Annotated in this window: 50 protein-coding genes and 2 pseudogenes (1 of these 52 only partly in view); 21 read left to right on the top strand and 31 right to left on the bottom strand. The window is 72.3% G+C overall.

Features of this window, described 5'->3' with window-relative positions; all coding sequences use genetic code 11:
- The 4 genes from ACZ619_RS31025 to ACZ619_RS31010 form a co-directional block, all read left to right on the top strand.
- Positions 1–673, top strand: partial view of an acyl-CoA dehydrogenase gene (locus ACZ619_RS31025; RefSeq protein ID WP_469605889.1) — the 3' end only. It extends 1154 nt beyond the left edge of the window; the window shows 673 of its 1827 coding nt (coding positions 1155–1827); its start codon lies beyond the left edge, outside the window; the stop codon is at positions 671–673.
- Between the two features lie 81 nt (positions 674–754).
- Complete coding sequence (locus ACZ619_RS31020) at positions 755–2053, top strand: M18 family aminopeptidase (protein ID WP_469605886.1); 1299 nt, start codon at positions 755–757, stop codon at positions 2051–2053.
- 342 nt (positions 2054–2395) lie between these two features.
- The gene (locus tag ACZ619_RS31015; RefSeq protein WP_469605885.1) at positions 2396–3502 is read left to right on the top strand and encodes a glycosyltransferase family 2 protein; all 1107 of its coding nucleotides are present in this window, start codon (positions 2396–2398) and stop codon (positions 3500–3502) included.
- A 30-nt stretch (positions 3503–3532) separates the two neighbouring features.
- Positions 3533–3691, top strand: a complete 159-nt coding sequence (locus ACZ619_RS31010; protein ID WP_165941480.1) for a hypothetical protein — start codon at positions 3533–3535, stop codon at positions 3689–3691.
- A 15-nt stretch (positions 3692–3706) separates the two neighbouring features.
- Here ACZ619_RS31010 and ACZ619_RS31005 read toward each other — a convergent pair whose 3' ends face one another.
- Positions 3707–5542: an NHL domain-containing thioredoxin family protein gene (locus ACZ619_RS31005; protein WP_469605881.1), complete on the bottom strand. Its 1836-nt coding sequence runs from the start codon at positions 5540–5542 to the stop codon at positions 3707–3709.
- 127 nt (positions 5543–5669) lie between these two features.
- On the opposite strand from ACZ619_RS31005, the gene ACZ619_RS31000 reads away from it, so the two are divergent.
- Positions 5670–6164, top strand: coding sequence for an LURP-one-related/scramblase family protein (locus ACZ619_RS31000; protein WP_469605878.1), 495 nt, complete (start codon positions 5670–5672; stop codon positions 6162–6164).
- A 28-nt stretch (positions 6165–6192) separates the two neighbouring features.
- Here the strand turns inward: ACZ619_RS31000 and ACZ619_RS30995 are convergent, their stop codons facing one another.
- On the bottom strand, positions 6193–7005 hold the full coding sequence (locus ACZ619_RS30995; protein WP_469605876.1) for a carbon-nitrogen family hydrolase: 813 nt from the start codon (positions 7003–7005) through the stop codon (positions 6193–6195).
- 182 nt (positions 7006–7187) lie between these two features.
- Between ACZ619_RS30995 and ACZ619_RS30990 the strand changes: the two genes are divergently transcribed.
- Both ACZ619_RS30990 and ACZ619_RS30985 read left to right on the top strand, forming a co-directional pair.
- Entirely contained in the window at positions 7188–8012 is an 825-nt protein-coding gene (locus tag ACZ619_RS30990) for a maleylpyruvate isomerase family mycothiol-dependent enzyme (protein ID WP_469605873.1), read from the top strand.
- 139 nt (positions 8013–8151) lie between these two features.
- Positions 8152–8916, top strand: a complete 765-nt coding sequence (locus ACZ619_RS30985) for an SAM-dependent methyltransferase (protein ID WP_469605870.1) — start codon at positions 8152–8154, stop codon at positions 8914–8916.
- A gap of 35 nt (positions 8917–8951) precedes the next feature.
- Here the strand turns inward: ACZ619_RS30985 and ACZ619_RS30980 are convergent, their stop codons facing one another.
- Together ACZ619_RS30980 and ACZ619_RS30975 are read right to left on the bottom strand one after the other, a co-directional pair.
- A complete protein-coding gene (locus ACZ619_RS30980; protein ID WP_469605867.1) occupies positions 8952–10253 on the bottom strand; it encodes an MFS transporter in 1302 nt (433 codons plus the stop codon).
- Positions 10250–10900 carry a GntR family transcriptional regulator gene (locus ACZ619_RS30975; protein WP_469605864.1) on the bottom strand — a complete coding sequence of 217 codons (651 nt, stop codon included), beginning with the start codon at positions 10898–10900 and terminating at the stop codon, positions 10250–10252. Before ACZ619_RS30975 ends, ACZ619_RS30980 begins: the two co-directional genes overlap by 4 nt.
- A gap of 202 nt (positions 10901–11102) precedes the next feature.
- Between ACZ619_RS30975 and ACZ619_RS30970 the strand changes: the two genes are divergently transcribed.
- On the top strand, positions 11103–11999 hold the full coding sequence (locus ACZ619_RS30970) for a D-alanyl-D-alanine carboxypeptidase family protein (RefSeq protein WP_469605861.1): 897 nt from the start codon (positions 11103–11105) through the stop codon (positions 11997–11999).
- 224 nt (positions 12000–12223) lie between these two features.
- Here the strand turns inward: ACZ619_RS30970 and ACZ619_RS30965 are convergent, their stop codons facing one another.
- Positions 12224–12415 carry a DUF397 domain-containing protein gene (locus tag ACZ619_RS30965; RefSeq protein ID WP_469605859.1) on the bottom strand — a complete coding sequence of 64 codons (192 nt, stop codon included), beginning with the start codon at positions 12413–12415 and terminating at the stop codon, positions 12224–12226.
- Between the two features lie 3 nt (positions 12416–12418).
- Positions 12419–13300, bottom strand: a complete 882-nt coding sequence (locus ACZ619_RS30960) for a helix-turn-helix domain-containing protein (RefSeq protein ID WP_469605857.1) — start codon at positions 13298–13300, stop codon at positions 12419–12421.
- Between the two features lie 224 nt (positions 13301–13524).
- On the opposite strand from ACZ619_RS30960, the gene ACZ619_RS30955 reads away from it, so the two are divergent.
- Both ACZ619_RS30955 and ACZ619_RS30950 read left to right on the top strand, forming a co-directional pair.
- Positions 13525–14004: an ATP-binding protein gene (locus tag ACZ619_RS30955; protein ID WP_469605854.1), complete on the top strand. Its 480-nt coding sequence runs from the start codon at positions 13525–13527 to the stop codon at positions 14002–14004.
- A gap of 332 nt (positions 14005–14336) precedes the next feature.
- Positions 14337–15314: pseudogene (locus ACZ619_RS30950) on the top strand (BRO-N domain-containing protein).
- 93 nt (positions 15315–15407) lie between these two features.
- Here ACZ619_RS30950 and ACZ619_RS30945 read toward each other — a convergent pair.
- Genes ACZ619_RS30945 through pdhA (ACZ619_RS30935) form a run of 3 tightly spaced genes read right to left on the bottom strand, consistent with a single transcriptional unit; the run spans position 15408 to position 19063 of the window.
- Positions 15408–16844: a dihydrolipoamide acetyltransferase family protein gene (locus tag ACZ619_RS30945; protein WP_469605851.1), complete on the bottom strand. Its 1437-nt coding sequence runs from the start codon at positions 16842–16844 to the stop codon at positions 15408–15410.
- A gap of 10 nt (positions 16845–16854) precedes the next feature.
- Positions 16855–17847, bottom strand: coding sequence for an alpha-ketoacid dehydrogenase subunit beta (locus ACZ619_RS30940; protein ID WP_469605848.1), 993 nt, complete (start codon positions 17845–17847; stop codon positions 16855–16857).
- Position 17848: 1 nt separating this feature from the next.
- Positions 17849–19063 carry a pyruvate dehydrogenase (acetyl-transferring) E1 component subunit alpha gene (gene pdhA, locus ACZ619_RS30935; protein ID WP_469605846.1) on the bottom strand — a complete coding sequence of 405 codons (1215 nt, stop codon included), beginning with the start codon at positions 19061–19063 and terminating at the stop codon, positions 17849–17851.
- A 428-nt stretch (positions 19064–19491) separates the two neighbouring features.
- Between pdhA (ACZ619_RS30935) and ACZ619_RS30930 the strand changes: the two genes are divergently transcribed.
- The gene (locus ACZ619_RS30930) at positions 19492–20562 is read left to right on the top strand and encodes a phosphotransferase (protein ID WP_469605844.1); all 1071 of its coding nucleotides are present in this window, start codon (positions 19492–19494) and stop codon (positions 20560–20562) included.
- A 150-nt stretch (positions 20563–20712) separates the two neighbouring features.
- On the opposite strand, the gene ACZ619_RS30925 is transcribed toward ACZ619_RS30930, so the two are convergent.
- On the bottom strand, positions 20713–22293 hold the full coding sequence (locus ACZ619_RS30925) for a protein kinase domain-containing protein (RefSeq protein WP_469605841.1): 1581 nt from the start codon (positions 22291–22293) through the stop codon (positions 20713–20715).
- Between the two features lie 317 nt (positions 22294–22610).
- Here ACZ619_RS30925 and ACZ619_RS30920 point away from each other — a divergent pair, with 317 nt between their 5' ends.
- Positions 22611–24254 (top strand): Stk1 family PASTA domain-containing Ser/Thr kinase, encoded by a 1644-nt coding sequence (locus tag ACZ619_RS30920; RefSeq protein WP_469605838.1) that lies wholly within the window; start codon positions 22611–22613, stop codon positions 24252–24254.
- Positions 24255–24400: 146 nt separating this feature from the next.
- On the opposite strand, the gene ACZ619_RS30915 is transcribed toward ACZ619_RS30920, so the two are convergent.
- On the bottom strand, positions 24401–24940 hold the full coding sequence (locus ACZ619_RS30915; RefSeq protein WP_469605835.1) for a bacterial proteasome activator family protein: 540 nt from the start codon (positions 24938–24940) through the stop codon (positions 24401–24403).
- Positions 24941–25128: 188 nt separating this feature from the next.
- Between ACZ619_RS30915 and ACZ619_RS30910 the strand changes: the two genes are divergently transcribed.
- A complete protein-coding gene (locus ACZ619_RS30910) occupies positions 25129–25659 on the top strand; it encodes a hypothetical protein (RefSeq protein WP_469605833.1) in 531 nt (176 codons plus the stop codon).
- 48 nt (positions 25660–25707) lie between these two features.
- Here the strand turns inward: ACZ619_RS30910 and ACZ619_RS30905 are convergent, their stop codons facing one another.
- The 7 genes from ACZ619_RS30905 to pdhA (ACZ619_RS30875) all read right to left on the bottom strand — a co-directional run bounded on the left by ACZ619_RS30905 (position 25708) and on the right by pdhA (ACZ619_RS30875) (position 33808).
- Positions 25708–26688 (bottom strand): NAD(P)H-quinone oxidoreductase, encoded by a 981-nt coding sequence (locus ACZ619_RS30905; protein ID WP_469605830.1) that lies wholly within the window; start codon positions 26686–26688, stop codon positions 25708–25710.
- Positions 26689–26751: 63 nt separating this feature from the next.
- Complete coding sequence (locus ACZ619_RS30900; RefSeq protein WP_469605827.1) at positions 26752–27849, bottom strand: potassium channel family protein; 1098 nt, start codon at positions 27847–27849, stop codon at positions 26752–26754.
- Positions 27846–29249 carry a molybdopterin molybdotransferase MoeA gene (locus tag ACZ619_RS30895; protein WP_469605824.1) on the bottom strand — a complete coding sequence of 468 codons (1404 nt, stop codon included), beginning with the start codon at positions 29247–29249 and terminating at the stop codon, positions 27846–27848. The genes ACZ619_RS30900 and ACZ619_RS30895 overlap by 4 nt, the downstream gene beginning before the upstream one ends.
- Positions 29246–30151, bottom strand: coding sequence for an NTP transferase domain-containing protein (locus ACZ619_RS30890; RefSeq protein WP_469605822.1), 906 nt, complete (start codon positions 30149–30151; stop codon positions 29246–29248). The genes ACZ619_RS30895 and ACZ619_RS30890 overlap by 4 nt, the downstream gene beginning before the upstream one ends.
- A gap of 86 nt (positions 30152–30237) precedes the next feature.
- Positions 30238–31671 (bottom strand): dihydrolipoamide acetyltransferase family protein, encoded by a 1434-nt coding sequence (locus ACZ619_RS30885; protein ID WP_469605819.1) that lies wholly within the window; start codon positions 31669–31671, stop codon positions 30238–30240.
- Positions 31671–32675, bottom strand: a complete 1005-nt coding sequence (locus ACZ619_RS30880) for an alpha-ketoacid dehydrogenase subunit beta (protein ID WP_469605817.1) — start codon at positions 32673–32675, stop codon at positions 31671–31673. Before ACZ619_RS30880 ends, ACZ619_RS30885 begins: the two co-directional genes overlap by 1 nt.
- Positions 32672–33808 carry a pyruvate dehydrogenase (acetyl-transferring) E1 component subunit alpha gene (pdhA, locus tag ACZ619_RS30875; RefSeq protein ID WP_469605814.1) on the bottom strand — a complete coding sequence of 379 codons (1137 nt, stop codon included), beginning with the start codon at positions 33806–33808 and terminating at the stop codon, positions 32672–32674. Before pdhA (ACZ619_RS30875) ends, ACZ619_RS30880 begins: the two co-directional genes overlap by 4 nt.
- 172 nt (positions 33809–33980) lie before the next feature.
- On the opposite strand from pdhA (ACZ619_RS30875), the gene ACZ619_RS30870 reads away from it, so the two are divergent.
- A complete protein-coding gene (locus ACZ619_RS30870) occupies positions 33981–34484 on the top strand; it encodes an Lrp/AsnC family transcriptional regulator (RefSeq protein WP_469605812.1) in 504 nt (167 codons plus the stop codon).
- Positions 34485–34486: 2 nt separating this feature from the next.
- Here the strand turns inward: ACZ619_RS30870 and ACZ619_RS30865 are convergent, their stop codons facing one another.
- Positions 34487–35074, bottom strand: coding sequence for a TetR/AcrR family transcriptional regulator (locus ACZ619_RS30865; protein ID WP_469605809.1), 588 nt, complete (start codon positions 35072–35074; stop codon positions 34487–34489).
- A complete protein-coding gene (locus ACZ619_RS30860; protein WP_469605806.1) occupies positions 35071–36585 on the bottom strand; it encodes a 3-hydroxyacyl-CoA dehydrogenase in 1515 nt (504 codons plus the stop codon). The genes ACZ619_RS30865 and ACZ619_RS30860 overlap by 4 nt, the downstream gene beginning before the upstream one ends.
- A 148-nt stretch (positions 36586–36733) precedes the next feature.
- Here ACZ619_RS30860 and paaN point away from each other — a divergent pair, with 148 nt between their 5' ends.
- Positions 36734–38425 carry a phenylacetic acid degradation protein PaaN gene (gene paaN, locus ACZ619_RS30855; RefSeq protein WP_469605803.1) on the top strand — a complete coding sequence of 564 codons (1692 nt, stop codon included), beginning with the start codon at positions 36734–36736 and terminating at the stop codon, positions 38423–38425.
- A 16-nt stretch (positions 38426–38441) separates the two neighbouring features.
- Here the strand turns inward: paaN and ACZ619_RS30850 are convergent, their stop codons facing one another.
- The 4 genes from ACZ619_RS30850 to pepN all read right to left on the bottom strand — a co-directional run bounded on the left by ACZ619_RS30850 (position 38442) and on the right by pepN (position 44209).
- Positions 38442–39176: a TrmH family RNA methyltransferase gene (locus ACZ619_RS30850; protein ID WP_469605800.1), complete on the bottom strand. Its 735-nt coding sequence runs from the start codon at positions 39174–39176 to the stop codon at positions 38442–38444.
- Positions 39173–40384 (bottom strand): HTTM domain-containing protein, encoded by a 1212-nt coding sequence (locus tag ACZ619_RS30845; RefSeq protein WP_469605798.1) that lies wholly within the window; start codon positions 40382–40384, stop codon positions 39173–39175. Before ACZ619_RS30845 ends, ACZ619_RS30850 begins: the two co-directional genes overlap by 4 nt.
- The gene (locus ACZ619_RS30840; protein ID WP_469605795.1) at positions 40381–41265 is read right to left on the bottom strand and encodes a DUF5819 family protein; all 885 of its coding nucleotides are present in this window, start codon (positions 41263–41265) and stop codon (positions 40381–40383) included. Before ACZ619_RS30840 ends, ACZ619_RS30845 begins: the two co-directional genes overlap by 4 nt.
- A gap of 517 nt (positions 41266–41782) precedes the next feature.
- Positions 41783–44209, bottom strand: a complete 2427-nt coding sequence (gene pepN, locus ACZ619_RS30835) for an aminopeptidase N (protein ID WP_469605794.1) — start codon at positions 44207–44209, stop codon at positions 41783–41785.
- 182 nt (positions 44210–44391) lie between these two features.
- On the opposite strand from pepN, the gene ACZ619_RS30830 reads away from it, so the two are divergent.
- A complete protein-coding gene (locus ACZ619_RS30830) occupies positions 44392–45525 on the top strand; it encodes an acyl-CoA dehydrogenase family protein (protein ID WP_469605792.1) in 1134 nt (377 codons plus the stop codon).
- Between the two features lie 188 nt (positions 45526–45713).
- Here ACZ619_RS30830 and ACZ619_RS30825 read toward each other — a convergent pair whose 3' ends face one another.
- The 6 genes from ACZ619_RS30825 to ACZ619_RS30800 form a co-directional block, all read right to left on the bottom strand.
- Positions 45714–46043, bottom strand: a complete 330-nt coding sequence (locus ACZ619_RS30825; RefSeq protein ID WP_469606102.1) for a rhodanese-like domain-containing protein — start codon at positions 46041–46043, stop codon at positions 45714–45716.
- 39 nt (positions 46044–46082) lie between these two features.
- Entirely contained in the window at positions 46083–46895 is an 813-nt protein-coding gene (locus ACZ619_RS30820) for a hypothetical protein (RefSeq protein ID WP_469605789.1), read from the bottom strand.
- A 9-nt stretch (positions 46896–46904) separates the two neighbouring features.
- Positions 46905–47378 (bottom strand): hypothetical protein, encoded by a 474-nt coding sequence (locus tag ACZ619_RS30815; RefSeq protein ID WP_469605786.1) that lies wholly within the window; start codon positions 47376–47378, stop codon positions 46905–46907.
- A gap of 20 nt (positions 47379–47398) precedes the next feature.
- A complete protein-coding gene (locus tag ACZ619_RS30810) occupies positions 47399–48817 on the bottom strand; it encodes a DUF2252 domain-containing protein (protein ID WP_469605784.1) in 1419 nt (472 codons plus the stop codon).
- 281 nt (positions 48818–49098) lie between these two features.
- Positions 49099–49752 (bottom strand): 4'-phosphopantetheinyl transferase family protein, encoded by a 654-nt coding sequence (locus ACZ619_RS30805; protein ID WP_469605781.1) that lies wholly within the window; start codon positions 49750–49752, stop codon positions 49099–49101.
- A 38-nt stretch (positions 49753–49790) separates the two neighbouring features.
- A complete protein-coding gene (locus tag ACZ619_RS30800) occupies positions 49791–50684 on the bottom strand; it encodes a ScbA/BarX family gamma-butyrolactone biosynthesis protein (RefSeq protein WP_469605779.1) in 894 nt (297 codons plus the stop codon).
- Between the two features lie 157 nt (positions 50685–50841).
- Here ACZ619_RS30800 and ACZ619_RS30795 point away from each other — a divergent pair, with 157 nt between their 5' ends.
- Entirely contained in the window at positions 50842–51468 is a 627-nt protein-coding gene (locus ACZ619_RS30795; protein WP_469605777.1) for a ScbR family autoregulator-binding transcription factor, read from the top strand.
- A gap of 11 nt (positions 51469–51479) precedes the next feature.
- Complete coding sequence (locus ACZ619_RS30790) at positions 51480–52484, top strand: NAD-dependent epimerase/dehydratase family protein (protein WP_469605775.1); 1005 nt, start codon at positions 51480–51482, stop codon at positions 52482–52484.
- A gap of 187 nt (positions 52485–52671) precedes the next feature.
- Here ACZ619_RS30790 and ACZ619_RS30785 read toward each other — a convergent pair whose 3' ends face one another.
- Positions 52672–53856 carry an IS701 family transposase gene (locus ACZ619_RS30785; protein ID WP_469605771.1) on the bottom strand — a complete coding sequence of 395 codons (1185 nt, stop codon included), beginning with the start codon at positions 53854–53856 and terminating at the stop codon, positions 52672–52674.
- 317 nt (positions 53857–54173) lie between these two features.
- Between ACZ619_RS30785 and ACZ619_RS30780 the strand changes: the two genes are divergently transcribed.
- The 3 genes and pseudogenes from ACZ619_RS30780 to ACZ619_RS30770 form a co-directional block, all read left to right on the top strand.
- Positions 54174–54782 carry a TetR family transcriptional regulator gene (locus tag ACZ619_RS30780; RefSeq protein ID WP_469605768.1) on the top strand — a complete coding sequence of 203 codons (609 nt, stop codon included), beginning with the start codon at positions 54174–54176 and terminating at the stop codon, positions 54780–54782.
- A gap of 145 nt (positions 54783–54927) precedes the next feature.
- Positions 54928–56817: a 2-oxoacid:acceptor oxidoreductase subunit alpha gene (locus tag ACZ619_RS30775; RefSeq protein WP_469606100.1), complete on the top strand. Its 1890-nt coding sequence runs from the start codon at positions 54928–54930 to the stop codon at positions 56815–56817.
- Positions 56807–56991 (top strand): annotated as a pseudogene (locus ACZ619_RS30770) (2-oxoacid:ferredoxin oxidoreductase subunit beta); the annotation flags it as partial. The gene ACZ619_RS30775 and the pseudogene ACZ619_RS30770, both read left to right, overlap by 11 nt.

Raw genomic sequence — 56991 nt, 5'->3', positions numbered from 1 at the left:
GGACGCCTCGGCCGAGCACGCGCTCAACGACCTGCTCCTGCCGATCGTCAAGGGCTACGGCTCCGAGAAGGGCTACGAGCAGCTCGCCCAGTCGCTCCAGACCTTCGGCGGCTCCGGGTTCCTCCAGGAGTACCCGATCGAGCAGTACATCCGCGACGCCAAGATCGACACCCTGTACGAGGGCACCACCGCGATCCAGGGCCAGGACTTCTTCTTCCGGAAGATCGTCCGCAACCAGGGCGCGGCGCTGAACTCTCTCGCCGAGGACATCAAGAAGTTCCTCGCGCTCGGCACCGGCGGCGAGGAGCTGGCCGGCGCCCGCGAGCACCTCGCGAAGGCGGCCGTCGAGCTGGAGGCGATCGTCGGCCTGATGCTGACCGACCTCGCGGCCACCGAGCAGGACGTCAGGAACATCTACAAGGTGGGCCTGAACACCTCGCGCCTGCTGCTCGCCTCCGGCGACGTCATCGTCGGCTACCTGCTGCTCAAGGGCGCCGCGATCGCCGCCGAGAAGCTGGAGACGGCGTCGGGCAGGGACAAGCCGTTCTACACCGGCAAGATCGCGGCCGCGAAGTTCTTCGCCGCCAACGTGCTGCCGGGCGTCACCCTGGCCCGCAAGGTCGCCGCCGGTGTCGACCTCGACCTGATGGAGCTGGACGAGGCGGCCTTCTGACCGTCCCGGCCCACCGGCCACCGCGCGGGCCCGCTCCCCGTCCGAGGGAGCGGGTCCGCGTACGTCGTTAAGGTGAATGGCATGAGCGAACCCTCCCGCTTCGACCGCGGCCACACCGACGACCTGATGACCTTCCTCGCGGCGAGCCCCACGCCGTACCACGCCGTGGCGAACGCCGGCGAGCGGCTGGAGAAGGCCGGTTTCCGGCAGGTCGCCGAGACGGACGCCTGGGACGGGACGGCCGGCGGCAAGTACGTGCTGCGCGGCGGCGCGATCATCGCCTGGTACGTCCCGGAGGGCGCCGCGCCCCACACGCCGTTCCGGATCGTCGGCGCGCACACCGACTCCCCGAACCTGCGGGTCAAGCCCCGCCCGGACACCGGGGCGCACGGCTTCCGCCAGGTCGCCGTCGAGGTCTACGGCGGACCGCTCATGAACTCCTGGCTAGACCGGGACCTGGGCCTGGCCGGCCGGCTCAGCCTGCGCGACGGCTCGACCCGCCTGGTCGACGTGCACCGTCCGCTGCTGCGGGTGCCCCAGCTCGCCATCCACCTGGACCGCACGGTGAGCAGCGACGGGCTCAAGCTGGACAAGCAGCGCCATCTCCAGCCGATCTGGGGACTGGGCGACGACGTCCGCGACGGCGGCCTGATCGCCTTCCTGGAGGCGGAGACGGGGCTGGCGCGCGGCTCGGTCACCGGCTGGGACCTGATGACGTACGCCGTCGAGCCGCCCGCCTACCTGGGCCGTGACGAGGAGCTGCTGGCGGGCCCGCGGATGGACAACCTGCTGTCCGTGCACGCCGGTACGGCGGCGCTGGCGGCCGTGGCGACGGGCGGCTCCGAGCCGGCGTACATCCCCGTGCTGGCCGCCTTCGACCACGAGGAGACCGGCTCGCAGTCGGACACCGGCGCGGACGGGCCGCTGCTCGGCGGGGTGCTGGAGCGCTCGGTGCTGGCGCGCGGCGGATCGGCCGAGGACCGGGCGCGCGCCCTCGCCGCCACCATCTGCCTCTCCTCCGACATGGGCCACGCCGTCCACCCCAACTACGCCGAGCGCCACGACCCGACGCACCACCCGCGCGCCGGCGGCGGGCCGATCCTCAAGGTCAACGTCAACAACCGCTACGCGACGGACGGTTCGGGCCGCGCGGTGTTCGCCGCCGCCTGCGAGCGGGCCGGGGTCCCGTTCCAGACCTTCGTCTCCAACAACTCCATGCCCTGCGGCACCACGATCGGCCCGATCACCGCGGCCCGCCACGGCATCCAGACCATCGACATCGGCGCGGCCATCCTCTCCATGCACAGCGCCCGCGAACTGTGCGGCGCCGACGACCCGTTCCTGCTGGCCAACGCGCTGGTGGCGTTCCTGCGCGACTGAGCGGGTCCGGCGCGGTCCGGCGCGGTCCGGCGCGCCGGACATGTCCGCCGGGCTCCTGGGTAGCCGCCCTCCGCCGGAAAGCATCGCCCGGCGCCGCCGGGTCGCCGCACCGCCGACGGCCGTGGTGGAGGAGGAACGGCACCATCACGACCGTCACGGATTCGGCGACAGGTACGGCACCTAAAGGGGCACACAGGGTCATCACAGGCAACCGTGAGCAATCCGTTACAGCATTCAACTATCGGAGTTGTAGGAGTTCCGTGAAGACTGTGGGCCACTGACGGGTCCGGAATATCGCCATCCGGTCCCACCAACGGCATTCACGACGGGGGGACTCGGGCTGTGCGCCGTCACGCCGCCCGCCGGGCACACGCCGCTCCCGAGGAGCCGGGCGACAGACCGAGACTCGCCGTCCTGATACCGGCCCACAACGAGCAGGACCGCATCGCCGCCGCCATCGACGGCCTCTGGGAGCAGACCCGGCGCCCCGACTTGATCGTCGTCGTCGCCGACAACTGCACCGACGACACCGCCGCCATCGCCGTCGAGCACGGCGCCCACGTCTTCCGCACCGAGGACAACACCCACAAGAAGGCCGGCGCCCTCAACCAGGCCATCGCCTGGGTGCTGCCGCACATGGACGACCGCGACCTGCTCCTCGTCCAGGACGCCGACACCGTCCTGAACCCCTGGTTCGTCGAGACCGCGCTCGCCACCTTCAACCGCAAGGTCGGCGCGGTCGGCGGCGTCTTCTACGGCGAGGACGGCGGCGGCTTCCTCGGCCTGCTCCAGCGCATGGAGTTCCACCGCTACGCCTGGGAACTGGAGCGCACCGGCGGCAAGGCCCAGGTCCTCACCGGCACCGGCACCATGTTCCGCGCCCGGGTGCTGCGCGAGGTCCGCAACGCCCGCCGCACCGGCGAACTCGGCGGCGGCACCGGCTACTACAGCCTCGCCTCGCTCACCGAGGACGACGAGATGACCAAGGCGGTCAAGACCCTCGGCTACCGGGCCATGTCCCCGGCGGGCTGCTCGGTCACCACCGAGGTCATGCCGACGCTGGGCAAGCTCTGGCACCAGCGGCTGCGCTGGCAGCGCGGCGCCCTGGAGAACCTCCGCGACTACGGCTGGACGCGGGTCACCGCCCGCTACTTCATGCAGCAGTTCCTGATGGGCTTCGGCGCGCTCTCCTTCCTCGTCTACCTGACCTACATGGCCGCGTACACCTCGCTGTACGGCTGGCCCGGCTTCTCGCCGTTCTGGACGGCGATCGGCGTGATCTTCGTCGTCGAGAAGACCGTCTCGGTGCGGCGGGCGGGCCCGAAGGCCGTCCTGGTCGCCGCCCTGATGGTCCCCGAGATGCTCTACGACCTCTTCCAGCACGCCGTCTACTTCACCTCGCTGTGGGGACTCGTCCGCCGCAGCGAGGAGAAGTGGGTGGCCACGTGAGATCCCCTCAACCCTCGTAGGAGAAAAGCGATGTACGGCAGAGTGATCGGCGCGGGCACGACCGGCGCGGGCGGGGCGACCCTGGCCGCCACGGGCCTCTGGATCAACAGCATGGCGATGGTGGTGGCGGCCACGACACTGGTGGCCGCCGGGGTGGCGCTGTTCAAGCTGGCCCCGCGCCGCCGGTAGTCCGGGCCCGGCGCGTCAGGCCTCCTCGTCCATCCCGGCCAGGACCAGGGGAAGCCTGCTCGCGCCACCGTCCGTGACCCGCACCGGAACCCCCCAGTCCTGCTGGTGGACATGGCAGGCCGGGTACTCTCCCCCGGCCTCGTCGTCGCAGGACGCGGCCATCGCCGAGACGTGCAGGACGCCCTCCGTGACGGCCGGGTTCAGGTCCAGGTCCCTCGTCAGGTCGGTGTCCGCGCCCTCGCCCCCGAGCAGCAGGTCCGGCGGGGTCGAGGAGACCAGGAGCCGGGTCGAGGGACCGTAGCGGGTGTCCAGCTTCTGGCCCGCCGGGGCCTGGAAGATCACGTCCAGCCGGAGGCGGCCCGGGGCCACCTCGGTCGCCGCCCGCCGGGTGCGGTGCGCGACCGACTCCACCCGGACCGCCTCCTCGGGCAGCCGCAGCCGGGTCAGCCGGTGGCGGGCCGACTCGACGACCACGATGTCGTCGCCGGCCAGCACCGCGTCGCTCGGCTCCCGCAGGTCCGTGGCCAGCGTGGTGACCTCGCCGGTCGCGGGGTCGTAGCGGCGCAGCGCGTGGTTGTAGGTGTCGCTGACGGCGACCGAGCCGTCGGGCAGCGCGGTCACGCCCAGCGGGTGCTGGAGCAGGGCCTGTCCGGCCGCGCCGTCGCGGTGGCCGAAGTCGAAGAGGCCGGTGCCGACGGCGGTGTGGACCTGCCCGTCCGGGTCGACCCAGCGCAGGGCGCTGGTCTCCGAGTCGGCCAGCCACAGGCGGTCGGGCGTGGCCGCGAGTCCGGACGGCTGGGCGAACCAGGCCTCGGCCGCCGGGCCGTCGACCAGCCCCTCGTTGGTGGTGCCGGCGGCGACGCGGACCGTCCCCTCCCGCGGGTCGTAGGCCCACAGCTGGTGCACGCCCGCCATGGCGATCCACACCCGGCCGCCGAAGAGCGCGACGTCCCACGGGGAGGACAGGTCGATCTCGCGGGCCGGGCCCGAGGTCGGCGAACCCTGCCACCACTGGCGGCCGGTGCCGGCGAGGGTGGTGACCTCACCGGTGGCCGGGTCCAGCCGCCGCAGCGCGTGGTTGACGGTGTCGGCGACGGCCACCGAGCCGTCGTCGAGCAGCGCCAGCCCCTGCGGCTCGCTGAACGAGGCGGTGCCGGCCGGGCCGTCCGCGAAGCCGCGCGCGCCGGAGCCGATCCGCCGTACGACCGTCTCCGCGTCCTCGGCCAGCTCCACCAGCTGGTGCCGGGTGGTGTCGCTGACCAGGAAGTTCCCCGAGGGCAGCAGCAGCGCCTTGCCGGGGAAGCGCAGGGCGGTCGGCTCGGGCTCCGGCGCCACGTACGGGCCGTCGCCGCGGCGCAGGGTGCCCTTCGCCCCGTGCTCCGCCTCCAGTTCCTCGACCAGCCGGGCGATCGCGTGCGCGTGCCCCTCGCCGGCGTGCTGCGCGACCACGTACCCCTCGGGGTCGATCACCACGAGCGTCGGCCAGGCCCGCACCGCGTACTGCTTCCAGGTGGCCAGCTCCGGGTCGTCGAGCACCGGGTGCTCCACGCCGTACCGCTCCACGGCGTCCACGACCGCGCCGTGCTCCGCCTCGTGCACGAACTTCGGCGAGTGCACCCCGACGATCACCACCGTCTCCCGGTGCCGCTCCTCCAGCTCCCGCAACTCGTCGAGGACGTGCAGGCAGTTGATGCAGCAGAACGTCCAGAAGTCCAGGATGACGATGCGTCCTCGCAGGTCCGCGAGGGTGTACTGCTTGGCGCCCGTGTTCAGCCAGCCGCCCTTGCCGATCAGCTCGGGGGCACGCACCCGGGCGCGGCGCGAGGCGGGGGCCGGGGATGTGTCGCTCATGGATCAAGGGTGCCACTCGCCGCCGACAGCGGCGGCGGCCGTCGTCCGCCGTCCCGCCGGGCGCGGGGCTCGGCCCCTCGGGCTACCCCCGGCGTTTCGGGGTGGTGGGGCGGGAAGGGGTACGGGTATGAGATTCCTGGTACGCGACCGGCTCCTCGGGTTCGGCGAGGACTACTGGATCGAGGACGAGCACGGCGACAAGGTGTTCCTCGTCGACGGCAAGGCCATGCGGCTGCGGGACACGTTCGAGCTGAAGGACCGGCACGGGCGTGTGCTCGTCGACATCCACCAGAAGATGTTCGCCCTGCGCGACACGATGGTGATCGAGCGCGACGGCGAGCCCCTGGCCACCATCAGGCGCAAGCGGCTCTCGCTGCTGCGCAACCACTACCGCGTCCACCTGGTCGACGGCACCGAGCTGGACGTCAGCGGCAAGATCCTCGACCGTGAGTTCGCCATCGAGTACGACGGTGAGCTGCTCGCCGTGGTCTCCCGGCGCTGGCTGCACGTGCGCGAGACCTACGGCGTCGACGTCGTACGGGACGACGCCGACCCGTCACTGCTGATCGCGGTGGCGGTGTGCGTGATCCACCTCGCCGACAAGGAGCGCGAGGAGGACTAGGGCGCCGCGGAGATCCGTCAGAAGCGCCCTAGCGGGAGGCGCCCTCGGGGCGGCTCGGCGGGGCCAGGCCCAGGAGGCGGTCCTTGAGGGCCGGGAACTGGTCGCGGGTGGCGGCGACCCTGGCCGGGTCGAAGTCGACGGTGAGGACCTCCTCGCCGGCGCCCGCCTCGGCCAGCACCTCGCCCCACGGATCGACCACGATCGAGTGACCCGCCTGCGGAACTCCGGCATGCGTCCCGGCCGTTCCACAAGCGAGCACGAACGCCTGGTTCTCGACCGCCCGCGCCTGGGCCAGCAGCGTCCAGTGCGCGCGTCGCCGCTCGGGCCAGCCCGCCGAGAGCACCAGCGTCTCGGCGCCGGCGTCGACGAGTCCGCGGAAGAGTTCGGGGAAACGGAGGTCGTAGCAGGTGGCCACGCCCAGCGTGGTCTCGGGCAGCCGGACCGTCACCAGTTCCCGCCCGGCGCCCATGAGCACCGCCTCGCCCTTGTCGAAGCCGAAGCGGTGGATCTTGCGGTAGGCCGCGGCGAGGTCGCCGGAGGGGGAGAAGACGAGAGCCGTGTTGTAGAGGGGGCCGTCCGGGTCGCGCTCGGGGATGGAGCCGGCGTGCAGCCAGACACCCGCGTCGCTCGCCGCCTTCGCCATCGCCTCGTACGTCGGACCTTCGAGCGGCTCGGCCTGCGCGGCGAAGTCCTCGTAGGCGAAAGCGCCCGTCGTCCACAGCTCGGGCAGCACCACGAGGTCGGCCTCGTCCTGCTCACGTACCAGTGCGGTCACGCGACGCCGACGAGAATCGACCGTTTCACCCTCATTTACATCGATCTGGATGAGCGAGGCGCGCACACTACCACCGTCCTGGCATTCGAGCCGTCCACACGGGCCTACGATCGTCACACGAAAGCACTGCCGGGGTGCCTCACAGCAGCGTAACTTAGCGTCTCAAGACACCCGCCGACAGCAGCCACCTCCCGCTGGCAGCGCCGCCACAACCTGCCCGAGTACCGACCGCCGAGGGGTCCCGTTCCGTGAGTCTGCATCCCACCCTCCAGCCCTACGCCGACGCGTGGACCCACTCCATCGACGCGATATCCGAGCTGGTGACGCCTCTTGTGGAAGGCGAGTGGAACCGGCGGACCCCGTGCCCGGGCTGGTCGGTTCGGGACGTGGTCTCCCATGTCATCGGCATGGACTGCGAGATGCTGGGCGATCCGCGCCCCATCCACACCCTGCCGCGCGACCTCTTCCACATCACCAACGAGCACCAGCGCTACATGGAGATGCAGGTCGACGCCCGCCGCCACCACACGGCGCCCGAGATGACGTCCGAGCTGGAGTACACCGTCATCCGCCGCAACCGCCAGCTGCGCAACGAGTCCCGGGAGCCCGGTCGCCTGGTGCGCGGGCCGATGGGCAAGGAGATCACGCTCGAGCAGGCCATGCGCAACCGCGCGTTCGACGTCTGGGTGCACGAGCAGGACCTGCGGGCGGCGCTCGGGCGGCCCGGCAACCTCGACTCGCCGGGCGCGCAGGTCGTGCGGGACGTGCTGCTCTCCGAGCTGCCCCGGGTGGTCGCGAACGACGCGAACGCCCCGCGCAGTTCGGCCGTCATCTTCGACGTGCACGGGCCGGTCGAGTTCCTGCGCACCATCCGCATCGACATCCAGGGCCGCGGCACCCTGGAGGCCACCCCGGCGCTCGGCCCCGCCGCCGTCTTCACCCTCGACTGGGAGACCTACGTCCGCCTGGCCTGCGGGCGCACGACGCCGGAAGCGGTGGCGGACCGGATCAAGGCGGAGGGCGACCCGGAGCTGACGGCGGCGATCCTGCGGAACTTCACGGTCACCCAGTAGGCGACGGCACGACCTCGGGCCGGCGCCGGTGACGTCCGATGCTTCGCCGGTGACGTCCGGCGCCTTCGCCGGTGACGTACAGGGCCGGCGCCGGTAATTCGGTGTCGGGTGCGGACCCGCGCGGCCTACGGTGCCCGCCATGACAGCCGACACCGCAGCATCCGACGTCCACCCGCCCCGTCTCACCCGGCTCACCTTCCACGGCCCGCTCTCCGAGGCCCGCGCGGACGCGATGGTGGGACGGCTCGCCGCGGCCCGTCCGGCCACCGTGCTCGACATCGGCTGCGGCTGGGGCGAGCTGATGCTGCGGCTGCTGGACGCCGTGCCGGGGGCGCGCGGGGTCGGGCTGGATCTCGAAGCGGAGGACCTGGCGCGCGGGCGGCGCGGGGCCGGGGCGCGGGGGCTGGCCGGGCGGGTGGAGTTCGCCGAGGAGTCGGCCGCCGGGACCGGGCGCGGCCCCGCCGACGTCGTGCTGTGCCTCGGAGCGAGCCAGGCGCTGGGCGACGACCTCGTGACGTCACTGCGGGAGCTGCGGCGGCTGGTGGCCGACGGCGGGCGGGTGCTGCTCGGCGAGGGCTTCTGGGAGCGCCCGCCGACCGACGCCGAGCTGTCCCGGATGTGGCCGGGCGCGACGGCCGACGACCACCACGACCTCGGGGCCCTGGTCGGCCTGGCCGTCGCCGCCGGTTTCCGCCCCGAGTGGACCGAGACGGCGAGCCCGGCGGAGTGGGAGGAGTTCGAGTCGGGCTACCAGGCCGACAAGGAGGTGTGGCTGGCGGCCAACCCCGGCCATCCGCTGGCGGCACGGACCCGTGAGCGGCTGGACGGCCACCGGGCGTCCTGGATGGCGTACCGGGGCGTGCTGGGCCTCGCGTACCTGACCCTCGTACCGACGGCGGTCTGACGTCCGGCCCGGGGGCGGCGGGCACCCGCGGGCGGCTACGCGGGCACGTGCACCGTCTCCACCCGGCTCGCCACCAGCCGTTCGCGCTCCCGCCGCGCCGCCCGCCCCCGCAGCCGCAGGATCTGGCTGACGCCGAGCGCCTGGAGCACGAACACGCAGGAGAAGGCGACGGAGTAGTTGTCGCCGGTCGCGTCCAGCAGCACGCCCACCACGAACAGCGTCGTCATCGAGGCCACGAAGCCGCCCATGTTGGTGATCCCGGACGCGGTGCCCTGCCGCTCGGGCGGGTTGGCCGGCCGGGCGAAGTCGAAGCCGAGCATCGACGCCGGGCCGCAGGCGCCCAGCACCGCGCACAGCACGATCAGCAGCCACATCGGCGCGTGGTCGGCCGGGTAGACCAGCGTCGCCGCCCAGACGACGGCGGTCGCGGCGACCGTGCCGAGCGCCAGCGGCAGCCGGGCCGTGTGGTGCCGGGCGACGATCTGGCCGTAGACCAGTCCGACGACCATGTTGGAGAGGACGACCAGGGTCAGCAGTTCACCGGCCGTGGCACGGGACAGCCCCTGCGCCTGGACCAGGAACGGCAGGCCCCACAGCAGCAGGAAGACCATCGCCGGGAACTGGGTGGTGAAGTGCACCCAGAGGCCGAGCCGGGTCCCCGGTTCCCGCCAGGAGGCGGCGATCTGCCGGCGTACGTACGCCGCGCCCTGGTGCGGGAAGGGCTCCGGTTCGTGCCCCTCGGGGTGGTCCCTGAGGAAGGACAGGACGAGCACCAGCACCACCGCGCCGGCCAGCGCGCTGCCCGCGAACGCCGCGGTCCAGCCGATGCCGTGCAGCAGCCGGGCGAGGACGAGGGTGGAGACGAGGTTGCCCGCCATGCCGACCAGACCGGCGAGCTGGGCGATCAGCGGGCCGCGCCGCGCCGGGAACCAGCGGGTGCCGAGCCGCAGCACGCTGATGAACGTCATCGCGTCGCCGCAGCCGAGCAGTGCGCGCGAGGCGAGCGCGGTGCCGTAGGAGGGGGAGAAGGCGAAGCCCAGCTGTCCCGCGGTGAACAGCACGGCGCCGATGGCCAGCACCTTCTTGGTGCCGAGCCGGTCGACCAGCAGGCCGACGGGTATCTGCATGCCGGCGTAGACCAGCAGCTGGAGGATCGAGAAGGTGGACAGGGCCGAGGCGCCCACGTGGAAGCGGTCGGCCGCGTCGAGGCCGGCGACGCCCAGGGACGTACGGAAGATGACGGCGACGAAGTAGACCGAGACGCCGATGCACCAGATCGCGACGGCCCGGCGGCCGCCGGGCGGGTCCCCGGGCAGCGCGCCGCCGCTCCGGCTCATCGGACCTCACCCCGGGCGAGGTGCGAGAACCAGTCGACGTGCCGGTGGACCAGTTCGACCGCCCGGTCGGCGTCCCCGGCGCGCAGCGCCTCCAGGATCTCCTGGTGCTCGGTCAGCGACTTGGCGATCCGGTCGGAGTGCGCGTTCATGATCGCGACGCCCATCCGGAGCTGCCGGTCGCGGAGTTGGTCGTAGAGGCGGGAGAGGATCTCGTTGCCGCCGTCGCGGACGATCTCGGCGTGGAAGCAGCGGTCGGTGACGGCCGCGGCGGCCAGGTCCCCGGCGGCGGCCTCGGCCTTCTGCCGGGCGAGCAGTTCCTCCAGGCGGACCAGCAGCGCGGCGGACACGGGTACGGCCTTGCGTACGGCGTGCTCCTCCACCAGCATCCGGGTCTCCACCACGTCCGCAATCTCCTGCGCGGAGACGGGCAGGACCATGGCGCCCTTCTTCGGGTAGAGCCTGATCAGGCCCTCGACCTCAAGGCGCAGCAGCGCTTCCCTGACGGGGGTGCGGGAGACTCCGACGGCCTCGGCCAGCTCGCCCTCGGTGAGCAGCGTGCCGCCCTCGTAGTGGCGGTCCAGGACGCCTTGCTTGACATGGGAGTAGACACGGTCGGCGGCAGGGGGCTGCTTGACGGCCAGACTCATGCCCACAGCATAGATACAACACGTACGCAAGTGTTCGCCCCGTCCACCATCCGGACGCGCCGGACGTGACGTAGGTCGCACCAAGCAACCGCACAACCATCTGTGCTACTTACGTGTCACACACGTGCGGCCCCACCCGCTTTGGTACCCCCCAACTCGGCCGCACTTCAGGGGCATTACGACTCGACTCGGGGTTATTGACTTGATTACCGGCATTAAGGGCAACCGTCTCCGCAGGGCCGCCGCCGTCGCCGTGACGACCGGCGCAGTGCTCGCGACCGGAGCCCTCACCGCGGCACCCGCGCAGGCCGTCACGACACCCACCATCACCGCCAAGAGCGGTTTCCTGATGAACAGCTCCACCGGTGCGACGCTCTTCAGCAAGGCCGCGAGCACTCAGCGGCTGACCGCCTCCACCACCAAGATCATGACCGCCAAGGTCGTGCTCGCGCAGTCGAACCTGAACCTGGACGCCAAGGTCACCATCAAGAAGGCGTACAGCGACTACATCGTCTCCAGCGGCGCGTCGTCCGCGCACCTGATCGTCGGCGACAAGGTCACCGTCCGCCAGCTCCTCTACGGGATGATGCTCCCGTCCGGCTGCGACGCCGCCATGGCCCTCGCCGACAAGTACGGCTCCGGCTCCACCGTCGCCGCCCGCACCAAGAACTTCATCGCCAAGATGAACACCGCGGCCAAGAGCCTCGGCATGACGAACACGCACTTCGACTCGTTCGACGGCATCAGCAAGGGCTCGAACTACTCGACGGCCAAGGACCTGACGGTGCTCGCCCGCAGCGCGATGAAGAGCTCCACCTTCAAGTCGGTCGTGAAGACGACGTCGTACACGGCGAAGACGACCACCAAGACCGGCTCCACCCGCAGCACCACCTGGGCCAACACCAACACCCTGCTCGGCTGGAACGGCGTGCTCGGTGTGAAGACCGGCTCCGGCACCGACGCCAAGTACTGCCTGGTCTTCGCCGCGACGAAGAACGGCGAGTCGGTCATGGGCGCGGTCCTCACCGACACCTCGGCGACCGCCCGCACCACCGACGTGAAGAAGCTGGTCAACTACGGCTACGCGAAGATCAGCTGACCTCCCGCACCACACCGCCGAAGGCCTGCCGCAGGGGTTGTCCGCGGCGGGCCTTCGCCATCTCCTTCTTGCCTGGGCCTAACCGGAGGCACTACAGAGCGTCGGCAATGCTTCGGGTCTCGCCATGACGGCCAGTGAACGCGCGAGAGCAGCACGGCCCTGTACGGCGGACCAACGGGTGCGAACGGCCCTGCCGGGGTCCACGACTGGTACGCGGCGAGTGCTCATGCCGGCGGTCGGGATTGGTCGACGAATATCGCGAACGACGACCACGCCGACGGAGAGACCCGGATTATCGCCCCGTCCACGTCCTTGGAGTCCCGGACAGCCACGACACGAGGAATGTTGCGGGCGACTTCGACGCACTCACCGTTGCCACTGCTGTAGGTGGACTTGACGAACTGGAAGAAGGGCACGGCTCACAACTCCTCATGAATGCGTTCGATCAACGCGACGGAATCATGAAGAGCGAGCCCGCTCCTGGCGATCCGCTCGAACGTGACGTTGTGACGCACGGCATCCGTCTCGCTCTCCAGCCACAGCGTAGACGAGGTCGTGTCCATGTAGACCACGTCCATCGCGCCGGGTTCAGCGAACGAAACGATGTTGAAAGAGCTGGTCATGCCAGGGTGGGAGCCGGCGACGAAAGGGACCACCTGGAGCCTGACGTTGGAGAGACGTGACGACTCCACCAGGTGTGCCAACTGTGCGCTCATCACCTCCCGGCCTCCCACGAGTTGCCGTAGCGCGCCTTCTCCCACGAGCGCCCAGAGAGTCAGCGGGGTGCCGTCGGTCAACCGTGCCTGTCGAGCGATCTTGGCCTCGACGAAGCGTTCGATGTCGTCCGGGTCCTCCCAGTCTGCGTTTCCGACCGCCAGAGCCCTTGCATAGTCCGGGGTCTGCAGCAGCCCCGGAACGAAGGCCCCTTGCCAGGTACGGATACCGGTCGCGATGTCTTCCAGGGCAACGTATTCCACGAGGGAACGCAACACCGGGTGCTGGTTCCACCACCCCTTGGCCTTCCGGCGCTCACGGTCGGTCCTGGCGAGGTTCAGCAGACGGTCCACGACCTTCTGTCCGGCGACACCGTACAGATCGCACAGAATCCGAACATCAGGATCGCGAACGGGGACCCACCCGCGTTCCATCTTGGCGACCTTGGCAGCGGTGGCAGAGAGCGCAGTCGCAGCCTGCGGTTGGGTGAGGCCGGCCTCGTCGCGCAATCGCATCAGCTCACCCCCCAACTTGCGGGCGAGAACAGTGGATACACGATTGCCGCGCGTGAACTGGCCAGCGGTCACGTGACGTACCTCCCGAGTCGCGCTCAGTGTGCAGCGGGACGCGGCACAGCCGCAAGGACTTTCGGGGACATATTTCCCTGGGACTGCATGTACAAGCGGCGGCGACTTCCGTTACCTTCTGTTGCCAAGACGCCACGCACCGAAACGATCGGCGAAGGCGCACCGTGCTGCCCGGACGCACACCGCGCGACGAAGCCCCCCACTCCAAGTCTCCGGAGGTTTCCGTGACCGACTGTCGCCCTCCTGAATCCCCGAAGTCGTACGTCCGCTACGACGACGTCAGTTACACCCCGTTCCCCGAGAACATCCCCCGCGCCCGCAGACACGTCGCCCAACTCGCCGTCGCCTGGGGCCACCCCGCCGCAGCCGGTGACGCCGCTCTGCTGGCCAGCGAGTTGTGCACGAACGCGGTACTGCACGGATGCCTGCGGGATCGGCTGTTCCGCGTGGAGACCTCGCTCACGGGCACCGCACTCCGCGTCTCGGTCACCGACCCGAGGGGCGAACGGCTACCGGACCCCGGCTTCCGCCCGGCGCCCGGCGACCAGTTCGGGCGCGGGCTGCTCATCGTCCGCACGCTCGCCGCCCGTTGGTCCGTGGAGAAACTCACTGTCGGGAAGAGCGTCTGGGCAGAACTCGACATCGCCTCGTTCCCCGACGTGTGCCCCACTCAGGACTCCGAACCCGAGAGGGCAACGCCGTAAAGCCACTGGTGAAGACGATCAATTCTCTCGCCACCGACCCTGAGCCTCCCGTCGGCATGGTCGGCAGCACTGACGTCTGATCGCGGCTGCGAGAGATTCCGCGAGACCGTAAGCAGAACTTACGGTCTCAGCGTTCGCGCAGGTCAGCGAGAGACGAGAGAGGGACTGGAGGTCACGCTCTCGCCTCCCTCTCAGTCCTCGGCAGGGGGTTTCCACAACCCACCAGCCCGGCGCAGCAGAACGCGAGTTCTTCCTTCGCATTCATGAACATCACGGTTTTGCTGGCATATTCGATTTCTTCCGTCCTAGGTTCCGCGGCGGAGGTGGTTCAGATGAACGAACCCAGCAAGCAAGCGAAACCCGTCGGCCGCCACGAGGCCATCGACATCAGCGACTTCGTCTACGCGGCGACCGGAGCCCGGGTACGACGGCTCACCATGCCGGACGGGACGCACTGGTTCCCGGCGGTGGATGTGTGCAAGGAACTCGGGTACACCACTCCGAGCAAGGCTCTGGCAGATCACGTCCCGGAGATGCATCGAGAGATTCTTGAGACCGTGACTGGAGGTCACGCTCTCAGCATTCCCGCAGGTAGGGAGTGGCGTCGAGACATGAATCTCATCGATCTCCAGGGCCTGATCATTCTCGTCAACGGCTGTACGAAACCCGCCTGCGCCCCCTTCAAGCAGTGGGCCGCCGAAGTCATCGAGACCGTGCAGCGAGAGGGTTCCTACACTCTCGAAGAGGCCGAGGTGCAGCCGGCCGAACCGGGCGCGCCCATCGCGTACGCCATGCCGGAGCAGGTCGCCGAGGCCATCGTCCGGCTTGAGGCGCACAACCTTCAGCTGGACGAGCAGTTGGCCAACGGCCAGCGCGAATCGATCTCGCTTCAGAAGGAGACGCTGGACACCCAGCGGGAGAGCCTGGCCACGTAGAAGGCCGCACTCGCCGTGCAACAGGCCATGGTCCGGGCGATGGAGCGGATCGCCGACCGGCTCGACGCGCTCGTCCTCGAACGTCGTACGCCCTACGGCCCACCTCTCGCGCTGCCGACCACCGAGTCCGTACTCGCCGACTGGCGGCAGCGGCTGTCGGTGACCGAGGACGTGTGGACGGTGGCCGTCGTCATCGCTCCCGTGCTCGTCGAGCGGGGTGAGCTGTGCGAGCCGCTCGAATCGATCGCGGCCCGTACGGGGCTGACCGTGCACCGGGTCAACGAGTGTCTGCGGCTGCTGCGCAAGCACGCCTGCATCCGCCCGCGGGGCGGGGCGCAGGACGGGGCGCCGGTCTACGTGCTCAGCCGGCCCTGAGAGCGGTGAACGAGACACAGGGCGTGAACGAAAAGAGAGCGGGCGGTCGCAACCCAAACTTGCGACCGCCCGCCCTCTCGACCTTACGTGCCCCTACCCCCAGGTGATCAGCCGCTTCGGCTGCTCCAGGATCGCCGCGACGTCCGCCAGCACCTTGGAGCCCAGCTCGCCGTCGACCAGGCGGTGGTCGAAGGACAGCGCCAGGGTGGTGACCTGGCGGGGCTTCACCTTGCCCTTGTGGACCCACGGCTGGAGCTTGATCGCGCCGACCGCGAGGATCGCCGCCTCGCCCGGGTTGAGGATCGGCGTGCCGGTGTCGATGCCGAAGACACCGACGTTGGTGATGGTCACCGTGCCACCCTGCATCGCGGCCGGTGAGGTCCTGCCCTCCTTCGCCGTGCCCACCAGCTCACCGAGCGCCTCGGCCAGTTGCGGGAGGTTCTTGGCGTGCGCGTCCTTGATGTTCGGGACGATCAGGCCGCGCGGGGTGGCCGCGGCGATGCCGAGGTTGACGTAGTGCTTGAGGACGATCTCCTGGTTCGCCTCGTCCCAGGACGCGTTGATGTCCGGGTGGCGCCGGACGGCGACCAGCAGCGCCTTGGCGATGAGCAGGAGGGGGTTGACCCGGAGACCTTGCAGCTCCTTGTCCTGCTTGAGCTCCTCCACCAGCCGCATGGTGCGGGTCACGTCCACCGTCACGAACTCCGTGACGTGCGGGGCCGTGAACGCCGAGCCGACCATCGCCGCGGCCGTCGCCCTGCGCACGCCCTTGATCGGGACGCGGGTCTCGCGCACGCCGTCGTACGAGGCGGCGGGCGCCTCGGCGGGCGACGGAGCCACCGCCGCCGCCGTCTCAGGGGCCTCGGCAACGGCCGCAGCCGGGGCCGGGACCGCCGCGTGGACGTCCTCGCGGGTGATGACGCCGTCCGGGCCGGACGGGGTCACCGCCGCCAGGTCGACGCCCAGGTCCTTCGCCAGCTTGCGCACCGGCGGCTTCGCCAGCGGGCGCGGGCGCTGCGCCGGGGCCTGCGCGGGGGCGCCGCCGTGGCCGTTCAGTTCGGTCTGGACCGCCGCCTGGACCGGGACCTCGGGGCCCTTGCGCGGGCGGCGCTTGGTGGAGGAGGCGGCGACGCCGTAGCCGACGAGGACCGGCTGACGGCCCTCCGGCTTCTTCTCCGGTGCCTTCTCGGAGGCCTTCTCCGGCGTCCTCTCCGGCGTCTTCTCCGGCGTTTGCCGGACCTCGGGCTCGGCGGCCGGGGTGGCGGCACCGCCGCTCACGTCCACCGCGATGATCGCCGTGCCCACGTCGACCGTGGTGCCCTCGGCGAAGCGGAGTTCGCGCACGATCCCGTCGTAGGGGATGGGGAGTTCGACGGCCGCCTTCGCGGTCTCGACCTCGCACACCACCTGTCCGTCGGTCACCGTGTCGCCGGGCTGGACGTACCACTTGAGGATCTCGGCCTCGGTGAGTCCCTCGCCGACGTCCGGCATCCGGAACTCGCGCACTGACGTGTCCGTCATCGTCGTCACGACCCTCTCCTCAGTACGCCAGGGCACGGTCGACGGCGTCGAGCACCCGGTCCAGGCCCGGAAGGTACTCCTCCTCCAGGCGGGCCGGCGGGTACGGCGCGTGGTAGCCGCCGACCCTGAGGACCGGGGCCTCCAGGTGGTAGAAGCAGCGCTCGGTGATGCGGGCGGCGATCTCCGCGCCCGAACCGAAGAACACCGGTGCCTCGTGGACCACGACCAGGCGGCGGGTCTTCTCGACCGAGGCCTGGACGGCGTCGAAGTCGAGGGGGCTGACCGAGCGCAGGTCGAGGACCTCCAGGGACTTGCCCTCCTCGGCCGCCGCGTCGGCGGCCTCCTGGCAGAGCTTCACCATCGGACCGTAGGCGGCCAGGGTGACGTCGGTGCCCTCGCGGACCACGCGCGCCCTGTGCAGCGGTCCGGGGATGGCCTCGGTGTCGACCTCGCCCTTGTCCCAGTAACGGCGCTTGGGCTCGAAGTAGATCACCGGGTCGTCGCTCTGGATGGCCTGCTGCATCATCCAGTAGGCGTCCGAGGAGTTGGACGGGGAGACCACCTTGAGACCCGCGACGTGCGCGAACAGGGTCTCCGGGGACTCGGAGTGGTGCTCGACCGCGCCGATGCCGCCGCCGTAGGGGATGCGGACGACGACCGGCATCTTGACCTTGCCGAGCGAGCGGGCGTGCATCTTGGCGAGCTGGGTGACGATCTGGTCGTAGGCCGGGAAGACGAAGCCGTCGAACTGGATCTCCACCACCGGGCGGTAGCCGCGCAGGGCCAGGCCGATGGCCGTACCGACGATGCCGGACTCGGCGAGCGGGGTGTCGATGACCCGGCTCTCGCCGAAGTCCTTCTGGAGTCCGTCGGTGACCCGGAAGACGCCGCCGAGCTTGCCGACGTCCTCGCCCATGACGACGACCTTGGGGTCGGCCTCCAGGGCGTGGCGCAGCGACTCGTTGATCGCCTTGGCCAGCGGCATCTTCTGGGAAGTCGTGGTGTCGGCCATCTCAGTTACCCCCCTCTACGTCCGCGAACGACGCCTGGTAGGCGGCGAACTGGGCCCGTTCCTCGTCCACGAGCGCGTGGCCGTCGGCGTACGCGTTCTCGAAGATGGCGAAGTTGTCCGGGTCCGGCATGGCCCGTACCGCTTCGCGCACTCGCCTGCCCAACGCCTCGGACTCGGCCTCCAGTTCCGCGAAGAATCCCTCGTCCGTGTGGTTTGCGGCCTCCAGGTACCGGCGCAGGCGCAGGATCGGGTCCTTGGCCTCCCAGGACAGCCGCTCCTCGTCGCCCCGGTAGCGGGTGGGGTCGTCGGAGGTGGTGTGGGCGCCCATCCGGTAGGTGTACGCCTCGACGAGGGTCGGGCCCTCGCCGCTGCGGGCGCGCTCCAGCGCCCACTTGGTGACGGCGAGGCAGGCCAGCACGTCGTTGCCGTCGACGCGGACGCCGGGGAAGCCGAAGCCCTGGGCACGCTGGTAGAGCGGCACCCGGCTCTGCTTCTCGGTGGGTTCGGAGATCGCCCACTGGTTGTTCTGGCAGAAGAACACCACGGGCGCGTTGTAGACCGCGGAGAAGGTGAAGGCCTCGGCGACGTCGCCCTGGCTGGAGGCGCCGTCGCCGAAGTAGGCGACGACCGCCGAGTCGGCGCCGTCCATGGTGATGCCCATGGCGTAGCCGGTGGCGTGCAGCGTCTGGGAGCCGATGACGATCGTGTAGAGGTGGAAGTTGTTGCTGTTGGGGTCCCAGCCGCCGTGGTTGACGCCTCGGAACATGCCCAGCAGGTTGGTCGGGTCGACCCCGCGGCACCAGGCGACGCCGTGCTCGCGGTAGGTCGGGAAGACGTAGTCGTCCTCGCGGGTGGCGCGGCCGGACCCGATCTGGGCGGCCTCCTGGCCGAGCAGGGACGCCCACAGGCCCAGTTCGCCCTGCCGCTGCAGGGCGGTGGCCTCGGCGTCGAAGCGGCGGGTGAGCACCATGTCGCGGTACAGGCCGCGCAGCTCGTCGGGGGTGATCCCGGCGACGTACGCGTCGTACTCGGCGTTCTTGACCCGCTTGCCCTCGGGGGTCAGCAGCTGCACGAGCTGGGGTTCGGTGCTCTGCTTGGCGGTGGTACGACTGGCGGTGCGGGTGGTGCGCTTGGTGCCGGTCTTGCCGCCGGTGGTACCGGCTTTGCCTGCGGCGCTGCGTCGCGGCTTGCTCGCGGCACTGCTGTCCACGGTCACGTGTGCTCCTCCGTCGGTCCGGCCCCCGGGGTTGCCGGGTGAACCAGTGCGGCTCACCTGCTCCGACACCCGTGGCACGGGGTGGGTGCCACTCGGCCGGGAACAGGCGTGACAGGTGCCCCGGCGAGCGCCCTGCAACATGCACGTTACCCAGTGCTCCACATTTCTGTGAAACCCCTCTTGACCTGCGTTTTTGCTTGGAAATCCAAGTATTTTTTGCTTGGGTTTCCTAGTATTTCGACGCTGGCCCAAAGGTCGCTGGTCACAGCCTTGCAGGAGGCCGGAGCAACGGCACGTTATCCCGCCGGACCGGACAACGGGAAGACTTCGCGTCCGGACTGGCGTCACACCCGGGTCGGTCACGGTCCACCGCGTGACCGAAAGCGACCAACAGCGACTGTCTGCGACGATCCCCAGCTCACAGGGGCATGGGGTGCCCTAGCATCTGGCGCGTGCCGCCCTTATGTGTACCACCCCCCGTGCCCCACGCGCCCCCGTTGGAGCCCTTGCTCCGGCTGTACTCCGCCGGTACCGCGCTCGCCTGCGAGCCCGTCGAACAGGGCCTGCTCAACCGCGGCTACCGCCTCTGCACCACCCGCGGCCGCTACTTCCTCAAGCACCACTCCGATCCGGACACCGCCGACCCGGCCGCCATCGAGCGCCGGAACCAGGCCACCGAGCGGCTGGCCGCGCTGGGCGTCCCGGTCGTCCCGCCGCTCGCCCACCGCGAGGGCCGTACGGTCGCCGTGGTCGGCGGCCACGCCTACGCGCTGCACCCCTGGATCGACGGCCGGCACCGGAACGGCGGCCAGCTCACGCGCGGCGAGTGCGCGCGGCTCGGCGCGATCCTGGGCGCCGTACACGCCTGCCTGGAGCAGGTGATGCCGCCCAAGGGCCGTACCCGCCCGGCCACGAGCCCCCACCCCGTAAAGAGCGCGGACCCGGCCGACACCTTCGCGCTCATCGACGACCTGCTCGCCCAGGTGCGGCGGCACCGGCCCGCCGACGCCTTCGACGAACTCGCCCGCCACCGGCTGCTGGAGCGCCGCGCGCTGCTGGAGCAGCACGCCGGCCGGCGCCCGCCGCGCGGTGGCTCGGTCGGCTGGGTGCACGGCGACTTCCACCCCTTCAACCTGCTCTACAAGGACGACGACGCGCCCGCCGCGATCGTCGACTGGGACCGGCTCGGTGTGCAGCCCCGCGCGGAGGAGGCGGTGCGCGCCGCGGCGATCTTCTTCGTCCGCCCGGCGGGCGCGCTCGACCTGCGGAAGGTGCGGGCGTACGCGCGCGCGTACCGGCGCGCGGCCGGCGCCACGCCCTCGGAGCTGGCCGCGGCCGTGCACCGCGTGTGGTGGGAGCGGCTGAACGACTTCTGGATGCTGCGCTGGCACTACGAGCGCGGCGACACCCGCGCGGACCCGCAGTTCCCGGCCGCCTCGGCCCTCGCCGTGTGGTGGACCAGGGAGTACGACGCGGTGTGCGACGCGTTCACGGCCTGACGTCCGACGGCCCGGCCCTCCCCGCACGGCCTGCCCGGCAGGACCGTCCCCGCACGGCGACGGCGCCCTTCGTCCGCCGAAGGGCGCCGTCGTCGTCGGGTCGGGGGGCGCGCCGGCTCAGCCGATGAAGGGCGTCGCCGAATGTGTCCTTCAACCGCCGCCCACGCCGGTGCCGGCGATCGTGCCGCCGTCGTCGCCGGTGCCGCCGTCCGTGCCGGTCGTGTCGGAGGGCTGGGTCTCCGGGGAACTGGCGGTGTCGGTCGGCTCCGAGGAGGTCGTCGTGTCGCTCGGCTCGCTGCTCGGCTCGCTGCTCTGCGTCTGGGACTGGGTGTACGACGGGGTCTGGGACGGCGTGTACCCGTTGTTGTTGCCGGTGCCCGAGCCGCTGTTGTCGGTCTCCGTGTCCGTGGCCGTGTCGCTCGCCTCGTCGGACGGGCTCGCGCTGGCGCTCTCGTCCTCGGTGGTCTGCGAGGTGGTCGGCGACTGCGTGCTGCCCGCGCCGCCGTCGCCGCCCCCGCTGCCGTTCAGCGCCAGGGCGACGCCCGCCGCGACGGCGATCACCGCGAGGACGGCCAGGATCCACAGCTTGCCGCGGCCGCTGCCCTGGTTGCCGTGTCCCTCGAAGCCGCCGTCGTCGCCGTTGCCGTAGCCCTGGGGCAGGATCGGCTGCGGGATCTGGGTGGTCCCGGCGGCCGCCTGGTGCGGCATCACGGTCGTCCCGGCGAAGCCGCCGGGCGGGGTGTGCCGGGCGTCGTGCACGGTGACCGGGCCGGTGTTCCAGGTGCCGGTGTGGGCGCCCTGGTCGTACAGCATCTGCAGGCCGTACTGGACCAGGCCGCGCATCTCCTCGGCGGTCTGGAAGCGGTCGTCGGGTTCCTTGGCGAGCGAGCGCATGACCAGGCCGTCCAGCTCCGGCGGGGCGGTGGCCTCGGAGCTCTGGGACGGCGGCACCGGGATGTCCTGGACGTGCTGGTAGACCACCGACAGCGGGGTCTCGCCGATGAACGGGGGCCGCAGCGCGAGGAGTTCGTACAGCAGGCAGCCGGTGGCGTAGAGGTCGGAGCGGTGGTCGACGGCCTTGCCGAGGGCCTGCTCCGGGGAGAGGTACTGGGGCGTGCCCATGACCATGCCGGTCTGCGTCATCGTCGTGGACGCGCCGTGCAGGGCGCGGGCGATGCCGAAGTCCATCACCTTGACGGAACCGGTCTGCGTGATGATCACGTTGGCCGGTTTGATGTCCCGGTGCACGATGCCGTGCTGGTGCGAGTAGGCCAGCGCGTCCAGTACCCCGGAGACGATGATCAGGGCCTGCTCGGGGCCCGGCGCCTCCGAGCTGATCAGCAGGTCGCGGATGGTGTGGCCCTCGACCAGCTCCATCACGATGTACGGCACCGACTGGCCGCCGACGACGTCCTCGCCGGAGTCGTAGACGGCGACGATCGCGTGGTGGTTGAGCCCGGCGACCGACTGTGCCTCGCGGGTGAAGCGGGCCTTGGAGGTCGGGTCCTCGGCGAGGTCGGCGCGCAGCAGCTTGACGGCCACCGTCCGGCCCAGCCGTACGTCCTCGGCCGCGAACACCTCGGCCATACCGCCCCGCCCGAGCCGATGGGTCAGCCGGTACCGGCCGTCGCCGACCAGGCCCTGGTTGCCCCACATCTCCGGCGCGTCTGACATACCGCCGCCAGTCGCCTCGGGGTCGGACGGGCCCTGGGCGCTGTGCGTCTGTGCCATCGGTCCTCGCCGTCGTTTCTGCCCGCGGTGCGCGCGGTGTTGTCACGGTCTCCGTCGGCCACGCTACAGCCTCGGGGCAACCCTCAGGTCCGGGTTCCGGCCGGTGGACGGACCGGCCATGAAACCCGTACCACGCACCGTCGTGCAAATTCTGTGTACCGGGCGTACGGCCGCTGTAACGCTTCCGCGACTCTTCCTTCGCGTACGGTCACGGAACGGGCACCGCGCTTGACGTGTCAGTGCCCTGGGGCAGACTTGGCCGGGAATGAGACATTCGATCAACAAGGGTGCCTGAGTACCCAGCGGGGGCGGGGAAAATGAGCCAGGACGGCACACAGGGCCGTTACGCGGGGCGGGCTCTTGCGGGCGGCCGCTATCAGTTGCGCGACCTGCTCGGCGAGGGCGGCATGGCCTCCGTGCACCTGGCCTACGACGCCGTCCTCGACCGCCAGGTCGCGATCAAGACCCTGCACACCGAACTCGGCCGGGAACAGGCCTTCCGCGAGCGTTTCCGCCGCGAGGCCCAGGCAGTGGCCAAGCTCACCCACACCAACATCGTCTCCGTCTTCGACACCGGCGAGGACGAGCTGGACGGCTCGACGATGCCGTACATCGTCATGGAGTACATCGAGGGACGTCCGCTCGGCTCCGTGCTGGAGGCGGACATACGTCAGCACGGCGCGATGCCCGCCGACAAGGCGCTGAAGATCACCGCCGACGTGCTGGCCGCGCTGGAGATCAGCCACGAGATGGGCCTGGTCCACCGCGACATCAAGCCGGGCAACGTGATGATGACCAAGCGCGCGGTCGTCAAGGTGATGGACTTCGGCATCGCCCGCGCCATGCAGTCCGGGGTCACCTCGATGACCCAGACCGGCATGGTCGTCGGCACCCCGCAGTACCTCTCCCCGGAGCAGGCGCTGGGCCGGGGCGTGGACGCCCGCTCCGACCTGTACTCGGTCGGCATCATGCTGTTCCAGCTGGTCACCGGCCGGCTGCCGTTCGACGCGGACTCCCCGCTGGCGATCGCCTACGCGCACGTCCAGGAGGAGCCGGTCGCGGCCTCCTCGATCAACCGCGCGCTGCCGCCGGCCGTGGACGCGCTGATCGCCCGCGCCCTGAAGAAGAACCCGAACGAGCGCTTCCCGACCGCCGAGTCCATGCGCGACGAGTGCCTGCGGGTGGCCGCCTCCCTGCAGCCGGCCGCGCCCAGCATCGTGCCCGGCGTCCCGCAGCCGCAGAGCGGCTCCGGCGTCGGTTCCGCCGTGTTCCCGCCGGTCGGCCAGGCCACCCCGGCGCCCACCGGCCCGGTGCAGACGCCCTACCAGCCGGCGCCGAACCCGTACGGGACCCCGGCGCCCGGCCCGGCCGGCGCACCGGCCTACGGCTATCCGCAGCAGGCGGCCTACCAGACCCCGGCCGGGTACGCCCAGCCGGGCGCGTCGACCCCGCCGCCGTACAGCCTCACGCCCCAGACCGCGATCTCCGGCTCCGGCGGCGGTGGCGGCAAGGGGAACCGGCCGGTGGTCATCGGGGCGGTCGTGGTGTCGCTGGTCGCGGTGGTCGGGTTGATCGCCGTACTGGCGCTGAACGGCGGCGGGACGGGCAGCACCGGGGGAACCGGTGGCAGCAGCGCGAGCGCGTCGGCCTCGCACGCGTCGGGCTACCGCGGGCCGGACACCTCGAAGACCATCGAGAAGACCGAGTGCACCGAGCCGCAGGAGTCGTACGACGACCCGGACAAGATCCAGGTGCCGAACTTCAAGTTCAAGTACATCAAGTCGGTCAAGGAGTGCTTCCAGGCCGCCGGCTGGCAGATGAAGATCACTTACGTGGACGAGAACACCTACGGCGACGGCACGATCATGGACCAGTTCCCGTCCTCCGGCACGGACGTCGACCCCGAGGACATGCCGACCATCGAGCTCAAGGTGTCCACGGGCAACCCGGCGACCGGCTGAGCCGCGCCGCGGGCCCACGGCCCGCAGCGGACCCGCGCACATAGGAAGGGCCCGGCGCTCGATGCGCCGGGCCCTTCGCCGTCTCGGTGGTTCCGCGGATCGGGGTCTGTCCTCCGGCGACCCGGGGTCCGCCGGGGACCGGGGTACTAGAGGTACGGCCCGCCGGAGCGACCGGCCGGGCCCTGCTCCTCGCCCTCGTGGCCGACGCCCGGCGGCAGCGCGCGCCGCATCTGCTCCAACTGGGCGCGGGCGGCCATCTGCTGGGCGAACAGGGTCGTCTGGATCCCGTGGAAGAGGCCCTCCAGCCAGCCCACCAGCTGGGCCTGCGCGATGCGCAGTTCCGCGTCGGACGGCGTCGAGTTCTCGGTGAACGGCAGCGAGAGCCGCTCCAGCTCCTCCACCAGCTCCGGCGCCAGCCCGTCCTCCAGCTCCTTCACGGAGCTGGCGTGGATCTCCTTGAGCCGGACCCGGCTGGCCTCGTCGAGAGGAGCGGCGCGCACCTCCTCCAGGAGCTGCTTGATCATGCTGCCGATCCGCATGACCTTGGCGGGCTGTTCCACCATCTCCGTCACCGGGATCTCGCGGGAGTCCTCGTCCCCGTTGCCGCCGCCGAGCGCCATCCCGTCCTGGCCCACGACCAGGATCTGGGGGTTCTCGGGCGACCTTTCGTTCCTCGGCATCTCCATGCCGTCATTCTCTCGCACCCGTACACCTCACCACCGTGGCGCCCCCCGTTGGGACGGATCCACCGTTCCGGGCCGGGCGCGGGCCGGGCCCGACCCTCCATCGGCCGAACAGGAAATGCCGGGTTCGCGGGCGAATGTGAAGCTGGTGACCGTCGGCTCCGACGACTGTGTTCCAGGAGGTCACCGACGTGACTCCAAGGCCGCGACCCACCCCCGGCGGTGTACGGCTCGCGCTCGTTCGTCTGCTGCTCGTCCTCGCGGCGGCCCTGCTGCCGCACGGCACGGCGGCCGCCTACGACCCCGAGCCCCTGCCCTCGGACTCCGCCAGCGCCTCGGCCACCCCCGAGCCGTCCCGGGCCGGGACCCTGGCCGGCGAGGGCCGGGTGCGGCCGGGGCGGCCCCAGGGGCCGGCCGTCCGGGTCGAGGGGGACGACGAGGACGAGGACGAAACCGAGGGGACGGCGGCGCCCACGAGCGAGCCGGAGCAGGCCGGCGCCGAGACCCCGGCCGCCGGCTCCGCGCAGCCGGCCCAGGACACCGGACCGGACCCCACGGCACCCCAGCCCCAGCCCGACCCCGCGCACCAGGCCCTGGCCCCCGACGGCGAGGACGGCGCCTCCGGGTCCGTGCCGCACATCCTTCCGCTGGGCAGCGGCCTCGTCCTGATCGGCCTCGGCCTCGGCCTCGCCTTCGTCGCCCTGCGCGTGCGAAGGGACTGAGCGCCCTGCGAGGACGTGATCCGCGCCGACTCCGCGGGGCGTGATTCGCTAAGGGGCGACCAGCAGGACCTTGCCGATGTGCTCGCTCGCCTCCACCAGGCGGTGTGCCCGCGCGGCCCCCGCCATCGGCAGCTCCCGGTCGACGACCGGGCGGACGTGGCCCTGGGCGATCAGCGGCCACACGTGCTCCCGTACCGCCGCGACGATCGCCGTCTTCTCGGCGAGCGGACGGGCGCGCAGCGAGGTCGCGCTGATCGCGGCGCGCTTGCCGAGCATCGCGCCGATGTTCAACTCGCCCTTGACACCGCCCTGGAGGCCGATGATCGCGAGCCGGCCGTTGACGGCGAGCGCCGTCACGTTCCGGTCCAGGTACTTGGCGCCCATGTTGTCGAGGATGACGTCGGCACCCGCGCCGCCGGTGGCCTCCCGCACCTCGGCGACGAAGTCCTGCTCGCGGTAGTTGACGAGGATCTCCGCGCCCAGCCCGGCGCAGAAGTCCAGCTTCTCCTTCGTCCCCGCGGTGACCGCGACCCTGGCGCCGACCGCCTTGCCCAGCTGGACCGCCATGGTGCCGATGCCGCTGGAGCCGCCGTGCACCAGCAGCGTCTCGCCCGGCCGCAGGTGGGAGATCATGAAGACGTTCGACCAGACCGTGCAGGCCACCTCGGGCAGCGCGGCCGCCTGCTTCAGGTCCACGCCCTCGGGCACCGGCAGCAGCTGCCCGGCCGGGACGGCGACCTTCTGCGCGTAGCCGCCGCCCGCGAGCAGCGCGCACACCTCGTCGCCGACCGACCAGCCGGAGACTCCGGGGCCGAGCGCGGCGATCCGCCCCGCGCACTCCAGACCGGGGTACACGGACGCGCCCGGCGGCGGGTCGTAGAAGCCCTGCCGTTGCATGATGTCGGCGCGGTTGACGGCGCTGGCCACCACCTCGACCAGCACCTCGCCCTCGCCGGGCACGGGATCGGGGACCTCGTCCCACACCAGCGCCTCGGGCCCACCAGGTTCGGGAATCGTGATCGCATGCATGGACGCGACGCTACTCCCCGGCCCGGCGGACCCGGACGGCGACGGTACCGGCCGCTCGCCCGGTCAGGCGCGCGGCATCGGCCGGATGTCCGGCGCGACCTGGTTGCCCGGGGAGGCCCGCACGATGGTGATCAGACGGTCGGTCGGCTCGATGGTCCCGACGCCCGGATCGTCGTAGCCGAGCACCCGGTGCCCGCGGACGACGCTGACCACCAGGTCGGCCGTCTCGCGCGGGCTCTTGCCGACCTCGGCCTTGACCGCCGGGCGCTCCACCAGGTCGAGGCCGCTGCCCTGCTGGATGAGGTCCTCCATGACCATGCCGGCGGCGGGGCTGAGCACGGAGAGGCCGAGCAGCCGGCCGGCCGCGCTGGCGCTGGTGATGACGGCGTCGGCGCCGGACTGCTTGAGCAGCGGCGCGTTCTCCTCCTCGCGGACCGCGGCCACGATCTTCGCGCCCCTGTTGATCTGGCGGGCCGTCAGGGTGACCAGGACGGCGGTGTCGTCGCGCTGGGTCGCGATGATGATCTGCCGGGCCCGGTGCACCTCGGCCCGCCTGAGCACATCGCTGCGGGTGGCGTCCCCGACGACCCCGGCGTATCCCTCGGCGGTGGCCGCCTCGACCGCCTTGGAGCTGGGGTCGACGACCACGACCTGCTCCTTCTTCAGGCCGGTCGCACAGACGGTCTGGACGGCCGACCGCCCCTTCGTGCCGAACCCGACGACGACGGTGTGCTCGCGCAAGGTGGACCTCCAGCGGTTCAGGCGCCATTCCTCCCGGGTGCGTTCGGTGAGGACTTCGAGCGTGGTGCCGACCAGGATGATCAGGAACAGCACGCGCAGCGGCGTGATGACGAAGATGTTGGTGAGCCGGGCGCCGTCGCTCACCGGGGTGATGTCGCCGTAGCCGGTGGTGGAGAGGGTGACGGTCGCGTAGTAGAAGGCGTCGAGGAGGTCGACGGAGCCGTCCGAGGTGTCGTTGTAGCCTTCGTGGTCGGCGTAGACGATCAGCGCGGTGGCGACCAGCACCAGCAGGGCCAGCGAGAGCCGCTTGGCGACCTGCCGGATCGGACGCTCCACCACCTTCCTCGGCAGTTCCACCCGATGGGTCACCAGGTGTTCGTCCGCCTGGCGGGCTATGGCGTCGTGGCCCGGAAGTTTCACGTGAAACACACCCCGATACCCGCGGTGGCCCACGGAAGGTCCAGTAGTTCCGTCTCCTCGCCCTGGCGCACCCCGCCCGGCGGCACGACCGCGAGCGCGTCCGCGGCGGCGACACCCCGGAGCATCGCGGGGCCGTTGTAGTGCAGCGGCACGGCGGTAGCGCCGCGCAGGACCACCGGCACGAGCCGGGTGTCGTACGGGTGCCCGTGCGTCGTCTCCGTCAGCGGCAGGGTGTACGGCTCGGGGGCCGGGCGGGCGGCGAGGGTGCGCAGCAGGGGTTCGGCGAGGGTGAGCAGTCCGGAGACGGCGGCGAGGGGGTTGCCCGGGAGCCCGACGAGGTGCTGGTCCGGCTTGGTGCGGGCCAGCAGCATGGGGTGGCCCGGACGCACCTTCACTCCGTCGACGAGGAGTTCGGCGCCGATCCGCTCCAGAGTGGGGTGGACGTGGTCGACCGGGCCGGACGCGGTGCCGCCCGTGGTGACGACGAGCTCGGCCGTCGACGCGGTGATCGCCTTGCGCAGGGCCTTGGCGTCGTCCCCGAGCCGGCGTACGGCGGTCACCTCGGCGCCGAGCGCGCGCAGCCACGGCGGGAGCATCGGGCCGAGCGCGTCCCGGATCAGCCCGTCGCGCGGGAGCCCCGCGGTGAGCAACTCGTCTCCCAGGACCAGGACTTCGGTGCGGGGCCGGGGGACGGCGGTGACGGTGTCGTATCCGGCGGCGGCGGCGAGCCCGAGCACGGCCGGGGTGACCAGGGTGCCGACGGGCAGCAACTGGTCGCCGGTACGGCACTCCTGGCCGCGCGGACGGATGTCCTGGCCGTGGACCGTCTCACGGGTGGGGTGCAGCCGGCCCTGGGCGTCGGTACGGCCGTGCTCGCTGCGCAGTACCGCGGTGGCGTCCGCGGGGACCCGGGCACCGGTGGCGATCCGGACCGCCTCGCCGTCGGTGAGCGGCCGGGGCTGGGTGTGCCCGGCCAGCACGCCCTCGTCGCGGACGTCCCAGGGGCCGGGGCCCGCCACCGCCCAGCCGTCCATCGCGGAGGTGTCGAAGGAGGGCAGGTCGGTCAGGGCGTCCAGCGGGGCGGCGAGGGTCAGGCCCAGGGCGTCGGCCAGTGGCACGGAGGCGAGGGTCCGGCGGGCGCCGGTCCGTACGGCACGGGCGGCGATCTCGCGGGCCTGGGGCCAGGGGGTGGCGCGGTGGCGGTGCGCCGACGGGGCGCCGTGCGCGTGCTCGCCGTGGGAGGCGGCGGGGGCCGCCCCTCCTCGGGTCTCCCGGGAGTCCCCGGGCTCTCTGGGCTCTCTGGGCTCTCTGGGCTCTCTGGGCTCTCTCACGAGGGCGAGTGCCTCCTCGACGTCGAGATCGTCCTCGGTGTCGCCTGCCCGGATACCGGGGGCGCTCACCGGCCGGGCCCGGGGTCGGGACTGTCGGAGGCCGGCTTCTCCGCGGCCGGCTGCCCGGCGCCCGCCTCTTCCTCCCAGCGCAGGGCCAGCGCGGCGGCCTTGCGGGCGGCCTCGGCGACCGCCTCGGGGCCGCCCTCCGCCCGCGCGGCCGCGTAGCCGACGAGGAAGGTGGTCAGCGGGGCGGCGGGGCGGGCCACGCCGTGCGCGGCGTCCCGGGCCAGGTCGAGCAGGACGCCGGTGTCGACGTCCAGGTCGATGCCCAGCTCGTCCTTGACTGCGGAGATCCATTCATCCAACACGTGCCCATGCTCCCTGATGCGTGCCCTGGCGTCGGCGATGTCGTCCCAGGTGTCGCAGTCGAAGGACGCGAGGGGGTCCGGGACGCGGGTGAGGTTCAGTGCGGCGGTGAGCCGCCGCAGGGGGAGGCCGGTGAGGCCGTGACCGCCTTCGGCGAGGGCCGACAGGGCGCGGCGCAGCGGCTCCGTGCGGTAGGCCGCGACGAGGGGCTGGTCCCGGCCGTCGGCGTCGGTGAGCAGTGCGGCGTCGGCGCCGGAGGTGTGCAGAGCCGACAACAGCCTTCGCACGGTGGCCGCTTCGAGGAACGGCAGGTCCGCGGAGAGGACGACGGCGCAGGCGGCGCCGGTGTGGCGCAGCCCGGCGTCGAGGGCGGCGACCGGGCCACCGCCCGGGGGGTCCTCGCGGGTCCAGTGGACCGGGCGGGAGGTGGGGCGGGGGGCTGCCACGACGACGGTCCGCCGGGCGTCCGCGCAGGCCGCGAGGACGCGGTCCAGGAGGGGCCGGCCGCCTACCCGCACGGAGGGTTTGTCGGCCCCGCCGAGGCGCCGGGCGGCGCCGCCGGCCAACACGATCGCGTCGTGGGGCGGTGGGTCGGTGGCGGTCACCTTTCGAGTATGGGGGGCTTTCCGATCACGGGGAACACAGGGGGGCGGGGTGCGCCCGGGCGGCCTCCCCCGCCGGGGTGGAGCGGTTAGAGCGTGCGGAGCAGGACCGCCGGGTTCTCCACGCAGTCGGCCACGTGGCGCAGGAAGCCGCCCGCCGTGCCGCCGTCGCAGACCCGGTGGTCGAAGGTCAGCGACAGCTGGACCACCTGCCGGACCGCCAGCTCTCCTTCGTGCACCCACGGTTTGGGGACTATGCGGCCCACTCCCAGCATCGCCGCCTCGGGGTGGTTGAGGATCGGGGTGGAGCCGTCGACGCCGAAGACGCCGTAGTTGTTCAACGTGAAGGTGCCGCCGGTGAGTTCCGCCGGGGTGAGGGTGCCGGTGCGGGCCGCCTCGGTCAGCCGGGCGAACTCGGCCGTGAGCGACTCGGCGTCGCGGGTGTGGGCGTCGCGGACGACGGGGACGACCAGGCCGCGCTCGGTCTGGGCGGCGAAGCCCAGGTGGACGTGGTCGAGACGGACGATCTCGCGGGCCTCCACGTCGACGTAGGAGTTCAGCTCGGGGTGGCGGGCGAGAGCCGCCGTGCAGATCCGGGCCAGGAGGGCGAGCAGGGAGATCCTCGGGCCCGCCGCCGCGTTCATGGCGGTGCGGGCGCGCATCAGCTCGGTCGCGTCGGCGTCCACCCAGCAGGTGGCGTCCGGGATCTCCCGGCGACTGCGGGAGAGCTTGTCGGCGACCGCGCCCCGGATGCCCTTGAGCGGGGTGCGGGTGCCCGCGGTCGCGGGCTGCGCGGTCGCGGGCTGCGCGGTCGCGGGCTGCGCGGTCGCGGGCTGCGCGGTCGCGGGCTGCGCGGTCGCGGGCTGCGCGGCCGCGGAGGTCGCGCGGGCCGCGCCGGCGCGCAGGGCGTCCTCGACATCGGCGCGGAGGATGAGCCCCTCGGGGCCCGAGCCCTCCAGCCGGCGCAGGTCCAGGCCGTTGTCGCGGGCGAGTCGGCGGACCAGCGGGGAGATCACCGGGACGGGGCCCTCGGCGAGGAACTGCGGTGCGGGCACACGCGCGTGGGGCGCCGCTTCCGTGACCGCGGTGCGCGGGGCCCGTTCGGGGGCGGCGGCCCGGCCGGTTGCGCCGTCGGCCGGGGCGGCGGCCCGGCCGGTTGTGCCGTCGGCCCGATCCGGGGCGGTGGCGCGGACCCGTGGGCGGCGGGCCGGCGGTGTCCCCGTGCCGTAGCCCACCAGGACGTTGCCGGAGCCCTCGGGCTCGGGGAGCGCGGCCGGTTCGCCGACGGCGACCGTGAGCAGCGGTGCGCCGACCGGCAGTTCGGCGCCCTCCTCGCCGAAGCGGGCGGTGACCACGCCGCCGTAGGGGCAGGGCACCTCGACCATCGCCTTGGCCGTCTCGACCTCGACGACCGGCTGGTCGATCGCGACGACCTCGCCGACCTGGACCAGCCAGGTGACGATCACCGCCTCGGTGAGCCCCTCCCCGAGGTCGGGCAGTTTGAACTCCAGCACCTGTGCCATCAGCCCTCGGCCTCCCACTGCAGACGCGCCACCGCGTCCAGGATGCGGTCGACGCCGGGCAGGTGGTGGCGCTCCAGCATCGGCGGCGGATAGGGGATGTCGAACCCGGCCACGCGCAGCACCGGCGCCTCCAGGTGGTGGAAGCAGCGCTCCGTGACCCGGGCCGCGATCTCCCCGCCCGGTCCGCCGAACCCGCCCGACTCGTGGACGACGACCGCTCGCCCGGTGCGCCGTACCGACGCGCAGACCGTCTCGTCGTCGAACGGCACCAGGGAGCGCAGGTCGACGACTTCGAGGTCCCAGCCCTCCGCCTGGGCGGCCTCGGCGGCTTCGAGGCAGACCGGTACGGACGGGCCGTAGGTGATGAGCGTGGCACCGCGCCCGGTCCGGCGCACCGCCGCGCGGCCGATCGGTTCGACGTCCGCCGGGTGCTCGGGGTTCCAGGTGTCCTTGGACCAGTACAGGCGCTTGGGTTCTAGGAAGACCACCGGGTCGTCGGAGGCGATGGCCGCACGCAGCAGGCCGTAGGCGTCGGCGACGGTGGCGGGGGTGACGACGTGCAGGCCGGGGGTGGCCATGTAGTAGGCCTCGGAGGAGTCGCTGTGGTGCTCGACGCCGCCGATGCCGCCGCCGTAGGGGACGCGGACGGTGATCGGCAGGGGCATCCGGCCGCGGGTGCGGTTGCGCATCCGGGAGACGTGGCTGACGAGCTGCTCGAAGGCGGGGTAGGCGAAGGCGTCGAACTGCATCTCGACGACCGGGCGCAGTCCGTACATGGCCATGCCGACGGCGGTGCCGAGGATGCCGGCCTCGGCGAGGGGGGTGTCGGTGCAGCGGGTCTCGCCGAACTCCGCGGTGAGACCTTCGGTGACCCGGAAGACCCCGCCGAGGGTGCCGACGTCCTCGCCCAGGACGTGCACGGCGGGGTCGGCGGTCATCGCGTCGCGCAGGGCGCGCGTGAGGGCCTGCGCCATGGTGGCGGGCTTGACGGCGACGGTCGTCATCGGTCGCCGCCTTCCCGCTCGGCGTCCAGCTCGGCCCGCAGCAGGGCGCGCTGTTCACGCAGTTGGGGGGTGGGCTCGGCGTAGACCTGGTCGAAGAGGTGCATGGGGTCGAGCCCGGGGTCGCGGTTCATGCGCTCGCGCAGGTCGGCGGCCATGGTCTCGGCGTCCTCGCGCGCGCGGCGGACGGTCTCCTCGTCGAGCAGCCCGCGGTCGGTCAGCTCGCGCTCCAGCAGCAGGATCGGGTCGTGGTCGCGCCAGGCCGCTACCTCGGCGTCGCCGCGGTAGCGGGTGGCGTCGTCGGCGTTGGTGTGGGCGTCGACCCGGTAGGTGACCGCCTCGACGAGGGTGGGGCCGCCGCCCTCGCGCGCGTGCCGCACGGCGTCGCCCAGGACCTCGTGCACGGCGACCGCGTCGTTGCCGTCGACCAGGCGGCCCGGCATGCCGTACCCGACGGCCTTGTGGGCCAGGGAGGGGGCGGCGGTCTGCTTGGCGAGCGGGACGGAGATGGCGAAGCCGTTGTTCTGGACCAGGAAGACGACCGGGGCCTGCCAGACGGCGGCGAAGTTCAGGGCCTCGTGGAAGTCGCCCTCGCTGGTGCCGCCGTCGCCGACCATGGCGAGCGCGACCACGTCGTCGCCCTTGAGGCGGGCCGCGTGGGCGAGGCCGACGGCGTGCGGGAGCTGGGTGGCGAGCGGGGTGCAGAGCGGGGCCACCCGGTGGGCGTAGGGGTCGTAGCCGGTGTGCCGGTCGCCGCGCAGCAGGCTGAGCGCCTCGACGGGGTCCACGCCCCGGGCGACGACGGCGAGGGTGTCGCGGTAGCTGGGGAAGAGCCAGTCCCGCTCCTGGAGGGCGAGCGCGGCGGCGACCTCGCAGGCCTCCTGGCCGGTGCTGGAGGGGTAGACGGCGAGGCGGCCCTGTTTGGTGAGGGCGGTGGCCTGCGCGTTGTAGCGGCGGCCGCGCACGAGCCGGGTGTAGAGCCCGCGCAGCAGTTCCGGGTCGGCCTCGGCGGCCGCCGGCGTTCCCAGGACGCGGTACGGGCGCTCGTCGGGCAGCAGCGGCGCGGGGTCCGTCCGGGGCTGCCAGGCGGGCGGCGGCGACGGACGGTACGCGCCGCGCTGCTCCATGACCGTCATGACGGCACCTCCTCGTGGGGGTACGGGAGACGGATCGGGCTGTGACCCGTCTCACCTACCGATTGTTCGGTCGTTGGCACATTTTGGCTACAGGCGGCATGAGGCTGTGGACAAACGGTTCTCCACAACCTGGAATGAACGCAGTACGTCCATGGCAGGAAGGCGGGGGGACATGGCTCCTGAACAAATGGCCGAGGGCCCGCGGGACCGCGGCACGCTGCCGCCCGCGCGCCCGCTGGACGTCATCGATCAGGACATCCTGCAGATCCTCCAGGCGGACGGCCGCGCGTCGATACGGTCCGTCGCCGAACGCGTCCACGTGTCGCGCGCCAACGCCTACGCCCGTATCAACCGGCTCGTCGAGGACGGCGTGATCCGCGGTTTCGGCGCCCGCGTGGACCACGAGCGGGCGGGCCAGGGCACCTCCGCCTACATCACGCTGAAGATCGTCCAGAACTCCTGGCGCACGGTCCGCGAGCAGCTGCGCCAGCTGCCCGGCGCCTCGCACATCGCCCTGGTGGGCGGCGACTTCGACGTGCTGCTCCTGGTGCACACCCCCGACAACAAGGCGCTGCGCGAGCTGGTGCTGACCCGGCTCCAGGCCATCCCCGAGGTGCTGAGCACCCGCACGCTGCTGGTGTTCGAGGAGGAGGACCTGGATCCGGACGGCAGCTGACGTCAGTGCGCGCGCAGGCCGGAGAAGACCAGCCGCACCACCGCGTCGGAGACCTCGCGCTCGCTCGCGCCGCGCCCGTCCGGGCGGTACCACTCGACGATCGAGTTGACCATGCCGAAGACCAGCCGGGTCGCCAGCCGCACCTCGACGTCCGCCCTTATGTCCCCCTCGGCGGCCGCCGCCCTCAGCAGCTCGGCCACCCGGTGGTCGAAGTCCCGGCGCCGCTCCAGCGCCCAGCGCTCGGTGCCGGTGTTGCCCCGCACCCGCAGCAGCAGCGTCACGTAGGGCAGTTCCGAGAGCAGCACCTCGACCATGCGCCGTACGACGTACTCCAGGCGGTCGGCGGCGGCCCCCACGCGCGCGTGCTCCTCGTCGAGGATCCCGAACAGACCGTCCAGCGCCCTGCTGACCGCGCGGCGCAGCAGCTCCTCCTTGCCGGCGACGTGGTGGTAGATCGACGACTTGGAGATGCCGGCCGCCTTGGAGAGGTGCTCCATGGAGGTGCCGTCGTAACCGCGCTCGTTGAAGACCTGGACGGCCACCGAGAGCAGCGTCTCGGGCGTGTAGGTGTCGCGCTTGGCGGTGGTCACGAGGCGCCCTCCCGCTTCTCGGTGGCGTAGGCGTGGCGGTAGAGCGCGAGGGAGGGCGCGTAACGGCCGCTCGGGTCGCGCAGGTGCAGGTCGTCGAGGAGGTCGTAGGCGAAGCCGCGGCCCAGGCGGCGGCTCCACTCGAAGGGGCCGAGCGGGTAGTTGACGCCCAGCCGCATCGCGGTGTCGATGTCCTCCTCGGTGGCGACGCCCTTGGCGACCGCGTCGTGGGCGAGGTCGACGATCCGGGCGACCGTGCGGGCCACGATCATGCCGGGGACGTCGCCGATGACGCTGACCTGCTTGCCGAGCGCCTGGAAGAGGCCGATCGACTCCCTCAGCGTCTGCGGCAGGGTCTCGTGGCCGGCGGACAGGGCGACGCGGGTGGCGCGGCGGTAGTCGAGCGCGAGGTCGAAGTAGACGACGTCACGGAACTCCACGGAGGTCTGGCCGTCGGCGAGGACCAGCTGGCCGCCGCTGGGCAGCACCAGGCGGGTGCCGTGGTCCTCGTCCTCCTCGCGGACCTGGATGCCCGCCTCGCGGATCATCGCGAGCAGTTCGGCCGCCGGGCCCATGCCTCCCTCGGCGACGACGTAGGCGGGCCGGTCGGCGGGCTCCGCGGTGTGCGGCTCGGCACGCTCCTCGCCGTCCTCGTAGTCGTACCAGCCCTGCCCGGTCTTGCGGCCCAGGCGGCCGGACTCGACGAGCCTGCGCTGGGCCAGGGAGGGCGTGAAGCGGACGTCCTGGAAGAACGCCTGCCACACGGAGTGGGTGACGGACTCGTTGACGTCCTGGCCGATCAGGTCGGTCAGTTCGAAGGCGCCCATGCGGAAGCCGCCGCACTCGCGCAGCACCGCGTCGATGGTGGCCGGGTCGGCGGCCTGCGCCTCGTAGACCGCGAACGCCTCGGCGTAGAAGGGCCGCGCGATGCGGTTGACGATGAAGCCGGGGGTGTCCGCGCTGGCGACCGGCGTCTTGCCCCAGGCGCGGGCGGTCTCGTACGCGCGCGTGGCCGACGTGACGTCGGTGGCGAACCCGGAGACCACCTCGACCAGCGGCATCAGCGGGGCCGGGTTGAAGAAGTGCAGGCCCACGAGGCGGGAGGCGGCGCGCAGGCCGCCTCCGACGGCCGTCACCGACAGGGAGGAGGTGTTGGTGGCGAGCAGGCAGTCCTCGCCGACGATGTCCTCCAGGGCCCGGAACAGCTCCTGCTTGGCCTCCAGCCGCTCCAGGACGGCCTCCACCACCAGGCCGCAGTCCGCGAACTCGGTGAGTTCCCCGGCGGGCAGCAGCCGCGCGCGGGCCGCGTCCCGGTCGGCGGCCGTCATCCGCCCCTTCTCGACGAGCCGGTCGAGGCGGGCGCCGATCGCCGAGGCCGCGTCCCCGGCCCGTCCCGGGACGGCGTCGTACAGCCGAACGGGATGGCCCGCGACGAGTGCGACCTGGGCGATGCCCTGGCCCATGGTGCCGGCGCCGGCGACGCCCACGGGGCTGCTGAGGTCGAGTGCTGTCATGTGCGCGATCCTCCCGCACGGGGTTTTCCACAGATGCGGCAGGCCCCCTTGTCCCGACCGATCGTTCGGTTACTCTAACTCTGTCCGGCCGTTTCCGCCCAGGTCATGAGCTCGAAGGGGAGCTCATCAGACGAGGAGTTGGTCCCGCATGACCGCCGAACTCACCGTGCACGAGCTGATCGCCAAGCACCGGCCCACGCTTGACCAGGCGCTCGAGGCGATCCGCACGCGCGCGTACTGGTCGCCGCACCCCGAGCACCCCAAGGCCTACGGCGAGCACGGCAGCCTGGACGCGGCGGCCGGCAAGGCCGCCTTCGACGCCCTCCTCGGCACCCGCCTCGACCTCGGCCAGCCCGGCACCGACGACTGGGTCGGCGGCGAGGTATCCCCCTACGGCATCGAGCTGGGCGTGACCTACCCGCACGCCGACATCGACACCCTGCTGCCCGCGATGCGCACCGGGCAGGCCGCCTGGCGCGACGCGGGCGCGGAGGCGCGGGCGGTGGTGTGCCTGGAGATCCTCAAGCGGATCAGCGACCGCACGCACGAGTTCGCGCACGCGGTCATGCACACCAGCGGCCAGGCCTTCATGATGGCGTTCCAGGCGGGCGGCCCGCACGCCCAGGACCGCGGCCTGGAGGCCGTGGCGTACGCGTACGTGGAGCAGGTCCGCACCCCCGACACCGCCGAGTGGACCAAGCCGCAGGGCAAGCGCGACCCGCTCGCCCTGACCAAGACGTTCAGGCCGGTCCCGCGCGGGACCGCCCTGGTCATCGGCTGCAACACGTTCCCGACGTGGAACGGCTACCCGGGCCTGTTCGCCTCCCTCGCCACCGGCAACGCGGTCCTCGTGAAGCCGCACCCGCGCGCGGTGCTGCCGCTCGCGCTCACCGTGCAGGTCGCCCGCCAGGTTCTCGCCGAGGCCGGCTTCGACCCGAACCTGGTGGCCCTGGCCGCGGAACGCCCCGGCGAGGGCATCGCCAAGACCCTGGCGACCCGCCCCGACATCAGGATCATCGACTACACCGGTTCCACCGCCTTCGGTGACTGGCTGGAGGCCAACGCCCGGCAGGCGCAGGTCTACACCGAGAAGGCCGGCGTCAACACCGTGCTGGTCGAGTCGACCGGCGACTACAAGGGCATGCTCTCCAACCTGGCCTTCTCGCTGTCCCTCTACAGCGGCCAGATGTGCACGACCCCGCAGAACCTGCTGATCCCCCGGGACGGCATCCGCACCGAGGAGGGCCCCCGGACCTACGACGAGGTGGTCGCCGACCTCGCCCGCGCGGTCGACGGCCTGCTCGGCGACGACGCCCGCGCGGGCGCGCTGCTCGGCGCGATCGTCAACCCCGACGTCAAGGCCCGTCTGGAGGCCGCCGCCGGTCTCGGCGAGGTCGCCCTCGCGTCCCGGGAGATCACCGACCCCGAGTTCCCGGACGCGGTCGTCCGGACGCCGGTGATCGTCAAGCTGGACGGCGCCAAGCCGGACGACGAGGCCGCGTACATGAGCGAGTGCTTCGGCCCGGTGTCCTTCGCCGTCGCCGTCGACTCGGCCGCCGACGCGGTGGAGCTGCTGCGGCGGACGGTGCGGGACAAGGGCGCGATGACCGTCGGGGCGTACACCGTGGACGCCGACGTGGAGCGCGCCGTCGAGGAGGTCTGCCTGGAAGAGGCGGCGCAGCTGTCGCTGAACCTGGTCGGCGGGGTGTACGTGAACCAGACGGCCGCGTTCTCCGACTTCCACGGCTCGGGCGGCAACCCCGCGGCCAACTCCGCGCTGTGCGACGGGGCGTTCGTGGCGAGCCGGTTCCGGGTGATCGAGGTGCGCCGGGAGGCGTAGGACCGGCCCGGGCCGCCTACAGAGCGCTCCAGTGGTACAGCGTCATCGCCACGCTCGTCGCCAGGTTGTAGCTGCTCACCTGCGGGCGCATCGGGAGCCGTAGCAGGTGGTCGGCCCTCGCCCGCAGCTGCGCCGACAACCCCGTCCGCTCCGAACCGAAGGCGAGGATCGCGTCGTCCGGGAGCTTCGTGCCCCGGATGTCCTCGCCCTCCGGATCCAGGGCGAACAGGGGGCCCGGCGGCAGCTCGGGCACCGTCAGCCGCTCCACCGCCGTGGCGAAGTGCAGACCCGCGCCGCCCCGGACGACCGTCGGATGCCAGGGGTCGAGCGTGCCGGTCGTGATGACCCCGGTCGCTCCGAAGCCCGCGGCCAGCCGGATCACCGCGCCCGCGTTGCCGAGGTTGCGGGGCTCGTCGAGGAGCACGATCGGAGCGGTGCGCGGGAGCCGGTGCAGCGCGCGGAGACGGGCCTCGCGGGGTGGTCGTACGGCCAGGGCGGCGACCCCCGTCGGATGCGGGCGCGCCACGAGCCGCGCGTACGCCTCCGGGGCCACCTCGGTCAGCAGCGCGGCCAGCGGCTCGCGGACGTCCGGGGCGAGGTCGTCCGCCAGTGCCAGTGCCGCCGTGCGGTCCGTGGTGAGCGCCACCGGCACCTCCGCACCGAAGCGCAGGGCGTGCTTGAGGGCGTGGAACCCGTCGAGCAGCACGGCGGAGCCGGCCAGCCGCGCCCAGTGGTCCAGGGGGTCGGTCATGTCCCGAAGCCTACGCGGGGCCGGTCGTCGCTCTCCGGGGAGCGGGGCGGGGGCAGCACCGGGCCGGGCCGCCGCAGGACGCGGTCACGCGCGCGTGCCGCCAGGCGGCCGAGGCGGTGCAGGAAGGACGTCGGCAGGAAAACCGAGTCCGCCGCGATCATGGCGAGCGAGAAGAACGGCAGGCCGAGGACGACCGCGATCACCGCGTGCTCGGTCATCATCGCGGCCAGCAGCACGTTCTTGGCCCGCCGGTTGAGCAGCGTGAACGGGAAGGCGACCTGGACGATGACCGTCCCGTAGGTCACCAGCGTCACCATCGTGCCGTTGGCGGACAGCAGGTCGGCGAGGGCCGGCCAGGGCGAGAAGTAGTCGAGGTGGAGCGGGTAGTAGACGGCGGTGCCGTCCTGCCAGCGGGAGCCCTGGATCTTGTACCAGCCGGCCGTGGAGTAGATCAGGCAGGCCTCGGCCATGATCACGAACAGCGCGCCGTTGTGCAGGATGTCGGCGATGACGTCCAACAGGATCCGGGGCTCGGGCGTGCGCGCCAGACGGCCCGCCGCCCACCACAGGGCGGCGCCCGCCCAGCCCGTCCACAGCAGGGCCGGTACCAGCCAGCCGCCGCCGGTGCGGCCGGTGAGGGCCGCCGCGGCCAGCAGGAGACCGGCGGCCGCCCACAGGGCGGGACCCACCCGGTCGGGGGCGACGCGCTCGCCACGCGCGCGTGCCGCGTCCGCGCGGGCCGCGCGGCGCGCGTCCAGGGACCACACCTGGCCGCAGCGCGTGAAGACCAGGTAGATGGACATCAGGTGCAGCACGTTGTCGCCGCCGTCGCCCACGAAGACGCTGCGGTTCTGCAGGGACAGCACGCCGACCATGAACAGCAGGGACATGGCGCGGGTGCGCCAGCCCACCAGCAGCAGGGCGCTGCACAGGACGGCCAGGAAGTAGAAGACCTCGAAGAAGACCCGGCTGTCGGAGGACAGCAGCAGCGTGAAGGCGTGGTTGTCGGCGGTCAGCCGCTGGGCGAGGGCGAAGCTCCAGGGTCCGTCGGGGCCGTACAGCTGCCGGCGGTGCGGGTACTCGCGCAGCAGGAACAGCAGCCAGGTGGCGGCGAAACCGATGCGGACGACGGCCGTCTGGTACGGGCCGAGCGCCGACCCGGTGACCTTGGCGATGGCGCGGGACAGGCACAGGGCGAGCCGGCTCACCGGACACCTCCGTCGGCCTCGTCGGTCCGAACCGTCCACCAGGGCAGCACGCGATAGACGGGGTTGTCGGAGACCTTCTCGTCACTCCAGTCGGGCGGGGGCACGTTGGTGGTGCTGGAGCGCACCTGGACGCGCTGGATGACGCCCTTCTCGCTGGTCGCGTCCTGCTCGTACATGCGCATCACGACGATCCGGCGCAGGTACTGCTCGGAGAGGGAGCCGCGCAGGCCGACCGGGCGGTTGTCGGTGCCGTGCGTGGTGACGAAGAAGTCCCAGGCCCGGCGCAGCTGGTTCTGCACGGTGTGGCTCGGCAGCAGGCTGCCGTCGATGGCCTGGCCGTCGCGGACCGACAGGTCGTTCCACCCGGTCGTGGCCGTCGTGCCGTCCCGCATCAGCACGTCGGCGCGCACCTGCACGGCGATGTTCTGCTGCAACGGGTTGGGGGCGAAGAGCTTCCAGTTCTGCTCGAACTCCGGGTACACCCAGTCCTCGATCGCCGTGCCGTGGTTCTTGGTCACGGTGTTCGCCGGAGCGACGCTGAGGAACACCATCCCGAGGTGCACACAGGCGGTGACCGCGACCAGGGCGAGGGCGAGGGCCGCGCCGACCTGGTAGGGGGGCGAGAGGGCGGCGACACCGGTACGGAGGGGCTCGGGGGGCCGTGACGCCGGATCCGGCGTCCCGCCGGGACCGACCGGATCCGCCGGACCGACCGGATCCCCCGGACCGCCCAGACCGACCGGACCGCCCAGACCCCCCGGATGGCCTAGACCCTCGGGATGGCCCGGACCCTCGGGACAGCCCGGATCGACCGGATGGCCCGGACCTTCGGGACCGTCCGGTCCGTGCCGGGCCTCCGAGTCCTCTTCCTGCGCGTCCATGCCCGCCCCGTTCCCCGATACCGCCGCGTCGTCCGGACGGCCGGTCCGGGACCCTCCGGGGTGCCGCTGCCCGGCACCCGCACGGAACGGTACTCAGCACCGGCCACCGGGCGCAGCCCCGGGGAAGGGCGGACGGGCGTGGCCATCGCCACTCCGGGCGGTTCCGGGGACCGCCCCGGCCCATCGCGCCGATCCCCTCCGCCCGAGGTCATCGCAGGTCGCGCGGTGTCCGAGCCCGGCCCGCGGAACCCGCTCGACGGGTTTTCCACAGGCCGCCGCGGACGTTTTCCACAGTGGTTGACCCGTCGTCCGGACCCGGCGACCATGGAAACCGATCGAACCGAACGATCGGTCGGGTCGGGCATCTGCCCCCCGGAGGACACCGGAGACACCGGAAACACCGGAGACGCTGGGGGCGCTGGGGGCGCTGGGGGCGCTGGGGGCGCAAGGGATACCAGGGCTATCAGGGGCGACAGAGGTATCGGAAGGGGGTTCTGGAGTACCGGGGCACCGAGGGTCAGCCGCGGGACCGGAGCATGCGGCGGACCGCGTCCGAGCGTTCCAGGAGGGTGCTGTGGACCGCGGGAGCCGCCTCCTGGGACACCCGCCGGGCCGTCTCGATGTACGCGGGGTCGATGGCGTGCGACGGGAAGAGGTGGCTGGTGAAGGTCATCGCCGGGATCATCGCGCCGCGGTGCAGTTGGGGGACCACCTCCAGGTAGCGCTGGGCGAAGGGGGCCAGCACGGTGTCCTGGGCGGGGCGCCAGAAGGCGGCGGCGACCTGGGCGATCGCCGCGACGGGCACCACGCGGTCCACGGCCAGCCGCTGCCAGACCTCGTCCTTCGCGGCGGCGTCGGGGAGGGCGGCGCGCACGGTGAGGGCGCGGATCCAGGCGTCGGGGTCGGTGTCGCGTTCGAGCAGGGCGGCGGACTCGGCGCTGACGTCGCCGCCGAGTTCGGCCTCGCGGACCAGGGCGCGCCAGCGCAGGTCGATGTCGTCACCGGCCTGTTCGCGCAGCCAGGCCAGGTCGTCGGCGCCGGTCGCGGTGCGGGCGAGACCGCGCAGCGCGACCTGGCGGCGGCCGGGGTCGGCGGCGAGCCGGCGGCAGACCGCGGCCACGGCCTCGGTGAGTTCGGCGCGCTCGGCGGGCGGAGCCCAGAGTTCGGCGACGGTGGTGGCGAGGTTGAGCCAGGGCTCGATCACCGCGTCGGAGGTCTCGGCCGCCAGGACCCCGGTGAGGCAGCGCCCGGCCTCGGCCGCCGTGGCCTCGCCGGCCGTGAGCATGTCCCAGACGGTGGCGGCGGCCACGCCCCGGGAGACGGCCGTGGGCAGCTCGGCCGCCGCGCGGAACAGGGTGTCCCGGGTCGCGGGGTCCGGGCGGGTGGTGGCGAAGGTGAGGTCGTCGTCGTTGACCAGAAGGAGGTCGTAGGTGGTGGGAAGGCCGGTGACGGGGGTGCGGGGCCGGGTCACCTCGGTGCGGATCAGCGCGGTGCGCCGCAGCGCGTCGCCGTCGCGGTCGTACGCGCCGACCGCCAGGACCTGCGGGCGCGGGGTGCCGTCGGCGACCAGGGTGACGGTGGCGCCGTCGCGGTCCAGGGTGAAGCGGTCGGTGCCGGCCGTCCCCAGCCAGGCGGTGCGCCAGGCGGCCAGGTCGCGTCCGCTGCTCTCGGCGAGGGCGTCGATCAGGTCCTGGAGGGTGGTGGTGCCCCAGGCGTGGCGGGCGAAGTACGCGGCCATGCCGGCCCGGAAGCGGTCCTCGCCCACGTACGTCATCAACTGCTGGAGGACGGAGGCGCCCTTGGGGTAGGTGATGCTGTCGAAGATCGACGCGGCCTGGGCGACGTCGTGGATGGGCTGGTGGATCGGGTGCGAGATCGGGCCCTGGTCGGCGAGGTACGCGCGGAGCTTGCCGGTGGCGAGGTGGCCCGCCCAGGCGTCGGTGTAGCGGGTGGCGCCCTCGGCGGCCCAGTGGCAGGCGAACTCGGCGAAGGCCTCGTTCAGCCAGAGGTCGTCCCACCAGCGCATGGTGACGATGTTGCCGAACCACATGTGCGCCATCTCGTGCAGCAGCACGACCGCGAGCAGCTCGCGTTCCGCGGGGGTCGGCTCGGCCCGCCGCAGGAAGGTGTCGGACCAGGTCACACAGCCGTAGTTCTCCATCGCGCCGCCGAACTCCGGCGTGAACACCTGGTCGTACCTGCGCTGCGGGAACGGCATCGCGAAGGCCTCGGCGTAGAAGGCGAGGCCCTGGCGGGTGAGGGTGAAGATCTCGTCGGCGTCGCGTTCCAGGAGTTCGGCGAGCGAGCGGCGGGCGAAGATGCCGAGGTCGTGGCCGTCGGCCTCGCGGCGGATCTCGTGGAAGGGGCCCGCGTTGACGACGGTGTTGTACACGGACAGCGGCGGGGTGTCCGGGAAGGTCCAGCGGCGGGCGGCGCCCCGTTCCTCGACGCGGGCGTCACCGGAGTTGCTGAGCACGGTCCAGGCGGCCGGGGCGGTGACCGTGAAGGCGTGCGGGGCCTTGAGGTCGGGCTGGTCGAAGCAGGCCCAGACGAAGCGGGCCTCGTCGGGTTCGAAGCTCGTCCAGACGTAGACCTCACCGTCGGCGGGGTCGGTGGCCTTGTGCACGCCCTCGCCGGTGGCGGTGTCGGCCTGGACGCTCTCGACGCGCAGCACGTTGTGGGCGGCGAGGCCGGGCAGCGGGATGCGGCCGTCGCCGGACGGGGTGAGCGGGGCGCCGTTCAGGGTCGCGGAGCGGACCTCGGCCGCGCAGTCGACGAAGGTCTCCGCGCCCGGCTCGGCGCAGGCGAAGGTGACGGTGGAGACACAGCGGACCTCCGGCCCCTCGGGCAGGGCGGTGAGGTCGATGTCCACGTCGTAGCGCTCGACCGTGACCAGCGCGGCGCGGTGCTCGGCCTCGGTGCGGGTCAGGCTCCGGATCCCCATGTGTCCTCCTCGTGCGTCCGTCCCCCGTCGGCGGACAGCGGCCGAGAGCGTACGACGGCGGAAGCCGGTGATCGCAGGGGTTTTAGGTTCCCTTCTTCTAGAACCTGTTCTATCTTGACGGACCGTCAGATCAACCATCGGATCAACCGTCAGATCGCCGGATCCGCCGGGAGGACAGGACCGTGGACTTCACCTTCGCAGAGGAGCAGTTGGCGGCGGCCGAGGCGGCGCGCGGGGTGTTCGCCGCGGTGGCGCCGGACGCAGTGCCCAGCCCGTCGCTGACCACCGGTGCCGTGGCCGAGGGCTTCGACCGGGAACTGTGGGACCGGCTGGCGGGCGCGGATCTGCTGAGCCTGCTGCTGGACGAGGAGCACGGCGGGGCCGGCCTGGACGCGATCGCGCTCTGCCTGGTGCTGCGGGAGTCGGCGAAGGTGCTGGCGCGGGTGCCGCTGCTGGAGAACAGCGCGGCCATCGCCGCCCTGTCGGCCCACGGCGGGCCGGAGCTGGGGGCGCGGGTGCTGGCGCCGGCCGGGCGCGGGGAGCTGGTGCTGACCGTCGCCGCGAGCGGGCGCACCGGACACGACCCGGCCGAACTGGCGGTGACCGCGCGGCGGGACGGGGACGACTGGGTGCTGGACGGGGTGCAGACGGCGGTGCCGTGGGCGTACGACGCCGATCTCGTCGTCGTACCGGCGCACACGGACGGCGACCGCGGGGTGCTGGCGCTGGTGGCACCCAACCGGGGCGGGGTCGCGCTCGCGGAGCAGGTGTCGACCAGCGGGGAGCGGCTCGGTGAGCTGCGGCTGGAGTCGGCGCGGGTCGCGGGGCGGGACGTGGTGACGGCGGAGGGCGCCTGGGAGTGGCTGCGCGCGCTGCTGACCACGGGGACGTGCGCGCTGGCGCTCGGGCTCGGTGAGCGGGTGCTGCGGATGACGGCCGAGTACACCGGGAAGCGGGAGCAGTTCGGGCATCCCGTCGCCACGTTCCAGGCGGTGGCCGTGCAGGCCGCCGACCGGTACGTCGATCTACGGGCCATGGAGGCGACGCTGTGGCAGGCGGCCTGGCGGATCGCGTCGGGGGCGGCCGGGGCGCTGCCCCCGGCCGGGGACGTGGCGGTGGCGAAGATCTGGGCGGCGGAGGGGGTGCGGCGGGTGGTGCAGACCGCGCAGCACCTGCACGGGGGGTTCGGCGCCGACACGGAGTACGTGCTGCACCGGTACCACGCGTGGGCGAAGCAGATCGAGCTGGCGCTCGGCGGCGCGGGGGCCCACGAGGAGGCGCTGGGGGACCTGCTGGCCGCGCACCCGCTGGGGTAGACGGGCCGGACCCAGCAGCCCTGCGACGACAGGAACCGACCCCCTCAGTCCTACGGAGGACAGGAACCGGCCCCAGCAGCCCTACGGAGGACAGGAACCGGACCCCCTCAGTCCTACGAAGGGGCAGGGACCGGCCACCTCGGTCCTACGGAGGGGCAGGGACCGGCCGCCTCGGTCCTGCGGGGGGCTCAGACCACGAACCCCGGTTCGCCCGCGTCCGTGACGACCTCACGGCCCACCGCCTGCCAGACCTGCATGCCGCCGTCCACGTTGACCGCGTCGATGCCCTGCTGGACCAGGTACATGGTGACCTGGGCCGAGCGGCCGCCGGAGCGGCAGATGACGTTGACACGGGCGTCCTGGGGGGCCGCCTCGGTCAGTTCGCCGTAGCGGGCGACGAACTCGCTGATCGGGATGTGCAGGGCGCCGGCCGCGTGGCCCGCCTGCCACTCGTCGTCCTCGCGGACGTCCAGCAGGAAGTCGCCGTCCTTGAGGTCCGCGACCTCGACCGTGGGCACACGCGCTGCGAAGTTCATGGCTCCGACGCTACCGGACCGCTACTCCTGCGTGAGCAGCGCGGCCAGCTCCGTCTCCCGCTCGGCCACGTCCTTGTGGAGCCGCTCGCCGATCTCCGCCAGGAGGCTGTCGGGGTCGTCGGGCGCCAGCCGGAGCAGACCGGCGATGGGACCGTCCTCCAGCTCCTTGGCGACCAGGTTGAGCAGCTCCTTGCGCTGGGAGAGCCATTCGAGGCGGGCGTAGAGCTCCTCGGCACGGCTCGGCCGGCGCTCCGGCGGGACCGGGCCGGCCGCCCACTCCTCGGCCAGTTCGCGCAGCAGGGCCTCGTCGCCGCGGGCGTAGGCCGCGTTGACCCGGCTGAGGAACTCCTCGCGCCGCTCCTGCTCGGCCTCCTCCTGCGCCAGGTCGGGGTGGGCCTTGCGGGCCAGTTCGCGGTAGAGCCGGCGGGCCTCCTCGCTGGGCCGCACCCGCTGCGGGGGCCGCACCTCCTGCTCGGTGAGCATCGCGGCGGCCTCCGGGAACAGGCCGTCGCCGTCCATCCAGCCGTGCAGGAGTTCCTCGACGCCGGGCATGGGCATGACCCGGGCGCGGGCCTCCTCGGCGGCGCGGATGTCCTCGGGGTCGCCGCTGCGGGCGGCCTTCGCCTCGGCGATCCGCGCGTCCAGTTCCTCGAGACGGAGGTAGAGCGGGCCGAGTTTCTGTTCGTGGAGGCGGGAGAAGTTCTCCACCTCGACACGGAAGGTCTCGACGGCGATCTCGTACTCGATCAACGCCTGTTCGGCGGTCCGTACGGCCCGTTCCAGCCGTTCCTCGGGCCGCGGTGCCTGGGACTGCTCAGCTTCCGGGGTCGTCACCCGCCCAGCCTAGGGCCTGTCGTCGCCGCCGGTGGCCGGGACCCACTCGGCGGTCAGGTCCGCGCAGGCCATGACCAGGGTGCCGGGGCGGCAGGCCAGCTCGTGGGTGCAGCCGTCGGGGTGCGGGAGGATCTCGTCGAGGATGACCCCGCCGAGCGAGGCGAGATCGCAGGCGCCCAGGACGTCCGACTGGAAACGGGAGACTCCCGTGTAGCGGATGACCAGGTCCTCGTCGTGGGCGAGACCGTGGTGGCGGAAGCGGATCTCCACGGCGCCGGGGGTGGTGCGGTGGACGTCCAGGGGGTGCAGGTCCCGGACGCAGTGGCGGTCGCCGAGGTCGTAGTGGCGGGGGTCGGTGGCGAAGGCACGGGCGCCCGGTGGCAGGCCGCCGGCGAGTTCCGGCAGCCTGGCCAGGTAGGGGCGGGGGTCGACGGAGACCGGCTCCTCGCCCTCGCCGCCACCGCCGATTGCGACGTACTTCACATCAGCACCTCATCCGGAGATCACACCCCGAGCTCCGCCGCGATCCGGCCGGACCGCACCGCGGCCACCAGTTCGCCGTGGTCCGCCTCCGTGCGGTCGGCGTAGGCCACCGCGAACGCGCCGACCGCCTCGTCCAGCTCCTCGCTCCTGCCGCAGTAGCCGGCGATCAGGCGCGGGTCGGCGCTGTGGGAGTGGGCACGGGCCAGCAGGGCACCGGTCATCCGGCCGTAGTCGTCGAGCTGGCCGGGGGACAGCGCGGCCGGGTCGACGCTGCCCTTGCGGTTGCGGAACTGGCGGACCTGGAAGGGACGGCCGCCGACCGTGGTCCAGCCGAGCAGGATGTCGCTGACCACCTGCATCCGCTTCTGGCCGAGGACCACCCGGCGGCCCTCGTGGCCGGCGGGTGGGGCGGCGAAGCCCGCGGTCGCGAGATGCGGCACGAGCGCGGACGCGCGGGCCTCCTTGACCTGGAGGATCAGCGGCTCGCCGCGGTGGTCGAGGAGGAGGACGACGTAGGACCGGGTGCCGACGCTGCCGGTGCCGACGATCCGGAAGGCCACGTCGTGCGGGGTGTGCCGGGCGAGCAGCGGGTGGCGGTCCTCGGAGAGCGTGGTGACGTAGTCCTCCAGGGCCGCGGTGACCGCCGCCGCCTCCGCGTCCGGGACCCGGCGCAGCACCGGCGCCGCGTCGACGAAGCGGCGGCCGCCGTCCTCGGTGGCCTCGGTGGAGCGGGCGGCGAACCGGCCGCTGGTGTTGGCCCGCGCCTTCTGCGAGACCCGGCGCAGGGTGCCGACCATGTCGTGGGCGTCGGAGTGGGAGACCAGTTCCTCGTCCGCGATGGCGTTCCACGCGTCCAGCACCGGGAGCTTGGCCAGCAGGCGCATGGTGCGGCGGTAGGCGCCGGCCGCGTCGGCCGCGGCCCTGCGGCAGGTGTCCTCGTCGGCGCCCGCCTCCCGGCCGGCCAGCACGAGGGAGGCGGCGAGCCGCTTGAGGTCCCACTCCCAGGGGCCGAGCACCGTCTCGTCGAAGTCGTTCAGGTCGATGACCAGGCCGCCGCGCGGGTCGCCGTACAGACCGAAGTTGGCCGCGTGGGCGTCGCCGCAGATCTGGGTGGCGATCCCCGTCGTCGGGGTGCGGGCGAGGTCGTGCGCCATCAGCCCGGCCGAGCCGCGCAGGAACGCGAAGGGACCGGCCGCCATCCGGCCGACCCTTATCGGGATCAGCTCCGGGATCCGGTCCCGGTTCGACTCCTGGACCGCGCTCACCGCGTCCGGGCGGGAACCGTCCGGGTCGAGGGCGCCGTGCACGCGCCGCGGGACCGCCGAGCGCAGCGCCTTGCCCTCTTCCTTGGGGGAGCCCTTCGCGGGCCAGGGCGCGAAGCCCTTCGGCGAGGGCAGTTCACGTGCCCCGGCCGCTGCCGCCTCGTCCAGTCCGGTCATGTCGACCGCCTCCCCGTACCGCGCCCGTGCACACGCTCGAACATCAACTCGTGGAGACGGTACAGGCGGAGGCCGGAAAGCGTCAGAGCCTGTGGACAACTTCGGGCCGGTTCGACCGGGTTGGGCCGTCTCCCCCGTATGTCCGCGAGCGTCCCCCCACCGACCACCGCCCGGTCCCCGCCGCCCCCACCGACCACCGCCCGGTCTCCACCGTCCCCTCCCGACCCGTGGCCGGCGGAGCCCGGCGTCGGGTCCGTCGGCCGCGTCCCCGGCCTCACGGGTCAGTACGCCTGGCACACCACGGCGACGGCGGCGACGGCGACACCCCGCCCGACCTGCCACCGCCCCGTGAACCCGTCGCCGGGTACCGCGGGATCGTGATCCAGGATGCGGGCGGAGAACGTGCCGTCGTGCTCGACCGTGATGTCCGCCCGGGTGAAGTCCAGCCAGCGGCGGGTGAGCGGGAACCAGGCCTTGTAGACGCATTCCTTCGCGCAGAACAGCAGACGGTCCCAGTGGACGCCGGGCGCCAGGCGGCGCAGTTCCGCGTCCCGGCGCCGCTCGGCGGGCAGGGCTATGGACGCGAACACCCCCTCGGGGAGCGGGAGGTGGGGCTCGGCGTCGACGCCGACACCGCGCACCTCACCGGCGTGCGCCACGGCCGCCGCCCGGTATCCGTCGCAGTGCGTCATGCTCCCGACGACACCGTCCGGCCACACGGGGGCACCGCCTTCGCCGGTGAGGATGGGGACGGGTGCGACGCCCAGGTCCGCGAGGGCCCGCCGGGCACACCAGCGCACGGTGGCGAACTCCCGTCTGCGTTTCCCGACGGCACCCGCCACGATCCCGGGCTCGGCGCCGAGCAGCGGGGTACGGGCCGGATCACCGAACGACTCCGCCACGGCGACCGAAGGAGGCAACAGCTTCTCGATCATGGTGTTCGTTCCCCCCGGGCACTCCGCCCCAGGCGGAATCAGCCGTTCGCCACCGAGGCGGCGGACACGACCGCGGAGAAGACGTCCTTGTCCTGCTGCCGGCTGGTGACCAGCACCCTGCGGTTGCCGTTCACGTCGTCGGGGAGCAGGGCGGACTCGATCCAGCAGGCGGTGTCGAACTCGGCGTAGCGGGCGAAGACGACGCTCATCCCCACCACCACGGCGGGGTTCGGGTGGACCGCGGCCTGGGCCGCCTGGCGCGCGGCTTCGAGCAGCAGCATGCCGGGCACGTGGTCCACGGGGTGGTCGAAGAGGATCGGGTGCGCCCGGTCGACCCGCAGCTGCCAGCGGGTGCCGAAGTCGGTGGGCGAGAGGACCACGTCCTCGAAACCGCTCCGTCCCACGCGCTCGGGCGACGCGGGGGAGGGCAGGGGAACCGCACGCAGGCCGGACAAGTCGGCGTAACGGCCCCGCAGACGTTCGTAGACGGCCTGGCCCTGGATCGCGAAGCGGGTGCGCGCGACGGCGAGGACCGTGCCGTCCCGCACCGCCTCGAAGCGCAGCGCCAGGGCCGAGACGCGCGCCTTGCTGCGCTTGACGTCCGTGCACGTGATGCGCAGGTCTATGCCGACCGCGCCGCCGTCACTGCGCAGGGCGTCCGCGTCGATCTCCCAGGCGAAGTCCTGCCAGAGCAGGTGGTGTCCGAGCGGTACCTCGTAGGCGCCGTGGGACAGCAGGGGCAGCGTCTGGCGCACCGTCTCGCAGAGCAGCATCGGGTCGTGCATGCCGAGCCGGGTCTCGTAGAAGGCGTGCTGCGCGGGCCAGCCGGCCTCCACCGCGTAGGAGTCCTCCCCCTTGCGGCACCAGTTGCTCAGCAGCACCTCGAACGCGTCGCGCTTGTGCGTGTACGACCGAGGGATGGCACTAGGCATTTCCGTCACAGGCAGATGAGCAAGCTGAAGAGACACGGCAGTCCTCCCCTTGGGCTGCTAGCGAATGCCAAAGCGATACCGAGCGGACACTCGTGCGTGCCGCTCGGATAACATAGAGGTCGTTCTTTTTGTTTGTCGAGAGGTGGGGCGGTCTGTGATGGCACAACGCAGGCAGGAGCGTGCCGTTCGTACTCGAGAAGTGCTGCTCAGGGCGGCGGCCGAGGTCTTCGACACGGCCGGGTACTCCGGCGCGAGTGTCAACAAGATCCTGGAGCGGGCCGGGCTGACGGCCGGGGCCATGTACTTCCACTTCAAGAACAAGGAAGCTCTGGCCAGAGCCGTCATCATGGAGCAGGCCGCCGATCTGGAGTTCCCCACGAGCAAGCCCGGCCTCCAGCAACTGCTCGACATGACCGGCTACCTGGCGTGCGAGCTGAAGACCAACACGCTGCTGCGGGCCGGCGTCCGGCTGGCCGTGGAGCAGAACGAATCGGGTCTCCAGGAGTACTCGATCTACGAGTTCTGGATCGACCAATTCCGTGAAACCCTCGTCGAGGCGCGCACCAGGGGGGAGTTGCGCCCCTCCGTCAACGAGGCGGACTTCGCGCGCGTGATCGTCGGCGCCTTCACCGGTACGCAGATAATGTCCGAGATCTCCAGCGAGCGGGCCGACCTGCCCGAGCTGATCGGCGCCATGTGGCACTGTCTGCTGCCCGCCCTGGCACCGGACGAGGTCGTCGCCCGACTCGTCATCCCCCGCGACGAGTCGGCGGCCACCGCGTGAGACCGCCCCGCGTGGCGGTCACCGGAGCCACGGGCTTCGTCGGTTCGGCGGTGCTGCGCGGGCTCCTCGAAGCGCGTGCCGACGGCCGCGTCGCCGACGTGCGCGCCCTGGTGCGCACGCCTCCCGGGGGACGGCCCCGGGAGGAGGCGGGCCCGTCGTGGCACCCCGCGGACCTGACCGATCCGTCCTCGCTGTCCGGAGCGCTCAACGGCGTGGACGTCCTGGTGCACCTCGCGTCCCGGGTGTCCGGCGAGGCGCCCGTGTGCGAGGCCGTCAACGTCCGGGGGACCGCGACGCTCGCCGAGGAGGCCCGCCGCAGCGGTGTCCGACGCGTCGTCCAGCTCTCGACGACCGCGGTGTACGGAGCCGGGCCGCACCGCGGGCTCGTCGTGAACGAGATCGCGCCGGCGCCTGTCTCCGCGGCCAGTTCCACCCGGCTCGCAGGCGAGCGGCATGTGCTGGCGGCGGGCGGCACGGTGCTGCGGGCCGGTCTGGTCGTGGGCCGGGGCGACCGCTGGGTCGTCCCGGCGCTGGCCGAACTGCTCGCACGGGTTCCGGCCCTCTGGGACGGCGGAGGCGGCCTGCTGTCCCTCGTCGACGTCGAGGACCTCGCACGGCTGATCACGACGACGGCCCTCATGCCGGACGCGCCGCCCACGGGCGTCCATCACGCCGTCCACCCCCGCCCCGTGCGCGTCCGCGACCTGCTGACCGCACTCGCCTCCCTCGGCGTGCTGCCGGGTGTGACCGAGTCATGGCCCTGGGACGCCTGCGTACGCCGGCTGCGCGAGGTGCCGGGTCCGATGAGCGAGCGCCAGCTCTCCCTCCTCGCCCTCGACCACTGGTACCGCGGCGAGGAGATCTGGCGCCTCACCGGCTGCCCGGAGGGCCCCGGCCCGCTCGCCCGCCTCACCTCGGCGTCCGCGTGGTACCGGTCGTTCCTCGCCGAGCACCCCTGGAGCCCGTCCGGCGGACCGGGTCGCGGCGAGGAGACGGGGGCGACCGGACACCGGTGAGCGGGGTGCGGTGCGTTCAGCCGCGAGGCGGAGGAGGCCGAGCCGATCAGCGCCGCCGCGGCGGGCGACGCGGTGGCGGCACCTCCCGGTCGAGGACCGGGGGCGCCGGCGCGTGACGACGACGCGGCGGCCGCGCGGGCCGCACCCCGCGTCCGCGGCAGGATCCGCCGGACGGGCTCCGGGGCCCTCAGGCGGTGCGGGACAGCGGGGCGGGGGCATCGGGCGCGGCGAGGGCGGGGGCGGCCGGGGCGTGGAGGCGGCTGTAGGTGTAGGCGGCGGAGACCAGGGTCATGTGGTGGTGCCAGCCGGGGTAGGAACGGCCCTCGAAGTCGAGCAGGCCGCAGTCCTCCTCGAGGCAGCTCACGGTGGCGGCGGCGCCGGAGGTCAGCTGGGCGAGCGCGGCGATGCGCCCGGCTCGCTCGTCGAGGAGGCTGGAGAGCCATGCCCGCGGAGGGCCCTGCCGGGTGGGGTCCCACTGGGCGAGGAGGCGGTGGGTCTGTCTGCTGCCGGGCAGCCGGACCCGGGTGGACACCCTTCTCACCTCGCCTCGGCCCGGTGCGTGCACGGTGGCGTACGTCGGGCGGGTGGCGTGCCGGTGCAGGAACTCCTTGACGGACAGGGCGTCCTGGGCGTCGGGGGCGGCGGCACGCGGGCCGAGCGGGAGTATCCGCAGACCGGACGGCACCGCCACCACGAAGTCCTGCCCGCGCCGGCTCAGGCCGTTGACCAGGGGGTGCACGTCCGGGCACTCGCTCATGTCCACCACCGCGGGGACCGCGGTGAGCCCCGCGCGGGACGCGACCGCATCGAGCAGGTCGAGGATGTGCTCCCCGTACGGACGGTGGCGGGCCGTACCGGGGATCCTGGCCCGCTCACGCAGGTCCGCGTCGTCGCTCCACCGCTCGGGAAGCATCAGACGCCAGTCCACCGGCAGGTGCATGTCCCCTGACGAGAGGAACAGCCCTACCCCCATCTGGCAGTTGATGGTCCGGCCCAGCCGCGGCACGAAGCGGCGGTGCACCCCGCACGAGTGCGCGCCGCGCTTGGGCAGGAACGCCGTGGCGAACGTCAGGGCCAGGGGCGTGGTGCGCCTCTGTACGACCCGGGTCAGTTCCTCACGGGCCGGTTCCCAGTCCCAGGGGCTGGTGTTGATGAACTGCTGCAGGGACTGCGACGCCGTCGGCGACGCCGAGATCGCGGCGGCCAAGCGGCGTATGGACTTCTTGCCCGGCGTCGTGAGCAGCCCGCGCAGGTAGCCCAGGGCCCACCTTCGCTGGTCGGCCCGCGGGAGATGTCCGAAGAGCGTGTCGCTGAAGGTGTTCAGCGAGGTCTTGCTCCACTGCGGCGGCAGAACCATGTGCTGCCCGGCCATGATGCGCTCCCTCCACGTGCATGCCCGATGAGAAAACAATAGCGAACGTTCTCTTTGTTTTTGAGAGGGCGGACGCATTCGGCGAGACTTCGGCAAGTCGCTGAAGTGGTTGCGGTCATTTCAGTAAAAAACGGCCACTGGTGCAGATGCGGCCTCCGAACCCCGTACATCTAGGAGGAAGTCGGCGTTGTGACGGAGCTCCCCCACCGGAAGCTGGTCGGCAACCCGGCCCGTCCGATCGAGAGGAGACCAGCGGTGACGCGATCGCCGATGTTCGCGGGACGCGACGAGCGCCCGGCTCCCGGAGGCTGTCCACGGTGAAGCAGGGACGAGCGGTGCAGACCCGGGAGTCCCTCATCCGGGCCGCCGCCGACGCCTTCGGCACCGCGGGCTTCGAGGCCACGTCACTGGGACGGATCTGCGCGGGGGCGGGCACCTCCATGGGCGCGCTGACCTTCCACTTCCGCTCGAAGGACGCACTCGCCGACGCGGTGCAGCAACGCGGCATCGCGCTCACCGACGAAGTGGTGCAACAGATCCTCGGAACACGTCAGCCGCCGCTGGAGACCGTCATCGCCATCACGCTCGGCGTCGTCGGTCTGCTGGAGAAGAGTTCCGTGGTCCGGGCCTCCGCCGGGCTCAGCCGCGAGCGCGTGGCGACCGCCTCCGCCTGGCCCTCCTCGTGGATCCCGGTGATCGAGGATCTGGTGACACGTGTGCCCGAGTCGGCCCTGAGCTCCGGCACCCATCCGCGTGCGCTCCTCTCCCTGGTCACGCATCTCGTGACCGGCGCCGAGGTGCTCATCCACACCGGCGGCGAGGCCGCGGGGCCGGACCGCGTCCGCGCGGTGACCCAGGTCGCCGAGATCTGGGACCTCACGCTGCGCGGGGTCTCCCCGACCTCGCGCCTGGTCCGGCAGCGGTGAACCGGGGCCCGCGCGCGAAGCGTTCCGGAACGGGCACGAACAACACAGGACGGCGCGGTTCTGGCGACTTGCCAAGATCGGGAGCGGACTTGGCCGGAGGCTGGGACGCGCCCCCTCTCGCCCCCTAGTTTCGGCTGCGGCTTCCATCCGAGCGCGACGAGAGGGGCACCCCGTGTACATCAAGGAAGTCCGCCGGCTGGACCGGGTGATCATCCGGTTCGCGGGGGACTCGGGTGACGGCATGCAGCTCACCGGCGACCGCTTCACCGCGGAGACCGCGTCCTTCGGCAACGACCTCGCCACCCTGCCGAACTTCCCCGCCGAGATCCGGGCCCCCGCCGGCACGCTGCCCGGGGTCTCCTCCTACCAGTTGCACTTCGCCGACCACGACATCCTGACGCCGGGCGATGCCCCGGACGTACTCGTCGCGATGAACCCGGCGGCGCTGCGGGCGAACATCGGCGATCTGCCGCGCGGCGCCGAAGTGATCCTCAACACCGACGAGTTCACCGGGCGGGCGATCCAGAAGGCAGGCTACGCGGCCTCGCCGCTGGAGGACGGCTCACTGGACGGCTACCGCCTCCACCCGGTGCCTCTGACCACGCTGACGGTGGAGGCGCTGAAGGAGTTCGGCCTCTCCCGCAAGGAGGCGGAGCGCAGCAAGAACATGTTCGCGCTCGGCCTGCTGTCGTGGATGTACCACCGGTCCACGGAGGGCACCGAGAAGTTCCTGGAGTCGAAGTTCGCCAAGCGGCCCGACATCGCGGCCGCCAACATCGCGGCGTTCCGGGCGGGCTGGAACTTCGGGGAGACGACGGAGGACTTCGCGGTCTCCTATGAAGTCGCCCCGGCGGCCACCGCGTTCCCGGCCGGCACGTACCGCAGCGTCTCCGGGAACCTCGCCCTGTCCTACGGGCTGGTCGCCGCGTCCCGGCAGGCGGATCTGCCGCTGTTCCTGGGGTCGTATCCGATCACTCCGGCCTCCGACATCCTGCACGAGCTGTCCCGGCACAAGAACTTCGGGGTGCGGACCTTCCAGGCGGAGGACGAGATCGCCGGGATCGGGGCCGCCCTCGGAGCCGCCTTCGGCGGGTCGCTGGCGGTGACGACGACATCCGGCCCGGGGGTGGCGCTGAAGGCGGAGACGGTGGGGCTGGCGGTGTCGCTGGAGCTGCCGCTGCTGGTGGTGGACATCCAGCGGGGCGGGCCGTCGACGGGACTGCCGACCAAGACAGAGCAGGCGGACCTGCTCCAGGCGATGTTCGGCCGCAACGGCGAGGCCCCGGTTCCCGTGGTCGCGCCACGGACCCCGGCGGACTGTTTCGACGCGGCGATCGAGGCGGCCCGGATCGCGCTGACGTACCGCACGCCGGTGTTCCTGCTGTCGGACGGCTACCTCGCCAACGGCTCCGAACCCTGGCGCATCCCGGAGCCGGACGAACTCCCGGACCTGCACGTGCGGTTCGCCCAGGGTCCCAACCACACGCTGGAGGACGGCACCGAGGTGTTCCGGCCCTACAAGCGCGACCCGCAGACCCTGGCCCGGCCCTGGGCGGTCCCCGGCACGCCCGGCCTCGAACACCGCATCGGCGGGATCGAGAAGCAGGACGGGACCGGCAACATCTCCTACGATCCCGCCAACCACGACTTCATGGTCCGTACCCGGCAGGCCAAGATCGACGGCATCACGGTTCCCGACGTCGAGGTCGACGACCCGGACGGCGCCAGGACCCTGGTCCTGGGCTGGGGCTCCACCTACGGGCCGATCACGGCCGCGGTACGGCGGCTGCGCGCGGCCGGCGAGCCGGTCGCGCAGGCGCACCTGCGCCACCTCAACCCCTTCCCACGCGACCTCGACAGCGTCCTGCACCGGTACCAGCGGGTCGTCGTGCCGGAGATGAACCTCGGGCAGCTCGCCACCCTGATCCGGGCGAAGTACCTGGTCGACGTGCGATCCGTCACCCAGGTGAACGGCATGCCGTTCAAGGCGGAGCGGCTCGCCCACACACTGGAGGCGATCATCCGTGACCACTGAACTCCGTCTCCTGCCCAAGCACTTCAAGTCCGACCAGGAGGTGCGGTGGTGCCCGGGCTGCGGTGACTACGCGATCCTCGCGGCCGTGCAGGGGTTCATGCCCGAACTCGGGCTGGCCCGGGAGAACATCGTCTTCGTCTCCGGGATCGGCTGCTCCTCCCGCTTCCCGTACTA

The organism is Streptomyces sp. NPDC104367, assembly GCF_055583825.1.
This window is presented reverse-complemented; position numbering and strand designations above follow the sequence as displayed.

Excerpts from the sequence above, each read along its gene's own strand:
- ACZ619_RS30860 (WP_469605806.1), bottom strand. The coding sequence starts at position 36,585 with ATGACAGCACTCGACCTCAGCAGCCCCGTGGGCGTCGCCGGCGCCGGC.
- ACZ619_RS30880 (WP_469605817.1), bottom strand. The coding sequence starts at position 32,675 with ATGACGACCGTCGCCGTCAAGCCCGCCACCATGGCGCAGGCCCTCACG.
- ACZ619_RS30800 (WP_469605779.1), bottom strand. The coding sequence starts at position 50,684 with ATGCCTAGTGCCATCCCTCGGTCGTACACGCACAAGCGCGACGCGTTC.
- ACZ619_RS30975 (WP_469605864.1), bottom strand. The coding sequence starts at position 10,900 with ATGAGTCTGGCCGTCAAGCAGCCCCCTGCCGCCGACCGTGTCTACTCC.
- ACZ619_RS30905 (WP_469605830.1), bottom strand. The coding sequence starts at position 26,688 with ATGCATGCGATCACGATTCCCGAACCTGGTGGGCCCGAGGCGCTGGTG.
- ACZ619_RS30795 (WP_469605777.1), top strand. The coding sequence starts at position 50,842 with ATGGCACAACGCAGGCAGGAGCGTGCCGTTCGTACTCGAGAAGTGCTG.
- ACZ619_RS30940 (WP_469605848.1), bottom strand. The coding sequence starts at position 17,847 with ATGGCCGACACCACGACTTCCCAGAAGATGCCGCTGGCCAAGGCGATC.
- ACZ619_RS30925 (WP_469605841.1), bottom strand. The coding sequence starts at position 22,293 with ATGGCACAGACGCACAGCGCCCAGGGCCCGTCCGACCCCGAGGCGACT.
- ACZ619_RS30980 (WP_469605867.1), bottom strand. The coding sequence starts at position 10,253 with ATGAGCCGGAGCGGCGGCGCGCTGCCCGGGGACCCGCCCGGCGGCCGC.
- pepN (WP_469605794.1), bottom strand. The coding sequence starts at position 44,209 with ATGGGGATCCGGAGCCTGACCCGCACCGAGGCCGAGCACCGCGCCGCG.
- ACZ619_RS31020 (WP_469605886.1), top strand. The coding sequence starts at position 755 with ATGAGCGAACCCTCCCGCTTCGACCGCGGCCACACCGACGACCTGATG.
- ACZ619_RS31000 (WP_469605878.1), top strand. The coding sequence starts at position 5,670 with ATGAGATTCCTGGTACGCGACCGGCTCCTCGGGTTCGGCGAGGACTAC.
- ACZ619_RS30805 (WP_469605781.1), bottom strand. The coding sequence starts at position 49,752 with ATGATCGAGAAGCTGTTGCCTCCTTCGGTCGCCGTGGCGGAGTCGTTC.
- ACZ619_RS30920 (WP_469605838.1), top strand. The coding sequence starts at position 22,611 with ATGAGCCAGGACGGCACACAGGGCCGTTACGCGGGGCGGGCTCTTGCG.
- ACZ619_RS30870 (WP_469605812.1), top strand. The coding sequence starts at position 33,981 with ATGGCTCCTGAACAAATGGCCGAGGGCCCGCGGGACCGCGGCACGCTG.
- ACZ619_RS30985 (WP_469605870.1), top strand. The coding sequence starts at position 8,152 with ATGACAGCCGACACCGCAGCATCCGACGTCCACCCGCCCCGTCTCACC.
- ACZ619_RS30915 (WP_469605835.1), bottom strand. The coding sequence starts at position 24,940 with ATGGAGATGCCGAGGAACGAAAGGTCGCCCGAGAACCCCCAGATCCTG.
- ACZ619_RS30840 (WP_469605795.1), bottom strand. The coding sequence starts at position 41,265 with ATGGACGCGCAGGAAGAGGACTCGGAGGCCCGGCACGGACCGGACGGT.
- ACZ619_RS31005 (WP_469605881.1), bottom strand. The coding sequence starts at position 5,542 with ATGAGCGACACATCCCCGGCCCCCGCCTCGCGCCGCGCCCGGGTGCGT.
- ACZ619_RS31010 (WP_165941480.1), top strand. The coding sequence starts at position 3,533 with ATGTACGGCAGAGTGATCGGCGCGGGCACGACCGGCGCGGGCGGGGCG.
- ACZ619_RS30785 (WP_469605771.1), bottom strand. The coding sequence starts at position 53,856 with ATGGCCGGGCAGCACATGGTTCTGCCGCCGCAGTGGAGCAAGACCTCG.
- ACZ619_RS30930 (WP_469605844.1), top strand. The coding sequence starts at position 19,492 with ATGGGGTGCCCTAGCATCTGGCGCGTGCCGCCCTTATGTGTACCACCC.
- ACZ619_RS30850 (WP_469605800.1), bottom strand. The coding sequence starts at position 39,176 with ATGACCGACCCCCTGGACCACTGGGCGCGGCTGGCCGGCTCCGCCGTG.
- ACZ619_RS30810 (WP_469605784.1), bottom strand. The coding sequence starts at position 48,817 with ATGACCGGACTGGACGAGGCGGCAGCGGCCGGGGCACGTGAACTGCCC.
- ACZ619_RS30885 (WP_469605819.1), bottom strand. The coding sequence starts at position 31,671 with ATGGCACAGGTGCTGGAGTTCAAACTGCCCGACCTCGGGGAGGGGCTC.
- paaN (WP_469605803.1), top strand. The coding sequence starts at position 36,734 with ATGACCGCCGAACTCACCGTGCACGAGCTGATCGCCAAGCACCGGCCC.
- pdhA (WP_469605814.1), bottom strand. The coding sequence starts at position 33,808 with ATGACGGTCATGGAGCAGCGCGGCGCGTACCGTCCGTCGCCGCCGCCC.